51 protein-coding genes and 1 pseudogene (1 of these 52 running past the window's edge) are annotated in these 57671 nt (G+C 41.3%); 26 read left to right on the top strand and 26 right to left on the bottom strand.

Annotated features, from left to right (window positions below; translation table 11 throughout):
• Nucleotides 1-228: the 3' portion of a sensor domain-containing diguanylate cyclase gene (locus tag JIG37_RS06565; protein WP_166340838.1), read on the top strand. Its footprint begins 738 nt before the window's first position; the window shows 228 of its 966 coding nt (coding positions 739-966); its start codon lies off the left edge, out of view; it ends in the stop codon at nucleotides 226-228.
• A 27-nt stretch (nucleotides 229-255) separates the two neighbouring features.
• Here JIG37_RS06565 and JIG37_RS06560 read toward each other — a convergent pair whose 3' ends face one another.
• Together JIG37_RS06560 and JIG37_RS06555 are read right to left on the bottom strand one after the other, a co-directional pair.
• On the bottom strand, nucleotides 256-1539 hold the full coding sequence (locus tag JIG37_RS06560) for a sodium:proton antiporter (protein WP_054552023.1): 1284 nt from the start codon (nucleotides 1537-1539) through the stop codon (nucleotides 256-258).
• A 225-nt stretch (nucleotides 1540-1764) separates the two neighbouring features.
• Entirely contained in the window at nucleotides 1765-2844 is a 1080-nt protein-coding gene (locus JIG37_RS06555; protein ID WP_199528995.1) for a mechanosensitive ion channel family protein, read from the bottom strand.
• A gap of 387 nt (nucleotides 2845-3231) precedes the next feature.
• On the opposite strand from JIG37_RS06555, the gene JIG37_RS06550 reads away from it, so the two are divergent.
• The 5 genes from JIG37_RS06550 to JIG37_RS06530 all read left to right on the top strand — a co-directional run bounded on the left by JIG37_RS06550 (nucleotide 3232) and on the right by JIG37_RS06530 (nucleotide 10483).
• A complete protein-coding gene (locus JIG37_RS06550; RefSeq protein WP_138616634.1) occupies nucleotides 3232-5427 on the top strand; it encodes a pre-peptidase C-terminal domain-containing protein in 2196 nt (731 codons plus the stop codon).
• 69 nt (nucleotides 5428-5496) lie between these two features.
• On the top strand, nucleotides 5497-7359 hold the full coding sequence (locus tag JIG37_RS06545; protein WP_199528994.1) for a M28 family metallopeptidase: 1863 nt from the start codon (nucleotides 5497-5499) through the stop codon (nucleotides 7357-7359).
• Between the two features lie 104 nt (nucleotides 7360-7463).
• Entirely contained in the window at nucleotides 7464-9380 is a 1917-nt protein-coding gene (locus tag JIG37_RS06540) for an ATP-dependent DNA helicase (protein WP_199528993.1), read from the top strand.
• Nucleotides 9381-9390: 10 nt separating this feature from the next.
• On the top strand, nucleotides 9391-10083 hold the full coding sequence (tsaB, locus tag JIG37_RS06535; RefSeq protein WP_187491030.1) for a tRNA (adenosine(37)-N6)-threonylcarbamoyltransferase complex dimerization subunit type 1 TsaB: 693 nt from the start codon (nucleotides 9391-9393) through the stop codon (nucleotides 10081-10083).
• Nucleotides 10084-10159: 76 nt separating this feature from the next.
• On the top strand, nucleotides 10160-10483 hold the full coding sequence (locus JIG37_RS06530; RefSeq protein WP_054552027.1) for a hypothetical protein: 324 nt from the start codon (nucleotides 10160-10162) through the stop codon (nucleotides 10481-10483).
• A 102-nt stretch (nucleotides 10484-10585) separates the two neighbouring features.
• Here the strand turns inward: JIG37_RS06530 and JIG37_RS06525 are convergent, their stop codons facing one another.
• Entirely contained in the window at nucleotides 10586-11875 is a 1290-nt protein-coding gene (locus JIG37_RS06525; RefSeq protein WP_199528992.1) for an alkaline phosphatase, read from the bottom strand.
• A 110-nt stretch (nucleotides 11876-11985) separates the two neighbouring features.
• Here JIG37_RS06525 and JIG37_RS06520 point away from each other — a divergent pair, with 110 nt between their 5' ends.
• The 3 genes from JIG37_RS06520 to rnd all read left to right on the top strand — a co-directional run bounded on the left by JIG37_RS06520 (nucleotide 11986) and on the right by rnd (nucleotide 15795).
• Nucleotides 11986-12837 (top strand): alpha/beta hydrolase, encoded by an 852-nt coding sequence (locus JIG37_RS06520; protein WP_054552029.1) that lies wholly within the window; start codon nucleotides 11986-11988, stop codon nucleotides 12835-12837.
• A 117-nt stretch (nucleotides 12838-12954) separates the two neighbouring features.
• Nucleotides 12955-14616, top strand: coding sequence for a long-chain-fatty-acid--CoA ligase FadD (gene fadD, locus JIG37_RS06515; protein ID WP_054552030.1), 1662 nt, complete (start codon nucleotides 12955-12957; stop codon nucleotides 14614-14616).
• Between the two features lie 48 nt (nucleotides 14617-14664).
• Nucleotides 14665-15795 (top strand): ribonuclease D, encoded by a 1131-nt coding sequence (rnd, locus tag JIG37_RS06510; protein ID WP_063707455.1) that lies wholly within the window; start codon nucleotides 14665-14667, stop codon nucleotides 15793-15795.
• Nucleotides 15796-15825: 30 nt separating this feature from the next.
• Here rnd and JIG37_RS06505 read toward each other — a convergent pair whose 3' ends face one another.
• Nucleotides 15826-16272: a hypothetical protein gene (locus JIG37_RS06505; RefSeq protein ID WP_199528991.1), complete on the bottom strand. Its 447-nt coding sequence runs from the start codon at nucleotides 16270-16272 to the stop codon at nucleotides 15826-15828.
• A gap of 856 nt (nucleotides 16273-17128) precedes the next feature.
• Here JIG37_RS06505 and JIG37_RS06500 point away from each other — a divergent pair.
• The gene (locus JIG37_RS06500; protein WP_054552034.1) at nucleotides 17129-17380 is read left to right on the top strand and encodes a hypothetical protein; all 252 of its coding nucleotides are present in this window, start codon (nucleotides 17129-17131) and stop codon (nucleotides 17378-17380) included.
• Nucleotides 17381-17465: 85 nt separating this feature from the next.
• Here JIG37_RS06500 and JIG37_RS06495 read toward each other — a convergent pair whose 3' ends face one another.
• The 7 genes from JIG37_RS06495 to JIG37_RS06465 all read right to left on the bottom strand — a co-directional run bounded on the left by JIG37_RS06495 (nucleotide 17466) and on the right by JIG37_RS06465 (nucleotide 24995).
• Nucleotides 17466-18296 (bottom strand): sugar phosphate isomerase/epimerase, encoded by an 831-nt coding sequence (locus JIG37_RS06495; RefSeq protein WP_199528990.1) that lies wholly within the window; start codon nucleotides 18294-18296, stop codon nucleotides 17466-17468.
• Nucleotides 18297-18364: 68 nt separating this feature from the next.
• Entirely contained in the window at nucleotides 18365-19120 is a 756-nt protein-coding gene (locus JIG37_RS06490) for a gluconate 2-dehydrogenase subunit 3 family protein (protein WP_199528989.1), read from the bottom strand.
• Between the two features lie 2 nt (nucleotides 19121-19122).
• Nucleotides 19123-20802 (bottom strand): GMC family oxidoreductase, encoded by a 1680-nt coding sequence (locus tag JIG37_RS06485; protein WP_054552037.1) that lies wholly within the window; start codon nucleotides 20800-20802, stop codon nucleotides 19123-19125.
• A 1-nt stretch (nucleotide 20803) separates the two neighbouring features.
• Entirely contained in the window at nucleotides 20804-21496 is a 693-nt protein-coding gene (locus tag JIG37_RS06480; protein ID WP_199528988.1) for a DUF1080 domain-containing protein, read from the bottom strand.
• Nucleotides 21497-21522: 26 nt separating this feature from the next.
• On the bottom strand, nucleotides 21523-22743 hold the full coding sequence (locus JIG37_RS06475) for an MFS transporter (RefSeq protein ID WP_187491022.1): 1221 nt from the start codon (nucleotides 22741-22743) through the stop codon (nucleotides 21523-21525).
• A 32-nt stretch (nucleotides 22744-22775) separates the two neighbouring features.
• Nucleotides 22776-23828, bottom strand: a complete 1053-nt coding sequence (locus JIG37_RS06470) for a sugar phosphate isomerase/epimerase (protein WP_199528987.1) — start codon at nucleotides 23826-23828, stop codon at nucleotides 22776-22778.
• A 6-nt stretch (nucleotides 23829-23834) separates the two neighbouring features.
• The gene (locus JIG37_RS06465) at nucleotides 23835-24995 is read right to left on the bottom strand and encodes a Gfo/Idh/MocA family oxidoreductase (RefSeq protein ID WP_199528986.1); all 1161 of its coding nucleotides are present in this window, start codon (nucleotides 24993-24995) and stop codon (nucleotides 23835-23837) included.
• A gap of 163 nt (nucleotides 24996-25158) precedes the next feature.
• On the opposite strand from JIG37_RS06465, the gene JIG37_RS06460 reads away from it, so the two are divergent.
• Nucleotides 25159-25884 carry an AraC family transcriptional regulator gene (locus JIG37_RS06460; RefSeq protein ID WP_199528985.1) on the top strand — a complete coding sequence of 242 codons (726 nt, stop codon included), beginning with the start codon at nucleotides 25159-25161 and terminating at the stop codon, nucleotides 25882-25884.
• Here JIG37_RS06460 and JIG37_RS06455 read toward each other — a convergent pair.
• A complete protein-coding gene (locus JIG37_RS06455) occupies nucleotides 25881-26741 on the bottom strand; it encodes a BadF/BadG/BcrA/BcrD ATPase family protein (protein ID WP_199528984.1) in 861 nt (286 codons plus the stop codon). The two genes, JIG37_RS06460 and JIG37_RS06455, sit on opposite strands and share 4 nt — an antisense overlap.
• Nucleotides 26742-26743: 2 nt before the next feature.
• Nucleotides 26744-27472, bottom strand: coding sequence for a copper homeostasis protein CutC (locus JIG37_RS06450; RefSeq protein WP_199528983.1), 729 nt, complete (start codon nucleotides 27470-27472; stop codon nucleotides 26744-26746).
• A 552-nt stretch (nucleotides 27473-28024) separates the two neighbouring features.
• Here JIG37_RS06450 and JIG37_RS06445 point away from each other — a divergent pair.
• Nucleotides 28025-30814: a TonB-dependent receptor gene (locus JIG37_RS06445; protein ID WP_199528982.1), complete on the top strand. Its 2790-nt coding sequence runs from the start codon at nucleotides 28025-28027 to the stop codon at nucleotides 30812-30814.
• Nucleotides 30815-30887: 73 nt separating this feature from the next.
• Entirely contained in the window at nucleotides 30888-31304 is a 417-nt protein-coding gene (locus JIG37_RS06440; RefSeq protein WP_199528981.1) for a GNAT family N-acetyltransferase, read from the top strand.
• Between the two features lie 39 nt (nucleotides 31305-31343).
• Here JIG37_RS06440 and minE read toward each other — a convergent pair whose 3' ends face one another.
• From minE to minC, 3 genes are read right to left on the bottom strand one after another with little or no spacing between them, the layout of a single operon-like run.
• Complete coding sequence (gene minE / locus JIG37_RS06435; RefSeq protein ID WP_054552047.1) at nucleotides 31344-31607, bottom strand: cell division topological specificity factor MinE; 264 nt, start codon at nucleotides 31605-31607, stop codon at nucleotides 31344-31346.
• 1 nt (nucleotide 31608) lies between these two features.
• Entirely contained in the window at nucleotides 31609-32418 is an 810-nt protein-coding gene (gene minD / locus JIG37_RS06430) for a septum site-determining protein MinD (protein ID WP_054552048.1), read from the bottom strand.
• A 5-nt stretch (nucleotides 32419-32423) separates the two neighbouring features.
• Nucleotides 32424-33128, bottom strand: coding sequence for a septum site-determining protein MinC (minC, locus tag JIG37_RS06425; protein ID WP_054552049.1), 705 nt, complete (start codon nucleotides 33126-33128; stop codon nucleotides 32424-32426).
• Between the two features lie 156 nt (nucleotides 33129-33284).
• Between minC and JIG37_RS06420 the strand changes: the two genes are divergently transcribed.
• Complete coding sequence (locus tag JIG37_RS06420) at nucleotides 33285-33566, top strand: YcgL domain-containing protein (protein ID WP_054552050.1); 282 nt, start codon at nucleotides 33285-33287, stop codon at nucleotides 33564-33566.
• Nucleotides 33559-34584: a lytic murein transglycosylase gene (locus JIG37_RS06415; protein ID WP_199528980.1), complete on the top strand. Its 1026-nt coding sequence runs from the start codon at nucleotides 33559-33561 to the stop codon at nucleotides 34582-34584. The genes JIG37_RS06420 and JIG37_RS06415 overlap by 8 nt, the downstream gene beginning before the upstream one ends.
• A gap of 236 nt (nucleotides 34585-34820) precedes the next feature.
• Here the strand turns inward: JIG37_RS06415 and JIG37_RS06410 are convergent, their stop codons facing one another.
• The gene (locus JIG37_RS06410; RefSeq protein ID WP_199528979.1) at nucleotides 34821-35234 is read right to left on the bottom strand and encodes a hypothetical protein; all 414 of its coding nucleotides are present in this window, start codon (nucleotides 35232-35234) and stop codon (nucleotides 34821-34823) included.
• 232 nt (nucleotides 35235-35466) lie between these two features.
• Complete coding sequence (locus JIG37_RS06405; protein ID WP_187490940.1) at nucleotides 35467-36024, bottom strand: MarR family transcriptional regulator; 558 nt, start codon at nucleotides 36022-36024, stop codon at nucleotides 35467-35469.
• 250 nt (nucleotides 36025-36274) lie between these two features.
• Between JIG37_RS06405 and adhP the strand changes: the two genes are divergently transcribed.
• From adhP to JIG37_RS06385, 4 genes are all read left to right on the top strand, one after another.
• Nucleotides 36275-37285 (top strand): alcohol dehydrogenase AdhP, encoded by a 1011-nt coding sequence (adhP, locus tag JIG37_RS06400; RefSeq protein ID WP_054563854.1) that lies wholly within the window; start codon nucleotides 36275-36277, stop codon nucleotides 37283-37285.
• Between the two features lie 1013 nt (nucleotides 37286-38298).
• Nucleotides 38299-38697: a hypothetical protein gene (locus tag JIG37_RS06395; RefSeq protein WP_199528978.1), complete on the top strand. Its 399-nt coding sequence runs from the start codon at nucleotides 38299-38301 to the stop codon at nucleotides 38695-38697.
• Nucleotides 38698-39028: 331 nt separating this feature from the next.
• The gene (locus JIG37_RS06390; RefSeq protein ID WP_199528977.1) at nucleotides 39029-39226 is read left to right on the top strand and encodes a hypothetical protein; all 198 of its coding nucleotides are present in this window, start codon (nucleotides 39029-39031) and stop codon (nucleotides 39224-39226) included.
• Between the two features lie 98 nt (nucleotides 39227-39324).
• On the top strand, nucleotides 39325-39621 hold the full coding sequence (locus tag JIG37_RS06385; protein ID WP_206769716.1) for an energy transducer TonB: 297 nt from the start codon (nucleotides 39325-39327) through the stop codon (nucleotides 39619-39621).
• 214 nt (nucleotides 39622-39835) lie between these two features.
• Here the strand turns inward: JIG37_RS06385 and JIG37_RS06380 are convergent, their stop codons facing one another.
• Together JIG37_RS06380 and JIG37_RS06375 are read right to left on the bottom strand one after the other, a co-directional pair.
• Nucleotides 39836-40132 (bottom strand): hypothetical protein, encoded by a 297-nt coding sequence (locus JIG37_RS06380; protein WP_199528976.1) that lies wholly within the window; start codon nucleotides 40130-40132, stop codon nucleotides 39836-39838.
• A gap of 98 nt (nucleotides 40133-40230) precedes the next feature.
• Complete coding sequence (locus tag JIG37_RS06375) at nucleotides 40231-41091, bottom strand: ribonuclease E inhibitor RraB (RefSeq protein ID WP_199528975.1); 861 nt, start codon at nucleotides 41089-41091, stop codon at nucleotides 40231-40233.
• A gap of 548 nt (nucleotides 41092-41639) precedes the next feature.
• Between JIG37_RS06375 and JIG37_RS22640 the strand changes: the two are divergent.
• Both JIG37_RS22640 and JIG37_RS06370 read left to right on the top strand, forming a co-directional pair.
• A pseudogene (locus JIG37_RS22640) lies at nucleotides 41640-41776 on the top strand (VOC family protein); the annotation flags it as partial.
• A gap of 158 nt (nucleotides 41777-41934) precedes the next feature.
• Nucleotides 41935-42729 (top strand): alpha/beta hydrolase, encoded by a 795-nt coding sequence (locus JIG37_RS06370; protein ID WP_199528974.1) that lies wholly within the window; start codon nucleotides 41935-41937, stop codon nucleotides 42727-42729.
• On the opposite strand, the gene JIG37_RS06365 is transcribed toward JIG37_RS06370, so the two are convergent.
• The 3 genes from JIG37_RS06365 to JIG37_RS06355 all read right to left on the bottom strand — a co-directional run bounded on the left by JIG37_RS06365 (nucleotide 42713) and on the right by JIG37_RS06355 (nucleotide 47174).
• On the bottom strand, nucleotides 42713-42910 hold the full coding sequence (locus JIG37_RS06365) for a hypothetical protein (RefSeq protein WP_199528973.1): 198 nt from the start codon (nucleotides 42908-42910) through the stop codon (nucleotides 42713-42715). The two genes, JIG37_RS06370 and JIG37_RS06365, sit on opposite strands and share 17 nt — an antisense overlap.
• Before the next feature lie 389 nt (nucleotides 42911-43299).
• Nucleotides 43300-45711: a TonB-dependent receptor gene (locus tag JIG37_RS06360; protein ID WP_199529009.1), complete on the bottom strand. Its 2412-nt coding sequence runs from the start codon at nucleotides 45709-45711 to the stop codon at nucleotides 43300-43302.
• 194 nt (nucleotides 45712-45905) lie between these two features.
• Nucleotides 45906-47174: an amidohydrolase family protein gene (locus JIG37_RS06355; RefSeq protein ID WP_199528972.1), complete on the bottom strand. Its 1269-nt coding sequence runs from the start codon at nucleotides 47172-47174 to the stop codon at nucleotides 45906-45908.
• A 147-nt stretch (nucleotides 47175-47321) separates the two neighbouring features.
• Here JIG37_RS06355 and JIG37_RS06350 point away from each other — a divergent pair, with 147 nt between their 5' ends.
• The 3 genes from JIG37_RS06350 (at nucleotide 47322) to JIG37_RS06340 (ending at nucleotide 50232) form a co-directional block, all read left to right on the top strand.
• Nucleotides 47322-49145: a DUF885 domain-containing protein gene (locus tag JIG37_RS06350; RefSeq protein WP_199528971.1), complete on the top strand. Its 1824-nt coding sequence runs from the start codon at nucleotides 47322-47324 to the stop codon at nucleotides 49143-49145.
• Nucleotides 49146-49210: 65 nt separating this feature from the next.
• Complete coding sequence (locus tag JIG37_RS06345) at nucleotides 49211-49708, top strand: YcgN family cysteine cluster protein (protein WP_138616689.1); 498 nt, start codon at nucleotides 49211-49213, stop codon at nucleotides 49706-49708.
• A complete protein-coding gene (locus JIG37_RS06340) occupies nucleotides 49708-50232 on the top strand; it encodes an RNA methyltransferase (RefSeq protein WP_138616692.1) in 525 nt (174 codons plus the stop codon). Before JIG37_RS06345 ends, JIG37_RS06340 begins: the two co-directional genes overlap by 1 nt.
• 26 nt (nucleotides 50233-50258) lie before the next feature.
• On the opposite strand, the gene JIG37_RS06335 is transcribed toward JIG37_RS06340, so the two are convergent.
• The gene (locus tag JIG37_RS06335) at nucleotides 50259-51995 is read right to left on the bottom strand and encodes a hypothetical protein (RefSeq protein WP_199528970.1); all 1737 of its coding nucleotides are present in this window, start codon (nucleotides 51993-51995) and stop codon (nucleotides 50259-50261) included.
• A gap of 179 nt (nucleotides 51996-52174) precedes the next feature.
• Here JIG37_RS06335 and JIG37_RS06330 point away from each other — a divergent pair, with 179 nt between their 5' ends.
• Complete coding sequence (locus JIG37_RS06330; protein WP_244664363.1) at nucleotides 52175-53860, top strand: M1 family metallopeptidase; 1686 nt, start codon at nucleotides 52175-52177, stop codon at nucleotides 53858-53860.
• 59 nt (nucleotides 53861-53919) lie between these two features.
• Here JIG37_RS06330 and JIG37_RS06325 read toward each other — a convergent pair whose 3' ends face one another.
• Entirely contained in the window at nucleotides 53920-54873 is a 954-nt protein-coding gene (locus tag JIG37_RS06325) for a carbohydrate kinase (protein WP_199528969.1), read from the bottom strand.
• Nucleotides 54873-56090 (bottom strand): AGE family epimerase/isomerase, encoded by a 1218-nt coding sequence (locus JIG37_RS06320; RefSeq protein WP_199528968.1) that lies wholly within the window; start codon nucleotides 56088-56090, stop codon nucleotides 54873-54875. The genes JIG37_RS06325 and JIG37_RS06320 overlap by 1 nt, the downstream gene beginning before the upstream one ends.
• 137 nt (nucleotides 56091-56227) lie before the next feature.
• Here JIG37_RS06320 and JIG37_RS06315 point away from each other — a divergent pair, with 137 nt between their 5' ends.
• Nucleotides 56228-57499, top strand: coding sequence for a sugar MFS transporter (locus JIG37_RS06315; RefSeq protein ID WP_166340869.1), 1272 nt, complete (start codon nucleotides 56228-56230; stop codon nucleotides 57497-57499).
• Nucleotides 57500-57671 lie beyond the last annotated feature (172 nt).

The following is a 57671-nucleotide window of genomic DNA, read 5'->3' as shown; positions in this document are numbered from 1 at the left end:
TTTGTAATTTTGTTTACAGATTTAAATACCAGTGATTGCGAGGCTATTATGCAGCGTTTATTTTTATCATTCAGTCACTTACCTAATAGTTTTAATAACCAGGTTGAACTTAGCTTTTCCTATGGCATTGCCGATTTTTCAGATCAGCAGCCTTGCTCGCTGACTAAATTACTTGCTGTTGCAGACGCACGAATGTATGCCGATAAAGCACAAAAAAAGGCTCGATAATCGAGCCTTTAAAGTAAAAATCAGTGCTTAATTTTTCGCTTCTGCTGATTGAATACTGCTTTGGATCAACGGCGATATTGTCAAACCTTGTACGATAATCGAAAAGATCACCACCACATAAGTGACAATAACAATCAAGTCATGTAAATCAGAGCCTGCGATCATTACTTGATCGCGTGGGATGGCAGCTGCCATTGCCAGCGCTAAACCACCCCGTAAGCCACCCCAAGTGAGTATTTTCACTGAGTGCTTATCGTACTGGCGGTACTTTTTAAAGAATACAAATGGCGTGCCTACACTTAAAAAACGAGCCAACAACACCACAGGCACCATGAGTAAACCTAAGCCAATTTCTTCAAGAGTAATAGGCATAGTGACAATTAGCATTCCGATGATCAAAAACAGCAAGGCATTTAAAAAGCTATCTGTGGCATGCCAAAAGTCTTTCACGTAGCGAGTATCTTCAGGCCCGGTACGCTCTGTTGCTTTTGAACGAGTAATATTGCCAAGTAAGATACCACTGGTGACCATAGCAAGGGCACCTGAGATTTCCCAAATATTTGCTGCTGCAAAGCCGGCTGTTGGAATGGTCAGGGTTAGTAGCAAACGAATGTTCACATCGCGGCTATTAATAATTAAAAAATGCCCGACTAACGCAATCACCAGACCAAACACGATACCGCCAATTGCATCAACTAAAAACAATTCTGCAACGTCAGTAAAGGTGGCTTCGGTGCCATAAAAGGCCACTGAAAATATCGTTGTGAAAATCACCAAACCAATACCATCATTAAACAAAGACTCACCTTCAACTTGCACAGAAATACCTTCTGGGGCTCGCATTTGTTTAATAATGGCTAACACTGCAATCGGGTCGGTTGGGCTGATCAAAGCACCAAACAATAAACAGTAAATAAACGGTACTGGCCAGCCAACAAAAGCAAACAAATAATAGCTTAAGTAACCAACGATAACCGTTGAGGTAATGGTTGAAAATAATACTAATGCGGTAATTTCCCACCGTTGCTTTCGAAGGGCTGCTAAGTTGATTTCTAGCGCACCCGCGAACAGCAAAAAGCCGAGCATCCCTTTTAATAGCAACTGATTAAAGTTGATACTGGAGACAACTTGAGTCATTTCGAGGGCGGTGGTATCACCAAGCATTTTAACGGCAAGTATAAGAAGTAGAGAAATAACAACAGAACCTGTTGTTATAGCAATTGTAGTTTGCATTTTGAGGATGAATTGGTTAGCAAAAGCAATAAAAATAGCTAATGCTGAAAGAAAACAAATGAGGTACCAAGCATTCATTGTTTGACCTTAAATATTTTTATAACAAGACGCAGAAAGCAGTCACTTTCTGGCCGCATATAGTACGCCTCTAAAATAGGTATGTCACAGTGTTTATGCGATTTTTATGACATTTTAGAGTAAAAATTCAAGGTGCTGATTGCATATGTATAATCGCTGTTAATAATGTCTCAAAAGAGACAAAAAAAAACTGATGAATGTGCAATTATGATAACTTCAGTTAGGTCAATCAGCCTGTTTAAAGTGAGCCGATTCTTGGCTGGTATTTATAGCTCTGATTGGGTAAGGGATCACAATTCCTTCTTTTGCGTAACGTTGATGTAATGCTTTGATAAACGCAGATTTTACCCAAAAGCGGTTAAAGTACTCTTGTGCTCTTAACATCACCGTAAAATTGATGCTTGATTGGTCAAAAGTATGAAAGACCACAAAGGTCTCGTAATCATCGATGCCCCATTCATGGCTTTTTAAGATCTGTCTTGCTACATCCAAAGTTACTTGCTCAACTTTTTCAAGGTCGGAGCCATAATGAACACCCACCTCAACGGGGACGCTGAGCTCTTTTTCAGGGTAAAAATAGTTAATGATGCGTGATTTAGACAGCTGACTATTGGGGATGACTATCATGTTGTTCGGCAACATTTTCACCCAGGTTGAGCGCCAACCAATTTTCTCAACAAACCCTTGTTCGCCACTTTCAAGTTCTATAAAGTCGCCGACCCGAATTGGTTTATCAATCACCAACTGCACGCCAGAAAAAAAGTTTTCGAGTGTCGGTTGCAAAGCCAAAGCGACGGCAAGAGAGGTAATGCCTAATGAGGCAATAATTGGGGTGATTGATATGCCTAACGTGCCTAATAACACCAATAAGCCAACACACACAATTGCACAGCGGATCAAGCCTTTAATGATGCTATGACTATTCGAAACCACCACCGAGCGGGCACTGTAATAATCAACGGTACCAAATAAGAGATGATCTAAAAATAACACTAAGGCAAAAATACAAATGGATTTAGCGGTGGCCGCAATAGGTAAGGGGTGCTCAGCCATAAAGCCGGTGGTGTTTAATAACTGACCAAAAATGATCACAAGCACCATCATTGTGCACAAGGTCAATGGTGTAGAGAGTGATTCAACCAATAAAGAGTCGAACACAAAGTCAGTGCGTTGAGTCCATTTTTTTAAACAATAGATAATTACAAACCTAAATAAGAACAAAGCGATAGCTGCTAGTGCAGTGCCTCCAATGACAACCAGCCAAGGCTCATTTAGCCATTCATTTTGTATCAACTCAGTATTCATGCTTAGTCCTTAAATTCTAGGTACTTGGTATTGCTGCAAATTATGTACCCAGGCTTTTTGTGGATATTTAAGCCTTCATCTTTGAACCACAAATAATGAAATGAGCAATATTAAATACAAATAAAAGGTACAAATGTATATCAAATGTTATTATTTTGTATCAATAATTTTACACTCCCACTCTATTTGTTAACAATTAATAAACTTTAATTTTCTTATCCTACTGTTAATTATAAGGTTTTAGTTTAGAGTTAATACTTTATTTGTAAATTTTTTGTTTCATTTTCAATTTCGTTCCAATCAATCTAGGCTGGTCACTAATCGGGAACAGTGCAGTCCGGTTACTAGGAAAATATTAAATACATAACAATCTAACGGAGCGTAAACGTGAATTTATCTAAAATCACACTAGCAACTCTTGCTGCTTTTGCTTTGACTCAAGCAACAAGTGCAGTAGCTGCGAACAAGAAATACCTAAACGAACAAACAGGGATTAACCAAGCTTTGCAAACCAATGCATCATCTGTATTGAGTGCAAATCCAAATCAGTTAGTTGGTTTAGGTGCAGGGAATGATTTAGTTGTATTAAAAGAAATCAAAACAAGTAACGGCAACACCACGCGCCGTTATCAGCAGATGTATCAAGGTCTACCTGTCATCGGCGATACGGTTAGCCTTACATTTGATGGTAATGGCCAATTAAAACGCGCACATGGTGCAGCAGTGTATGACATTGCCGCCGACATCGACTCAGTGTCTCCGGCACTTAACAAGAAAAAAGCAATGGCGAAGGGCCTTGCTAACTCACCCGCTGCAATTAAATCAGTTGGGTTAAAAAAGCATAATGAACAATCACGCTTAGCTATTTGGCTAGATGAAGACAGCGTTGCACACCTAGTGTATGAAGTATCTTATGTGACGTATGGTGATAACCCATCTCGTCCGTATCAAATTATTGATGCAAACAGCGGTGAAGTTTTATTTAGCTTCGATAACTTACAACATGCCAGTGCAACGGGCCCAGGCGGTAACTTAAAAACCGGTAAATACATTTACGGTACTGATTTTGACAGCCTAGATGTTACTCAGTCAGGCAGTACTTGTACGATGAATAACGCTAACGTAAGAACCATTAATTTAAATGGTGGTACAAGTGGTTCGTCAGCGTATTCGTTTACATGCCCAGAAAATACCTTTAAAGAAATAAACGGGGCATACTCGCCATTAAATGATGCACATTATTTTGGTAACGTTATTTTCAATATGTATAGCGACTGGTTAGGTACCGCGCCTTTAACCTTCCAGCTAAAAATGCGTGTTCATTATGGTAATAACTACGAAAATGCATTTTGGGATGGCAGTGCCATGACATTTGGTGATGGTCAAAATACGTTTTATCCACTGGTTAGCCTTGATGTATCGGCCCATGAAGTGAGCCATGGTTTTACCGAACAAAATTCAGGGCTTATTTATTCAGGTAAATCAGGTGGTTTGAACGAAGCTTTCTCTGATATGGCAGGTGAAGCAGCTGAGTTTTACATGAAAGGCTCAAATGACTGGTTAGTAGGTCAGGAAATCTTTAAAGGTAACGGTGCATTACGTTACATGAATAACCCCACCCAAGATGGCAGCTCGATTGACCATCAAAACAATTATTACTCTGGTATGGATGTGCACTACAGCTCAGGTGTATTCAACAAGGCATTTTATAACCTTGCAACAACACCAGGTTGGGATACGCAAAAGGCATTTGTTGTGATGGCACGCGCTAACCAACTTTACTGGACAGCCAGCACAAACTGGGATTTAGCAGGTAACGGCGTGATGGATGCAGCGTGTGATTTAAATTACGAACCAGCAGATGTTCAAGCTGCGCTTGCGGCGGTTGGTGTGACTTCGAGCTTGAGTGCGGGTAGTAGCTGTGGAACAACTGAGCCACCTCCGGGCGGTGATGAAGAACTAACCAATGGTGTGCCACGTACAGGGATCAGTGGTGCTGCTAAAGATCAAATGTTCTTTACTCTTGAAGTGCCAGCAGACGCAACGAACTTGCAATTCAATACAACTGGTGGAAGTGGTGATGCAGACCTTTACGTTATGTATGGCGCAAAACCAACACTGAGCAACTTTGATTGTAAAAGCACTTCATCTAGCAGTACAGAAAGCTGCGCTATTAGTAACGTACAAGCAGGTACTTACTACGTAATGGTTGAAGCGTGGAATCAAATTTCAGGTGTATCACTCACAGGTAGCTATGATTCGGGCAGCGGTGGTGGTGTAACGCCGATTAACCGCACTGAGTCTAACTTGAGTGTAGCAAGAAATGGCTGGACTCGTTTTACACAAGATCTAGATGCGGGTTATTCGTCACTGGATGTGACTATTTCTGGTGGCTCTGGTGATGCTGACTTGTATGTGAATTTTGGTTCGCAATCGACAACATCTAGCTATGACTGCCGTCCATATAAAAACGGCAATAGCGAAACCTGTACATTTACAAACCCACAAGCGGGTACTTGGTATATCGACCTTCGCGGCTACAGCGCTGCAAGTGGTGTAACTCTCACCATTTCGGCTAACTAGCCACCCTTTTAGGGAGCTTCGGCTCCCTTTTTTATTTTCATTAAAATACACATCATAAAAGGATTGATTATGACAACCCGCCTAACACAGTGCTTAGTAGGCTTTGCAACACTGTCACTGAGCCAACTAAGTTATGCAGCGCAAGACGAAACAATTTGGGTCACTATTGATGCCCTTGCTGCAGAGCACTTTCAACAAGATACCGTGAGTAAACGTAAACTAAACAGCAATTTTACGATGCAAAAATCGGCTTTGAATCAAGTTAATTTTATGCGCGTTAACAAGCAGGATATCGCTGGTTTAAGTGAGTTTATGCACGATAACTATCATCGCTGCGGTGGTTTTGTAGCCCATGACTCATTAGCAGATGCCGAGCTCTATACTCAGCAATTAAATACTGTAGCTCAGACAGCTATGAATGCGAGCCTAGTAAACTACAGTATTGATAATGCCACGACAGTTAACGCACTAATATCATCGATTGATAGTAGCGAACTGAGCGATACGGTTAATAGCATGATGAACTTTCATAACCGATATTATTCAGTGCAAAGTGGTGTTGATGCAGCTGATTGGTTAAAGAGCCATTGGCAGCAAATAGCTAGTAGCCGCAGTGATATAAGCGTTGAGTATTTTAACCATAGTTTTTCGCAATCATCAGTTATTGTGACCATTCCTGGTGCAGAAAAAGCAGATGAAATCGTCGTTATTGGTGGTCATTTAGACTCAATCAATCAGTCTAATCCAAGTAATGGTCGTGCTCCTGGTGCAGATGATAATGCCTCGGGTATTGCAGTGCTCACACAAACCCTCAAAGCAATTGTGGAAAATAACTACCAACCTCAGCGAACCATACAAATTATGGGGTTTGCCGCAGAAGAAGTGGGTCTTAGGGGCTCAAAAGATATTGCTCAGAGTTATAAAACTCAGGGTAAGAATGTTGTAGGCATGGTGCAGTTTGATATGACTGGCAATAACGGCAGCAGCACTGATATTGTGATGATGACAGATTACACAAACTCTTCGCAAAATCAGTATTTATCGCAGTTGCTCGATGCTTACCAGCCCACAGTGAGCTATGGCTTTGATCAATGTGGTTATGGCTGCTCAGATCATGCCTCTTGGTATCAACAAGGGTTTGCCGCCTCAATGCCATTTGAATCAACGATGAGTGACATTAACCCTTTGATCCACACATCAAATGATGCCCAATTTGATGCGGCTCACGCGAGTAAGTTTGCAAAACTAGCTGTGAGTTATGTTGCTGAAATGGCAAAAAATGCCGGTGATGTAGTAACTGAGCCGACTAATCAGCTTGAAAATGGCGTAGCTAAAACAGGTTTGTCGGGCGCAGCAAAAGAGCAGTTATTCTTTACACTTGATGTACCCGCAATGAGCAGTAACCTTGAGTTTGTAACTGAGGGCGGCTCGGGCGATGCCGATTTATACGTTAAATTTGGCAGTAAACCAACATTACAAGACTTTGATTGTAAAAGCACAACCTCAACAAGTAATGAAAGTTGTGTGATGTCGTCAGTTCAAACTGGCACGTATCATGTCATGGTTGAAGCGTGGAATGAGATTTCGAATGTGTCACTCACGGGAAGTTATAGCACCTCAGGTGGCGGCGAAAAAGTTGACCGAACTGAGACAAACGTGAGCGTCGCTACCGGTAGTTGGCAGCGCTTTACTCAACAAATACCGGCAGGCCTTAGTAATTTAACGGTGACTATATCTGGCGGTAGTGGCGATGCAGATTTGTATGTTAACTATGGCTCAGCGTCAACAAGTTCAAATTATCTATGTCGGCCCTACAAAAATGGTAACGAAGAAAGTTGTCAATTTGATAACCCACAAAGTGGAACTTGGTACATAGATTTACAGGGTTACCGAGCTGCATCGGGCGTGACATTAACGATTCAAGGACAATGATTTAAACGCAATCATACTTTTAACCATGAGGAAGCAACGCTTCCTCATTTAGTCTTGCCCTTGGCAAGTCAGTTACGTAAAATCTGCCCATCACTTTTAATCTATTGGCGAAGTTTATCAAACAACTTTTCAGTGCCACTGGCCCCCTTGCACTTTCTCTTGATGGATATACTCCTCGGCAGCCACAAATTGACATGGCTGTTGCAGTTGACGATGCCTTAAAAAAACGTCACCAATTAGTGGTTGAGGCGGGCACAGGCACGGGTAAAACCTATGCTTACTTAGCGCCTGCGTTAAAATCAAAAGGCAAAACCATTATCTCAACGGGTTCAAAAGCACTACAAGAGCAGTTGTTTCATCGTGATTTACCCAATTTAGTCAAAGCACTGAGCGCCACTAAAAAAGTCGCCCTTTTAAAAGGGCGCGCGAATTATTTGTGTACCTATCGTTTAAGTCAGCACGTTGCGCATGTGCCAACTGATGATCCAGATGTAATGCATCAACTTGCGATGGTGGCAAAGTTTGCAAGTGAAACCCGTTCGGGCGATTTAGCAGATTGTATAGGCATAGAAGAAGATGCCAAGGTACTGCCTTATGTTAGCTCAACCGCTGATAACTGTTTGGGTAAAGAGTGCCCCGATTTTCAAGATTGTTATATTCGCAAAGCCCGCTTAAATGCTATGGAAGCCGATGTGGTGGTGATCAACCATCATTTGTTTTTTGCTGATATGGCCGTGAAAGATACGGGGTTTGCTGAATTAATGCCCACGGCAGACGCCTATATTTTTGATGAGGCGCATCAGCTCAGTGAAATTGCCAGTGACTATTTTGGTGAAAGTGTTAGCACTAAAAAGCTGGTGGATTTAATTAATGACTTACGTGCAATTTACCGCGCTGATATCCCCGATATGCTGCAATTAGGCAAAACCCTCAACAAGTTAGAAACTAGCGTGGCAGATTTACGCTTGCAGTTTGGGCTTGATGGTAGCCGTGGTGATTGGCGTGAAAAGCTTGCTGATAAAGAGATTTGTGCAGCACTGCACCGGGTCATTAGCGACCTCGACTTTTTATACCAAGTATTAAAGTTATGCTTAGACCGTAGCGAAAAAATAGAGCATCCGTTTGAGCGCACACTGGCCTTTAAAGGTCAGTTAGAGCGGGTATTTGATACCGCACAAACGGGCTATAGTTATTGGTACGAAACCACTCGCCGATACCTAACGGTAAACATTACACCGCTTAATGTATCGGCTAAATTCGCTCAGATGATGAAAGACACAGGAGCAGGTTTTGTGTTTACATCGGCGACTTTATCGGTCGATAACGACTTAGCGCACTTTAACGCTAGCCTTGGCTTAAAGCCAACGCAAAGCATGATTGTTGAAAGTCCGTTTGATTATCAACAACAAGCATTACTTTGTTTGCCGCGCTACTTACCTGAATCTCATGCGAATAATATGCCCCATGCAATTATCAAGCTGACCCTTGACTTGATTAAATCAGCTAAAGGTCGCTGCTTTGTGCTGTTTACTAGTTATCGTATGATGCACTTAGTAGCGGAAGGTTTAACCACGCAGATGGATTATCCGGTTTATATGCAAGGGCAAATGTCTAAACGGATTATCCTTGAGAAGTTTACCCGTCATGGTAATGCCGTTTTACTTGGCACAGCTTCATTTTGGGAAGGCGTAGATGTTAGAGGCAGTACATTAAGTTGTGTTATCATTGATAAATTGCCGTTTGCCGCACCAGATGACCCATTGCTGCAAGCAAAAATGCAAGATTGCCAGTTACAAGGCAAAGACCCATTTGCGCATATTCAATTACCCCAAGCGGTCATTGCATTAAAGCAAGGGGTAGGGCGACTTATTCGCGATAGCAAAGATAAAGGTGTGTTGGTTATTTGTGATAACCGCCTAGTAACACGCCATTACGGCCAAGTATTTTTAAAAAGTTTGCCACCTATGCGCCGCACGCGCGATTTAGCAATGGCAAACGCGTTTTTAGAACAGATCAATTAGAGTAACTTAGATGATTAAACACAATATTCTTGCCTTAGATGCATCAACTGAAGCTTTATCGCTGGTGCTACATTATCAAGGGCAAACATTTCATCATTTTGAAGAGTGCCCACAGCAGCACAGCCAAAAGATTTTGCCTTTAATTGATGAGTTACTCGTAAAGGCGCAATGTAAACTAACCGACTTAGATGTGATTGGTTTTGGTCAAGGACCGGGTAGCTTTACGGGCGTGCGTATCAGTGTTGCGATTGCACAAGGTTTAGCTTATGCCGCACGCTTACCTTTGGTTGGCGTATCAACATTGCAGATGATGGCACAACAAGCGTTTGAGCAAGACCAAGCCAGCGATGTGTTTTCTGCTATTGATGCACGTATGGGTGAGATTTATTACGCTCATTATAAAGCTGATAATAATGGCCTGATGACGCTTGTTGATGAAGAGCAAGTCATTAAACCTGAGTTGCTAACGCTACCTGAAATGGCTGCAACAGCGGTGGGTACAGGTTGGCAGACTTATCCTGCACTAGTTACAGAACTTGCAAATGTAAGTTTAAATGAAGCCATTTTACTGCCTGATGCAAAGTACATGCTGGCCTCGATTGCAACTGCTTATGCTCACGGTGATACAGTGACTGCAGCCAATGCGCAGCCTAAATATGTTCGTGATACAGTGACTTGGAAAAAGCTACCAGGCCGAGAGTAACTGAAAGAATAACGGGACTTGCGTGCCCGTCAGTTATGGCACATAATTTAGTCATGTTTGATGTGGAATTACGAGTTTGACTTTACCTATTGGCTCAGGCTTTTATACCGGTGACATTCCCGGTCAATATAGCCGTAAAAATACCATTACTGATAAGCCTAAAGCGATATCAGACCAAACGGCTGAGCAAAAATCGTCAACAGAGTATGTTAAATCAAGTCCTCAAGCTGTTGCTATTGCCGATGAATTTAAAGCTGAGTCGCAAAGCTATCAGCAAACAATTTATGACAAACCAAGCAACCCAAAAACCAGTCGCGCGATTTCAACCTATACGGAATTTGCTAACTTAGAGCGCCGCGCCGAAGTGCAAAGCCTTATTGGCGTTGATGTATATGCATAGCTAACTGGTATGATTAATAAAAGCTAATACTGAATTCACAAAAAAGCCTAAACAAAATGTTTAGGCTTTTTTATGATTGAACAGTATTTCTAAGCAATAAAATTACTGCTTAATAAAATCTATCAGCTTGTCGGCAATCGCAGTATTGTTTTGCGAACCGTAGAAATCTTCTGCACGTTTACCATAGGCAAATACTTGTACATCAATAGCGGTGTGGCCACCAGTAGTCCACCCCGTGAAGCTGGCATGATTGATGATATCTTTTACAGCAAGTAGCAGTGCTTTATCGCCCATTTTCTTAGCTTCGTTTAGCTTGATGCTGTTTGCATCAGTAAATTCGATATCAGAATACTTTTGCCATACTGCTTTTAAGTCATCGTTTTCAAGTAGATCTTTTGTGATAGTGCCGGCAGTTGCTTTAACACCTTTAACAACGTCAGTTTCCCACTTATATTGACCATGCGCGCCCAGTGTTAAGCCACCTGTTGAGTGATCGGCAGTGATAACAAGTAGGGTATCTGGGTTTTTATCTACATACGCTTTTGCTTGTTCAATCGATTTAGCAAAGTCGTCCATTTCGCCCATTGCACATGCAATGTCGTTTGCATGACCACACCAGTCAATTTGGCTACCTTCGATCATTACAAAGAAACCTTTGTCGTTTTGACCATCAAGTAAATCAAGCGCTTTAGTCGTCATTTGCGTAAGGCGCGTTGGATTTTCGTCAAGCGCAAACGGTAAACCAACTTCAGCAAATAAACCAAGAGCAGGAACTTGCTTTAAGTCATTCATTGCAGCAAAGTCATCGCTGTATTGATAGCCAGCGGCTTTAAACTCTTCCACTAGATTACGGTCTTCTCGAACGTAATATTTCGTGCCGCCACCTAACATTAAATCAACCGGTAATTTACCCGCGATTTTGTTATCGATATAGTCGTTAGCAATCTCGTCGTAGTTACGGCGTGATTCGTTATGTGAAGCAAAGCTTGCTGGTGTAGCGTGGTTGATTTGCGAAGTAGCTACGAGTGCTGTTGTCATACCGCGCTCTTTGGCAACTTCAAGCATAGTTTTTACAGGTTTTTTATCAGTATCAACGGCAATTGCGCCATTATAACTTTTATGACCACTGCTTAGCGCTGTTGCACCTGCAGCGCTATCTGTTACATAGGTATGATCGTCAGGGTAGGTATGTGCCATACCACGCAAAATAGTATCGAAAACAGTTGGGTCAACAACTTTAGTATTTGGATCATCTTTAAAGTAACGATATGCAGTTGTGTACGCCGGGCCCATACCATCACCAATCATATAAATGATGTTTTTTGGTGCTGATTCAGCCATTACTGAGCCTGCTGAGCATAATAATGCTAAAAGACTTAATTTTAATTTCATTGATGTAACCTTATTATTGTGCCCTTATTTATACTGCGAAGATTATTGTATACTAGCCAGACGATAAATAAACGCCTTTAAGTTGAAACGCTTAATAAATAGGAGCAATTGTGCAACCTTTTTCTTTTCAAACTGGCACTCAGGCAATGCATGGCCTAACCTTTGGTCATGGCGAAGAGGTTGTGATTGCCTTACATGGTTGGCTTGATAACGCACATAGTTACATACCTATGTTACAAAATGCTCAGCTAAATCAGCGTTGGTATTGCCTTGATTTTCCTGGCCATGGTTTATCTGATTGGCGAAGTAGTGACGCCCATTATTACTTTATTGACTACATTGATGACGTCTATAAGTTTATTGAGTCGCTTGATGTAACGAAAGTGCATTTAGTTGGCCATTCTATGGGCGCCATGGTGGCTGGCGTTTTTGCGAGCTGCTTCCCTGAAAAGGTAGCATCGGTAAACTTTATTGAGGGAATTGGCTGCGTTACAACCAACAGCAATGAAGTGAGCGGCCAACTTCGTAAAGCAATATTAAATAGAGCGCGGGTAAACAGCAAAGGCCCTCGCGCATTTGACTCAAAAGCGCACATTATTAGTGCAAGGCTTGCAAGTGGTGACCTTGAATACCCACAAGCTGAGTTATTAATGACACGAAATAGCTACGAAAAAGCAGGCAAGTGGTACTTAACAACCGATCCAAAGCTTAAAAATCACTCAGGATTTCGCTTTGATGAAGCACAATGTATTGCAACCATTAAACAAATTAACGCGCCATGTCAGCTTATTTTAGGCGATGAGGGGTTTCCTTTTGTAAAGCAAAACTTAGAAGCATATGGTAAATATTACAAAGAGTTAAAAATTCATAAGATACCTGGTGGTCACCATTGCCATATGCAATTTCCTGCATTAACCTTAGAACACGTTCATGCATTTATTGGGCAGTATAAAGCAAGTTAATTGTATAATTGCATCAAATGTGGGATTATCTGCACCATTAGAGTATTTACTCCATTGAGAAACGGCCTTAGTTAGCTTAAGGTTATTAAAAAATATAATTATAAACAGGAGCTAAGAGTGGAAAAAATCTGGCTTAAACGCTACCCAGAAGGTATGCCTGAAACAATCGACCCTGAGCATTATCACTCGCTACTCGACTTGTTTGAAAAAAGTTTTGCTGACTTTAGTGACCTTCCAGCTTTTACCAACATGGGTAAAGAGTTGACCTATCGTGAGTTAGACAGTGCTACAAAACGTGTTGCGTCGTACATTCAAAATGATCTTGGTCTTAAAAAAGGCGATAAAGTAGCGGTTATGATGCCGAACTTACTACAAACGCCTGTGACTATCTTAGGTATTCTTCGTGCAGGCTGTGTAGTGGTGAATGTAAACCCACTTTATACCGTGCGTGAATTAGAGCATCAGTTAAATGACTCAGAGTCTTCAGCAATTTTTATTCTTGCAAACTTTGCCGATACTCTAGAGAAAGCATTACCAAAAACTAACGTCAAGCACATCGTGGTTACTCAAGTGGGTGACATGGTTGGCGGCCTTAAAAAGCACATCGTTAATTTTGTGGTGAAGCACGTTAAGAAAATGGTGCCTAGCTACTCATTGCCAAATGTGATCAAATTTGCAGATGCGCTTGCTGGTGATGAAGCGGGTTACAAAAAACCTGAAGTTGATTTAAACGACTTAGCATTTTTGCAATACACAGGCGGTACAACGGGTGTATCTAAAGGCGCAATGCTATCGCATGGCAACATGGTTGGTAACCTTGAGCAAGTATCAGGTTGTCTAGACAAAGTATTAGAGCGCGGAAAAGAAGTGGTTATCACAGCACTGCCGCTTTATCACATCTTTGCACTGACAGCGAACTGCCTAACATTTATGAAATACGGTGGTTTAAACGTACTTATCACAAACCCTCGTGATATGCCGGGCTTTGTTAAAGAGCTAGCACAGCACAAATTTACGGCGGTAACGGGTGTAAATACGCTATTTAACGGTTTACTAAATACCCCAGGTTTTGCTGAACTTGATTTCTCAAGCTTAAAAATGTCACTTGGTGGTGGTATGGCGGTACAGCGTCCAGTTGCTGAAAAATGGCAAGCTGTAACGAAGACAAAATTAATGGAAGGTTATGGCTTAACTGAATGTGCGCCACTTGTAACTGTTAGCCCTTACGACCTTGAAGGTTATAACGGTTCAATCGGTTTACCTGCTCCTAGCACTGATATTAAGCTTATGCTTGAAAATGGTGAAGAAGCAGCGAAAGGTGAGCCGGGCGAGCTTTGGGTTAAAGGCCCACAAGTTATGCAAGGTTATTATAACCGCCCAGATGCAACAGCAGAATGCTTAAAAGATGGCTGGTTTGCAACAGGTGACATTGCTACTTACGATGATGAAGGCTTCTTCTACATTGTTGATCGTAAGAAAGACATGATTATCGTATCTGGCTTCAACGTGTTCCCTAATGAGATCGAAGAAGTCGTCGCTATGCACGATGGCGTGCTTGAAGTAGCAGCTATCGGCATCCCTCATGAGGTCAGTGGCGAACAAGTTAAAGTTTTTGTCGTGAAAAAAGATCAATCTTTAACTGAAAAAGATATAATAAAGCACTGTCGTGATAATTTAACGAACTATAAGGTGCCTAAACTCGTTGAGTTTAGAGATGAACTACCAAAAACAAACGTTGGTAAGATTCTAAGAAGAGCCTTAAAGGACGAAGAAAAATAATTAAAGCCGGCATTAGCCGGCTTTTTTATGGTAAAGAAAGGGGTATAAGTGCAATATCAACTGATCGAAACGCAAAATCAATTAAATGATTTTGTAGAAAAAATTACAGGTAAACCGGTTCTGGCAATTGATACCGAGTTTATGCGTCGTCGTACGCTTTACCCTGAAGTTGCACTTATTCAAGTATACGATGGTGAGCACTTAGCGTTAATCGACCCTCTGGCTGAGCTGTCGCTTTTTGATTTTTGGCAAGTACTTAAAAACCCTGAGGTGTTAAAGGTACTACATTCACCGTCAGAAGATATTGAAGTGTTTCAAAAATACGCTGGCTTTGTACCAACACCACTGTTTGATACCCAGTTTGCACTACAAATACTAGGCCATGGTAACTGCATGGGCTTTGCGCACATGGTTAAAGAGTTACTTGATATCGAAATTGATAAAAGTGAATCGCGTACTAATTGGTTACAGCGCCCGCTCACTGAAAAGCAGCTAGATTATGCCGCTGCCGATACGTATCACTTATTGCCTTGTTTTGAAATTATTAAAAAACAAATTGATGAAGCTGGCTTTTTTGACATTGTTATCAGCGAAAGCGAGTTAGTCGCGCAAAAACGTGCTTACCAAACGCCCGCAGAGCAGCTCTACAAAGACATTAAAAATGCATGGCAATTACGACCGCACGACTTAGCGGTATTACGCGAGCTTGCTGCATGGCGCCGTGAAAAGGCTGAGCGCAAAAACCTCGCGCTTAACTTTGTGGTTAAAGAGCACAACATGGTTGAAATTGCTAAGCGCAAGCCTGCAAGTTTAAATGCGTTACGCAGAGTGCCAGGTGTTGAGCCAATGGAAGTTAACCGTTCGGGCGTTGAAATTTTAAAATGTATTGAGCGTGGTAAAGCCGTTCCTGTTAGTGAACAACCAGCACAATTAAAACGATTAATTGATTTTCCGGCATATAAAAAAGCCGCAAAAGATATTAAACAAAAAATTACTAAAGCTGCAAAAGAGCAGGGCATTCCTGAAGATGTATTGGCCTCTAAAAAACAGATTAACCAGCTGATCAGCTGGAATTGGAAGCTCGATGCCGATGAGCGTAAAGCAGCATCAAAGCCAGATCTATTCAACTCATGGCGCTATGAGTATGTGAAAGACGTACTTAAAGAGTGGCAAAACTAATAAAAGCCCTTTATTGCTATTTACTTATTATTATAGGCCCTGAAACTTGCTGCGTTTATGAGTTACCTGTAACCAATGCAGCAAGTTATAATCATACCGTTTTAATCTTTGTAGTTGTCTAGACGTTAAACTATAAAAAGGGGCAAAAATAAAAAACTTTTCACCTATAATAATTACACAATTAAACCCAAACTTAGAATATTGTTTAATCAACTTCGTTTTAGTTGCTTCTATATGCGCGTTGCCAAAAGGCGAGCTATAAAATACTCCGTGGCGACAGATTGTGAGTTCATTTTTACTACTAAGTATTAATAATGTTAGAACTAACGAAATTAACATGAATAGTATAAGAAGCGGCTCATATAAAAAGTGCTTCTGTGAAAGGGTTTTTAAAAGGTATACAAAAACAGCCTCAAGGGTAGCTAACATCAGCCATATGCTTTTTTCAGAAGTCTTTCTTAAATTCAATACTTTCATTCTCAGTCCTTGAGAGGCTTTTTTAATATAATACTTCGCAACTTAAATAAAACAATCTGCCGAAAAAATGAAAGTAAAAGCTGTTTTTAATGTTTTATTATTAATTCCTAATGGTGTGGTTTATTTATCTTGTTGAAAATAAATAAGATATTAAACAATGAAAGGTATAAGATATATCTAAAAGAGGGTAGTTGAATAAGTCACGTCATATATCTCCATTAAGGATAATGAGTTATTGAAAACGGCCAAACTATTCTTTGTACATATTTTTGTGAAAATGATCGACGAGAGTATATTAATGTATTTATCTTTACATAAAAGATTTTAAAAAACTTGTAATAGCAATACCTTAAGTAATTTGTTAAAACTATATCAAAGAGGTAAGCCACATAACAAACCGCTGTAGATCTGGAAGGAACATGCTGGGATTAAAGAATGTGAATCGTCCCCGCTTGTTAATATAGCCATCCTTTTTGTCCCTATGCGAGATGGGTGGTACATTTAAGGATATTCCCGCAATTAATTTTGACGTTGATATTTTTTAAATATAAACAGATGCATTGAACGGAAATTTAGGAGTGCTTTTGTGAAAGGGACTGCATTCATTCTTCTCATCGTAGCAGTTTTCGGTATTCTAAAACTCATTGCTCCGAAGATTGTGGAGTTTTTGCCTGAGTGGGTAAATGGACTTATTTTTCTCATTGTATTTTTAGTTTTGTGTTTTCAATTTGGGCGATTTATCTTTAAACACCGAAGAAAGGACGATTAGCTGTTCGTTTTAAAGCGTATAACAAACAATTTAAGCCGTCGTTCGGTCGTTTCCACAGTGTGATTTTGGCATCAATAGGATTAAGATATGGAAAACTATGCACTAGCTGGCTTGGGGTTGCTAATAGTGTTCAATATATTAATTAGTTTAGTAATTTCTAAAAGAAATGATTTTGAAACTTTTCAAAAACTAGCACAAACAGTGCTGGTTTGGTTACTCCCCGTCATAGGTGGAGCTGGGATCTTGATATTCTATAAAAGTATAGATAAACCAATCAGGAAACCGGAAAGCTTTGCAAAACGTTCTGAAGGCAATAGCTCCTGGCAAGATGAACCCTAATATAGAGCTGTGAGTGAGCAACTATTTAAATTAAACCCAAGCCATGAGCTCACGTGTTTAAAGCGAGCTCATTCCTAAAATAACTCTACAAACCAAGTAAAATATTATCTAAGTTTTGTTTTGATTTAGCAACGCTTTGTAGTGGGGTTAACCCGTTTGGGTATTCTTCTTGCTCAAGCACTAACCACTTGGTGTTGCCGTGCGACTCTAAAGTATCGATGATGGCAGGCCAATCAATGTTGTTTTCGCCGATAATAGGGCTCATGTTGCTACCCTGAATCGTACGTACTTTAATGTGTGTAGCAAGCGTGCGGTTAGGGTACTTTTTAATAAAGTAGATTGGATCTTTAGCAGCGTAATTGACCCAGCCAATATCTAACTGCAATGGCATGGTCTTGGGGGTATTAGTGGCAATGTAATCCCAAAACGTTGCATTATTAAAAGCATTAAACTCTTTATTATGATTGTGAAAACCGATCTTCATATCAAAGCGGGTTGCATAATCACTGACTTTAGTAAGCTCTTTAACCAGAGATTTAACTCCCTCAGGGTGCCATGCTCTTTCATCCCAAGGTACATAAAGTGTAGTAACGCCAAGGGTCTTGTAAAACAGCAGGGTGCTATCAATAGTGTTTTCACTGAGTGCATCAAAGCCGATATGGGCACTACTGGCAACTAAGCCTAATTCACTGAGCTTTGCTTTTAAGGCTGCTGGGTTATGTGAGTATGGGCCAAAGTCTCCGGCAAACTCCACGCCGTCAAACCCCATTTCGGCAAGAGACTTAAGCGTACCATGAAAGTCATTTTTTAAGGTGTCTTTGACTGACCATAGCTGCACACTCACTGGCAGTTTTGCGAATAATTGACCACTAAATACAAGGCTAATAATGAGCAATAAAATGCGGGTTTTAAACATACTTCAATCCTAAAAAAAGCAGGGGGCTGACCCCCTGCACGGTGTTACAAATAACACAAGGGGGAAAGTTAATCGATATAGGCGTACTCGCTTAAACCAAGCTCAGCTAAAACCTGATCTAAATGGGCTTTTGCTTCATCAGAAGGGCCAGGGTAATTGCCTGCAATAGGCACATTACCAAGGTAACCTATGTCTTTACAGCCTTCAGGTGTACAGAAAAAGGCAGCAAGCACTAACTCTTTAAAGCGTAAAAAAGCTTTACCAATACGCTGAAATTGTAGAGGTGTTTGCTCGTTTAAAAACGTAATATCATCTAAAATCGCGCGGTGTTGCTTTTCGTTAAGTGCAACAAATTGCTTTTTAAAACGAAGCTGTGCTTCATCGTTAAGCCACGCTAATGAATTTAAAATTTTAATTCTATCGCGTTGTTGACCTTCATAAGGCGCGCTCACCCACTCATTAATAACAGCCGGTACTTGTAGCTCACTGGCTGAAGGAATAGCACCTTCGCGCGGCACAATGTAATCAGCTAAAACCGCTACTAACGTGAGTTCGTCTGCTGTTAAGGTCAGTGGCCAAGGTGATTCTGGTGGCATAACCAAATTAGGATCTTGACCATAGCCTTTAGCGGTTACAGGCTTGATATCTAAATCAGGCCAATGCTCTTTTGCAGAGACAGCAACGTCATCTTCAAGTGCTTTTGTGCAACCTGCAGTTAAACTAACCGCAGAGCCAGCAGCCAATAACCCAAGCCATTTTAAAGACTCACGGCGGCTCATATTAGAAACATAGTTATATGTGTCGTGTTCGTTACGATGATGCATTATTAAAGTACCCCGTTATCAATTTGTTGAGCAAGCCAAGTTGAATTACGCATTGCCAGCGTCATGATGGTGAGCGTACAGTTTTTATGAGGGTTAGAAGCAAATACACCTGCATCCATTACAAATAGGTTATTACAATCCCATGTTTGCCCCCATTGATTGGTGACCGAGTCTTTCTTTGAGCTACCCATGCGTGTGGTGCCCACTTCGTGAATGATTTCGCCACCTTTTGAAATTGCTTTTTCAGCAGGCGGGAGTTCACCCACGGTTGCGCCCATATTTTCTAAGATTTGCTTAGCGGTTTTTAAACCATGCTCAATTTGCTTTAATTCTCTGTCAGACCACTTAAAGTGGAACTTTGATACCGGAATGCCCCATTTATCTTTAACGTTTTCGTCAATTTCCATGTAGGTATCTTTGTTCGGTAACATCTCGCCACGCAGAGCAAAACCAACGTAAGAGCCATATGCATCACGAATTTGCTGTTTAAGAGCTGGGCCATAGCCTTGTTTATCACCTGACACACCCGAACCCGGCTGGCCAAAGCCACTGCCAATTTCAAAGTGATAACCACGTGGGAAATCTAATTCATTGTTAGCTTGTGCTTGATGACCCCACCAAGGAATAAATAAGTGATTAGCGGTATGTCCATCTTCGTTATAACGTGGGCGACCTTTAAGTGCCGGAATTTGCGCACCTAACCATGCACCCGTCGAATCCATTAAGTTTCGACCTACTTGGCCACTTGAGTTAGCAAGGCCTTTAGGGTGCTTTTTATTCTTTGAATTTAATAAAATACGCGCTGATTCACAGGCGCTGGCGGCTAAGATAACCACATCGGCATCAATAGCATGTTCGGTTACAGTGTGTTTATCAACATAGGTGACGCCAGTGACTTTACCTTGCTCATCAACTTTGACTGATTTAACCATGGCATCGGTAATGACTTTTAAGTTACCAGTGGCTTTTGCCATAGGTAATAGCGATGTCGTAGTTTGAAAAGCAGCACCAATTGAACAACCAGAGCCACAAGGTGTTGCATAAAAACACGCCATGCGATCATCTTTAGGGCGAGTTAATACCGCGCGATGCATAGGCACTGCTTGAATGCCCATTTTCTTTGCCGAAGCGGCAATTAAAAGCTCAGGAACACGCGGCTTTGGTGGCGGCTGTAAAATACCCGGTGACGAATCTGGCATATCTTCATGGCCTGTATTGGTGCCACATACACCCACAAGTTCTTCAGTTTTATCGTACCAAGGTGCTAAATCAGCGTACTCAAATGGCCAGTCGGCACCGTGACCATCTCGGCTTTTGCCTTTAAAATCGTGCTCACTAAAGCGTAATGAATAGCGGCCCCAGTGATTTGTTCGACCACCTAACATACGTGCGCGCCACCAATAAAAGTCGCTTCCTTTGGCGCTGGTGTATGGCTCATCAGGCACTTGCCAGCCGCCATCAACGGTTGCATCGTAAAAGCCAAAGTTTTTGTCTTTGTTACCAGCCCCCATAAGTGGAGCCTCACTGTTACGACGAAACATCGGGCTTTCTGTTTTCGGGTCATAATTACGGCCCGCTTCAAGTAATAACACTTTGTGGCCAAGTTTGGTTAGCGTATAAGCGGCCATTGCACCGCCAGCACCTGAGCCAACAACTAATACCTTATGTTTAAAATCAGACATCTTATAGCTCCTTGATTTTTATATTTTTAAACCACACTTTGTCACCATGGTCTTGAAGCCCGATATGACCTTGTTCAGCCTTTGCAAAGTTTTTCCAGGTTGCAAACTTACTGCCTTTAACAAGGGTATTCCATGTTGTACTGCCAATCACAATGCTGGTGGTGCTAATACCGTTTTGCCAAACTTGTAAGTGGTTGTCTTGCATTTTAATGCGTACATGGTTCCAGCTATTTGCTGGTTTGTGAGCCGCAACTGGGGCTGCAAATAAATCGTAAATTGACCCTGCTAAGTGCGAGTCAATTTCGGTATCTGGGTGTTCTTCGTTATCGATAATTTGAATTTCAGGCGCATGAGAGTAAATCATCTGTCCGGTTTCATCTGCTAATACAAAAATACCGCTATTGCCTTTGGTAGAGATTTTCCAATCGATCTGTAATTCAAAGTTTTGGTACTGCTTTTTAGTAAGCAGGTCGCCACCACCTTTGGTTAATGTCATAGCTCCATCTTCAACGACCCATGCAGGATTTAAAGATTCGCTTTTAAAATTACGCCATTGCGACATATCTTTGCCGTCAAACAACAACTGCCAGCCAGCTTGCTTTTCTTGTTGTGTAAGCTGATTGTCAGCCGCATTAGCGAGTGCACAGCTACTAACGGTGAGCATTAAAGTCAGTGCTTTAAGAGATTTAAACATTGTGTGTTCCTCGACGATTTACTTGCTTAAGACGCACATTTTTCGGTGCGTTTGTTGTTATTAATTACCAAATGCAACCCAATGAATGCGACGATTAAAATAATTGGGAAGATCAGTAGGTTTTGTAATACAGCCTGTCCGGCTAAAATTTCAATTTGTTCAGCGCTTGCGCCACTTGCCTGTGCCGATGAGCGTGCCGTATCTATCCAGCTACCAATTACAGGGTTCCAGATGCTCATAGCAAACATGCCTGCACCGCCCATTAACGACATACCCAGCGCCCCTGACTTTGGAATGTATTCAGCAACGCAGCCAAGCATGGTCGGCCAAAAGTAGGTAACCCCAAGAGCAAATAATATCGCTGCTAAATAAATCATGCTGCCCTCGGCTTGGCTCATCATAAAGATACCTAAGCTTGCACAAATGGCAGAGCCAAGTAATACACCGGTAGGGTTGAGCTTATGCACTATAGGGCCTGCAAAGAAGCGACCAACCGCCATTAGGCCAGTGATCAAGGCTAATACCACCATAGGAGAGGCACCCGATGAACCTAAAATACGCTCAATCCATTGTTGTGTGCCAAATTCAGTGGTTGCGGTAAACGTCATACAAGCAATTAAAAAGATGTATAACGGCGTAAATAAGTGGCGAATATTGCTGCTGGTAGAGTGAGAGCGTGTATCAAAGCGTGGGAATTGTGCTTTGATCAGCATAGCGCCATAGATAACCGTAGGAACTAAAATTAACGCTACTTGCCATTGCCAGTTTAAACCCGCTCCCGACATAAAGTTCGACGCAAGTGCGCCAATCACAATGCCACCTGGGAACCAAACATGAAAACGGTTTAGCATAGTGGTGGTGTTTTTAGGGTACATTTCTGCAATCAGCGGGTTACAGCCAGCTTCAACAGCGCCGTTGGCAAAACCAATTAAAAAGGTAGAAATCAGTAAGCCCCAAAAACCATCAGCTGTTATTGTCAAAACAAGGCCAAGTAAATGACAGATAAACGCTAACGCCACTAATTTCTTCGCGCCAATGGCATTATAAATAATACCGCCGACCATAGTCGCGACCGGAAAGCCTAAAAATGCCATAGCATTAACCCAACCTAATTCGGTGTCGGTGAGGCCAAATTCACTGCCAAGTTGCCCTAAAATACCAGCACGAATGGCAAAGGTCATAGAGGTCACAATCAGTGCTATACAGCAAAGCCGAAAGACAATGCGGTTATAATTATTGTTGTCCATATTGTGTGTCCTGTGTTCTATTGTTGTCGGTTTTATAAACCTAAAATTCGATTATTCCGCTCAGTGTTTGTTGCCCCACTGGCAAAATCGTCAAAGGCTTTGTCTGTTGGGTTTATTAAATGTGCTTTAATAAACTCAACGCCTTCTCTTGCCCCATCTTCTGGGTGCTTTAAGCAACATTCCCATTCAAGTACAGCCCAACCATCAAAACCATATTGAGTTAACTTGCTGAAGATTTGCTTAAAATCTACTTGGCCATCACCTAAAGAACGAAAACGCCCCGGGCGGTCTTGCCAGTTTTGAAATCCGCCATAAACACCTGAGCGGCCATTTGCGATAAATTCGGCATCTTTGACATGAAACGCCTTAATGCGCGAATGATAAATATCGATAAACGCTAAATAGTCGAGCTGTTGCAATACAAAATGGCTCGGATCATAAAGAATATTAACGCGTGGGTGATTATTGGTTGCTGCTAAAAAGCGCTCAAATGTCACACCATCATGTAGGTCTTCACCCGGATGCAATTCATAACACACGTCCACGCCATGCTCGTCAAAGCAATCTAAAATAGGTAACCAACGCTTAGCAAGTTCACTAAAACCTTGTTCAACAAGTCCTTGTGGACGCTGTGGCCACGGGTAAAAGGTATGCCATAAAAAAGAACCCGAGAATGTCGCATGGGTTGTTAAGCCAAGGTTTTTACTTGCTTTAGCAGCCATCATCAGTTGCTCTGTTGCCCACTTTGTTCGCGCTGCAGGGTTACCTTTTACATGCTCTGCGGCAAAGTTATCGAACATTTCATCGTAGGCAGGGTGCACAGCAATTAACTGGCCTTGCAAATGTGTTGATAGCTCTGAAATTGTAAGTCCATACTCTGTGGCAATACCAGTGACTTCATCGCAGTAATGCTGGCTTTGAGCTGCTTTTTCTAAATCGAAAATAGTCGGATTTGAGGTTGGCACTTGAATCGCTTTGTAACCTAAACCGCTTGCCCACTCACATAAACCTTGAAAGCTATTAAAGGGGGCTTGATCTGAAATAAACTGCGCCAAAAATATTGCTGGCCCTTTGATTTTATTCATTCTTTTTTATCCAATCTGTAATTTGTGCCATTTAGTATCTTGCTTCGATGAAGCAACAACATGCTCAATAAACGCCATACCACGCACAGCCTCATTGATGCCAGGCACATCAAATGCTGAATTTGTTGCGTTATCGCCTTGCTTAAATGCATGGATCTGCGCTGCAAAATTGCGGTAAATATTGGCAAAGGCTTCAAGATAGCCCTCTGGGTGACCGGCAGGGGTGCGCAGGGCATTTTGCGTGTCAGGGTGTAATTCACCCACGCCCGCTCTAAGTAATGTGGCGGCTTGATTGTGGCCTCGTAGCCATAAGCTATTAGGCTCAAGTTGCGACCACTCAAGACTGGCTTTATCGCCATAAACACGCAGGCGTAAGTTGTTTTCATCGCCAATAGCAATTTGGCTTGCCAGTAAAACGCCTTTACAACCATTATTGAATCTAAGAAGAACAGTGCCATCATCATCAAGGGCTCGGCCTTCAACCACATGATTTAAATCGGCGCAAAGCTCGGTGATTTCGAGATCAGAAACATACTCGGCTAAGTTAGCTGCATGCACGCCAATGTCGCCCATGCAACAACTAATGCCAGACTTACTGGTGTCTAAACGCCAGCTCGCTTGTTTTGAACCTTCGTCTTCGCTGTGTGCTAACCAGCCTTGAGTGTACTCAACAATGACTTTACGTATGCTGCCGAGCTCGCCTGCTTTTACGCGATGCTTGGCTTCTTTGACCATAGGGTAACCGGTGTAAGTGTGAGTCAACCCATATAAAACTTGCTGTTTTGTAATAATGCTTTGTAATTGCTCTGCTTCTGCGAGAGTAAGCGTTGCAGGTTTATCTGAGAGCACATGAAAACCATGTTCAAGCGCCATTTGCGCGACCGGAAAATGCAAATGGTTTGGCGTAACAATAGCCACAAAATCAATACGCTCATCAGCAGGTAACTTTGCTTCTTCGGCAAAAAGCGTTTGGTAACTGTCGTAGCAACGGCTGCTATCAAGCCCAAGTAGTTCGCCAGTTGCTTTACATTTTTTTGCGTCTGAACTGAATGCGCCTGCAACAAGCTCTATCATTCCGTCTAATCGCGCTGCAATTCGATGAATAGCGCCAATGAAGGCACCATCGCCACCGCCTACCATTGCCATGCGGATCTTAGCTTTGCTCATCTTAAGCGCTCCTAAATTTAAATAGCGTCTGCTACTGTTAATGTCATGTTATTGATAATAGGAAAGCTTAGCCAATAAGCGCTAATAAAAATTCGGTTGACAATGCAACAAAATCGGCGTTTAAAATATATAGAGCTGTTCTTTATTGAGACAAAATTAAGCGATGGATATTCAAGAAATAATAAAAAAAGCTGGCGTAAATCAGCTAATTGCTGCATTTGATTTACTGCCAGATATCCTCTTTTGGGTAAAAGACACAGATAGTAGAATCTTGCATTGTAATCAGCATTTTATTGAGCATCAGGGTTATAAAACACTGGAGCAAATATTGCTAAAAACAGACTTCGATTTTTCACCAAAGCACCTTGCGTTTCAGTACGTCAATGACGATAAACGGGTGATGGAAGGCTACATAGTGACTGACCGTTTAGAGCTTAACCAAACCCAGCAAGGTGAGCTTGGTTGGTTTTCTACATCAAAGCATGCTTTAAAAGATCACGATGGCCATGTGATTGGCACTTACGGAGTAACCCGACATCTACAAAAAACCTCAAAAGCGCTTTCTCATGTAAGGGCAATTGAAGAGCCGGTAAAATTTATTCGCGAGCATTATCATCGTCAGATCAGCATTGATGAATTAGCAGAGCTTGCACATTTGTCGGTAAGTGCTTTAGAGCGCCGCTTTAAAAAGCATTTAGCAAAAACACCTAATCAATTTATTAACGAAGTGCGTCTCGAAAATGCCCGCAAGCTACTGATTGAAACGCAACTGCCTATTTCACAAGTGGCCTACCAGTGTGGGTTTTCTGAGCCAAGTTACTTCAGCAAACAATTTCGGCGTTTGTTTGGTGAAATTCCCTCACAAATGCGCTCGCAATTAGGCGATTAAATTGCCTCTCTCGCCATTAAAATAGCCCCTTGCTCTGCACTGGCAAGGGCGGGAGTTAAATGCGCTTTACTGGCATCAGTTAAGTAAGGCGTGATGGCACTGGCAATGCCGCCCATCAAGGTGACTTTTTCAATACCTTGTTTTTCAAAGTAAGCGATATAGCGGCTAATGTATGCGCACGCTTCATTGATTAATTGCTGACAAAAAGCATCGTCAGAATGGCTAAAAACGAGTGGCGCAAATTTGGCAAGCTTTGCAGGGCGCGCTGATATTAAACGCTGACTTAACGCTTGGCTTGAGTCGCAGTTAAGCTGGGTGAGTAGGGTATTTATTGCGGCAGAACTTTGCGCAACACCATCAAGTACTGCAAATGCTTTACGGCAAAGTTGTAAGCCTAACCAACCCCCACTGGCACCATCGCTCAGTAATAAACCATAGCCACCTAATTCGCTAAATTGGTTTTGCTGCTGGTAACCCGCACAAAAGCCCGTGCCCAGAATAATCACTGCGCCATCATGGTGTTGATGCGCGCCTTTACAGGCAATCAGCATATCTGTTGATAGGGTAAACTTGGCAAAAGGGTGCTGCCACTTGGTCATAGCTTGATAGGCAGAGTCGATATTAGCTCCGGCAAGCCCTGCATGCACATAAGTGTTTTTCAGCTCGCTTAAGGCAAGCCCAGCCTCAAGAAATGCAAGTTCAGTAGCGTGAAGTATTGACTCTTGGCTTTGTTGACAGCTGGTGGCCACATTTGCTGAACCACTTATGGCTTCACTCAGCAATGAGCCGTTTTCGTTTTCTAAACGAACTTTACACTTACTGCCACCGCCATCAATACCTAAAAAATACGTTGCCATGCTTAATCCTTTGAAAGTAGCTTATTGATAGCCTCAGCATTAATTGCACCATTTTCGTTGTGCACGCATGAGTGTACATGCACAGCCGCCTTTGCTGAATGGTTTTTTATTAATTGCCAAAGTGTTGCCGCGTTTTCTAAAGTAACGCCACCCCCCATAACAATTTCTATCTGATTAGCGCTGTGTGCTAAGTATGTGTTGAGCTGATTTAGACCATCAAATGCAGTTTGATCGCTTTGCCATGGCGTGCCCGCTGTTAAGATGCGGTCAACCTTTAAGCTAATCAGTTTCTCAAGTGCGCTTAACGGGTTTGTAAGGGTATCGAATGCACGGTGAAAGGTCACCATTAGGCCATGCTGTTTGGCTGTGGCAACTAAAGAGCGGGTCACTTTTAAATCAAGTCCACCGTTTTTAACTGCACCAAATACTACGCCATGAGCTCCCGCGTTCGCTGCCATTGTTATTTGTTTTTGCATAACTTGGTGACACTCAGCACTAACGAAAAAGTTGCCTGCTTCGGGGCGTATCATCACCACTAACTCTGCACTATTAGTCAGGTTTTTAACAGCACAGTCAATCGCATTAACACTTGGTGTTAAGCCACCTAGGTGTAAATTACTGCATAACTCAAAGCGTTTTGCGCCTAAGTTACTGGCCATTGAAATGTTGTTAACAAGCTGCTTTAAGCACCCTTCGTTTAGGCATACTTCAAGAAATTTACCATTGTTCATGGGCGTGTTTTTACCATATCTATTACACCTACTCATTAGTTAATTAATTTAACGTAAACTTAAAATTGTAATGAAAAATAATTTGGTGTTTACTATCAATTGGTTACTATTTTAACTAAGTCTGTGTTGATGAGTGAACTAGCTCTGCAACGACAGGCCTAACTATAAAGCAGAAATTATAAAAATGAATATAAAATATTCCAAACGCCGATTTTGTCATATCTCTCACCGAATTTTTATTATCACTTTTTGACCGCTCACCCTATTCTGAGTTTGAGTTTAACAAGCTGTTAACTACCGATAATCAGTTTAAAAACCGACAACAATAAATCGTTTTTTGGGAGGTTATACCAATTCGCTTAATTAAATGGTCTATTTTGAGGCAAGAAAACCTTGTTGATAACAAGGCAAAAATTTCGTTATTTAGTTGTTCTAAATCAGAAATTTTTAACGCAGTTAGCGACAGGTTTAATCCCTCAAAATGACTAAGTATTATTGCGGGTTGGTATTAAAGGCTCTTAAACAAAACAGAACACACAACTGGAGATAGGCATGGGCAAGCAAACTGTAATAAAAACAAAAGGGCAAGGAAGGCATTTTAAGCGTAATGCAATTTTAATTTCGCTACTGGCGGCAATTAATTCAAGTTACGCTGCAGAGCAAGTAAATGAAGATGTAGAAGTGATTGAAGTACGAGGTATTCGTTCTTCAACTGCAGAAAACTTAGCAATGAAACGACTTTCAACGGCTACAGTTGATGCAATCACCGCGGAGGATATTGGTAAGTTTCCTGATAAAAACGTCGCTGATTCATTGCAACGTGTATCGGGCGTTTTGATTGACCGCGACGGTGGCGAAGGTAGCCGCGTGAGTATTCGTGGTACGTCACCGGATTGGACTCTCACCCAATTAAACGGTAACTATATTGCTTCATCAGGTTCTGGTACTCCTACCCGTAGTTTTAATTACACGTTATTGCCTTCAAGCATGATCAAAAGTGTAGAAGTGTACAAAAGTGCAGAAGCACGCATCGATGAAGGCGGTATTGGTGGTACGGTTATTTTACACACCCGAAAACCGCTTGAGATGGAAGCAAATTCAGGGGCGTTAAGTGCCGAGGTGACTTACGATGATGTGTCTGAAGACACTAAGCCGCAAGTCAACGTGCTGTATTCATGGAAAAATGACGACGAAAACTTTGGTGTACTGGCCGGTTTTACTCGTCAAGACCGCACCGTAACAACCATCACTAACAACGCATCACACTGGCGTTTTCACTCAGATACCGTTGAAGGGGCAGAGCGCCCAGCGCTGGTAGACCAAGCCACTGGCGAAGTGTACAACAATGTATGGGCACCTCGTGCGATGAGTGTTAATAATTCAAACCAAGACCGTACACGCGATGGTTATCAAGTGGCTGTTCAGTGGGCACCGAGTAATAGACTTGATTTAAACTTTAACTATTTTGGTGCTAAGTTAGGCTACGACCAAACTGGGCAAAGTATTACTTTTGCCGAGTGGAACGATAACCACAACCCGTATTACGGCATTGTGCTTGATGGCGATACCGTGGTTGCCTACGGTAATGGCGATAATGGGTTACTTAATGATAATAATTGGGGTGATGCCGATGTAAATGGTGGTGTGGCTGTTCGCCGTGGCTTGTTATCACCGCAGTTAACAGGGCGTGAGCGTTTTGGCGAGTCAAAATCAAACACCTATGATTTTGAAGGTACTTATTATGGCGATACTTACAGCATTACAGTAAAACTTGGTCATACTGAAGCTGAAGGCGGCACCTCAAAAGAAACCTACGCCAATATTGATGCGCGTTTAGGCTCAGTAAACAGCTGGTTATGGTCAATTGAAAACGGTAAACCAAGCTACAAAGTGTCGACTGATTTAGCCACCGATAAAGAAGCATACCAGTATTATGATTGGTTTGACTCTTACTCATCTGAAAATGAAGACTCAGAAGATTACATTCAAACAGATGTAAAATTTGACCTTGATGGCAGTTTTTTCACTCGTGTTTATGTGGGTGGTAAATACCGCGACCACGAAATTAAAGGTATTCGTAACGACTTTCGTTGGGATGACGGCATCTCTGATAACGGCGGTTACCGCGGTTACTTGCCAGGCACTGAGTGGTTCCATAATCCAGATTTTCACCCAGATGCGCCAACATTGGTAAGCGACCATGTGGTTGATAACAGTGCAGGTGATACTGGCGCATTTAACTTTTTAGCGTTTGATTTTAGAGCGCTGGATGATTACTTAAAAGAAAACTTTAGCCAGACAGTGGTGCCAACACTTTCGGGCACGTACGCCCTTGAAGAGAAAATTTGGTCTGTTTACACACAAGCTGATTTTGAATGGCAAGATTTCCGCGGTAATGTCGGTGTGCGCTATGTAAATACAGAGCTAAGCACCTTGACCTACGATGATGTCATTGGTCAAGACGATGACGACACGGATCCAAACGAGCGCAGCAGCGATGGCAGTGAAGTACTACCAAGCTTTAACCTTGCATGGGATGCAACCGAAGATCTTGTGGTGCGCTTTGCCGCAGCACGCACCATGGCAAGAGTGAGCTATTCAGACTTAAGCCAAGCAGAGTCTTACGGTCCTCCAGTTAATATTAACTCGCCAGATTCATGGACAGGCCGTGGTAATGGTACCTCGGTAAACACAGGCCTTGAACCTATGTTATCTGACCAATTCGATTTAGGTATTGAATGGTATTACGGCGATGGTTCTGCAGTGGGTGCGACATTATTCTCTAAAGATATTTCTAACTTACCAATCTCGACAGTAGAAATTGTAGAGCGTGAACACGATTGTTGTAACGGCCCAATTGAGGTCGAAATGAACACCAAAGTGGGCGGGGGTGATGCAAAATCAGAAGGCTTAGAGCTGTTCTTCCAGCACTCGTTTGATAATGGTTTTGGTATTTTAACTAACTATACCTACACAGATACCAGTACCAGCGAAGTCTCGACAGACGGACAAAAAACAGAGGCCGAAATACCAGGCACGGCTAAGCACCAATATAATGTGTCGGTGTATTTTGAGAATGACGACTTTAGTGTTCGTGCGTCTTACAACTGGAAAGATGACCGTGCCAATGGTATTCACCAAGGCTACAACTTGTATACCAAAGACTATGGTCAGCTAGATGTAAATGCCTCATATAACCTAACAGAGGATCTTTCGTTTACCGCCTCAGTGGTGAACCTAACTGAAGAAATAGAAGAAGGATACTGGAAACAAAGCAATCGCTTTACCTATAACCAATATTCGGGCCGCCGTTTTTACTTAGGCGCAAATTATAACTTTTAACCATAGGCATGTTGTTTGTTGCAACCTAAAAAGGTACTTTTATTAAAGTACCTTTTTCTTTTTTAAGACAATAATGATTGAATTTGTAACAGCTACAGAGCAAGACAAAGCCTATTTACTCGACTTAAGATTAAATACCATGGTTGAGCACTTAGAAAATCAGGGGTTATTTTTATCACTTGAGCAACATCAAGCAAGAGTGGCAGAGCATTTTGAGCACAGTCATTTAGTGTTAAATGATGGGCAATGTGTAGGCGCAGCCAAATTCATTGTGAGTGACCAAGCAATCAGTTTATTACAGCTTCAAATTGCACCTAAAGAGCAGGGCAAAGGGTTAGGCACTAAGGTGTTAGATGCACTCAAAGCACAAACAGCAGAGATTAATTTAACGGTGCTAAAAGCGAATCCAGCGTATGGGCTATATCAACGGGCAGGGTTTAAAACTCTAGGCGAAGAGGACTATGAGTTTCATATGCAGTGGCAGAAATAAAAAAAGGGCGCTGTTAAAAAACTAAGCGCCCAATTTTGACTATTTCTTTTCTTCGTCAGGTAAGGTGACGTTTAGCTCAAGTACGGCTAAGTCATCTTCGTTTTGGTCAAACTGCACCTGAACTGCATCAGTGTTTACATTCACGTATTTACGAATAACATCAAGGATGTCTTGTTTTAGCTGTGGTAAGTAATCTGGTGTACCACGCTGTGAACGTTCGTGCGCGACAATGATCTGCAATCGCTCTTTTGCTAATGACGCACTGCTTTTCTTTTCTGAGCGGAAGTAGTCAAGTAAAGACACATTAACCTCCAAAAATCCGTTTAAATAAGCCTTTTTTCTCTACGTCTAAGAAACGAAAATCAACAGTTTCGCCTAATAAACGATTGATTGCATCTGTGTACGCTTGGCCTGCATCCGATTCACCATCAAGGATAACCGGTTGACCAGAGTTTGATGCACTAAGTACAGCTTGTGATTCAGGAATAACGCCCAGTAGTTTAATCGCTAAGATTTCTTGTACGTCTTCTACCGAAAGCATTTCGCCTTTTTCAACACGCTCAGGATTATAGCGAGTTAATAGTAGATGTTCTTTTACGCTTTCAAGGCCTTCTTCAGCACGTTTTGATTTGCTGTGTAAAATGCCAAGAATACGGTCAGAGTCACGTACTGATGATACTTCTGGGTTCGTTGTTACAATCGCTTCATCAGCGAAGTACATTGCCATCATTGCACCAGCTTCGATACCCGCTGGAGAATCACACACAATGTAATCAAAATCTTTTTTCAGCTCGTTTAGTACGCGCTCAACACCGTCACGGGTTAGGGCGTCTTTATCACGGGTTTGTGAGGCAGGTAAAATATGTAGCTTATCAACGCGCTTATCTTTAATAAGTGCTTGATTTAGGTTAGCTTCGCCATTGATTACGTTTACGAAATCATAAACAACACGGCGTTCACAACCCATGATAAGGTCAAGATTACGTAGACCAATATCAAAGTCGATAATAACGGTTTTAAAGCCTTTAAGCGCTAAACCTGTGCCAATCGCAGCACTCGATGTGGTTTTACCAACACCACCTTTACCAGAAGTAACGACAATCACTTTTGCCATGAGATTTATCCTTTAACCAAAGCTGAAATTTCTAATGAATCATTTTTTTGTTGGATTTGTACTGCGCTGCCCCAGTGTTCACCTTGTAGAGAGTCGCTGATCCAATAACTACCATTAATCGAAACAAGTTCTGCTTCTAATTTTTGGCAAAATATATTTGCTTCGTTGTAACCTTTAGCCCCTGCAATTGCACGGCCGCGAAGGGTGCCATAAATGTGCACGTTGCCATCGCTAATCACTTCGGCGCCATGACTTACAGCACCAATTACGATTAGGTCGCGGTCTTTTGCATACACTTGCTGGCCCGAACGAACAGTGCCATGAATGACTTGCGCAGGCAGGTGAACGGTTTTTTCAACGATAGATGTATTTGTTTGTTGTTTAGCGGTTGCACCCTTAACGTCTTGTGAATAATTTAACACCGACAGGCCCGCAGCTTTTGCGCTTTCGTTTTGCTCTTGAGAGCCGTTACAAACCCCAACAGGGTTTAACGAAAGGCCGCTTAACATTGATTTTAAGAAAGAGAAATCAAGCGCTTCATCTTGTACGTCGCTTAAGTTGATTACGATAGGCGCACCGGCAAAAAACTTAGGTGCTTGGGCGATTTTCTCATCTAACTGCTTACTTAAAAGGGCTGTATCTGCTGAAAATAAATGTAAAACAGATAACGTAAAAAGGTTCCCTTTTAATTCAAAAATTTGTTCCGACATACACGCTCAATTGAATTGTCTGGATTAGCATTATTTAAGTATAAACACAGGCTGAACAAGGCATATACATTAAAAATCTAATCTATTTTTTCTAACTTATTATATCACTCATGTTATAGTGTGCGCCTTCGTTAAGCAAGATATTATAGGGCCATAATGCTAACTGCGGTGTATAAAAGTATTAAAAAAGCGGATACATACCTTTTTGTAGAAAAAAGAGATGATTTTTCACGCGTACCTGAACCATTACTAGAAACGTTTGGTCAACCTAAGTACGTGATGATGATTAATCTAGCAAGCCGCGAAAAGTTAGGTGTGGCAGACTTAGACGCGGTTAAGCAAGCGTTAATTGACCAAGGGTTCTACTTGCAATTACCTCCGCCGGAAGAAAATCTGTTAACCCAATTTAAAAAAGACAAGGGAGTTGAGAGTGATTAAAAAACTTGCCGTCATTTTACTCAGTGCTTCACTAAGTACTTCAGTATTGGCAGAACAAAAGACACAAGCTGATTTTGACGTTTACGTTGCAGCATTAAAAAAAGAAGCACTTGAAAAAGGCTATGATGAAGCCTTAGTTGACCAAGCACTTGCAACAGCTAAATTCAAAAAGAAAGTGATCTCAGCTGATAAAAATCAGCCTGAAGTAAAAGAAACCCTCGAAACTTATTTACCAAAACGTGTGCCGCAATGGAAAATTGACCGCGCGCGTAAGCTATACAAAGAAAATCAAGACGTTCTTGAAAAAGTCGCTAAAGAATACGGCGTTCAAGCACGCTTTATTGTTGCACTTTGGGGCCTTGAAAGTAACTTTGGTAAAATCCAAGGTGGTCACAGTGTCATTGCATCATTAGTTACACTTGCTTTTGATGGTCGCCGCGAAACCATGTATAAAAACCAACTTTGGGCAGCGCTTGATATCTTAAAAGAGGGTCACATTACCCTAGATAAGTTCAAAGGCTCATGGGCTGGTGCAATGGGGCAAACTCAGTTTATGCCAACCTCATTTAACGCCTACGCTGTTGATTACAATGGTGATGGCCGCAAAGACATTTGGACCACAGAAGAAGACGCATTCGCTTCAATTGCAAATTACCTCAAACAAGCAGGGTGGAACGATGATTTAACCTGGGGTCGCCAAGTTAAACTACCAGCAGGCTTTGATAACGCAAATATTCTTAAGCGTGGCACTAGAACACGCAGCCAATGGTTAGAGTATTGGAAAGATTCAGAGCGTAGCCTTGCTGATTGGCAAGCAATCGGTGTTCGTAAAATGGATGGTAGCGACTTACCAAACGTTGATGTTACCGCCGCAATGGTAATGCCAGATGACGTAAACGGCCGTATGTATCTAGCCTACGATAATTACAAAGCACTTATGCACTGGAATCGTTCGTATTACTTTGCAACCAGTGTTGGTTACTTATCAGATCGCATCGGTTACCCAGCGATTAAGTAATTAGATACTAGAGCCTAGGTAACTAGGTAACTAGTTGCTAGGCACTAGGTACTAGGGGATTTGCAGAAAGCGCGAGTTTATCTCGCGCTTTTTATGTTAAATATTACTACTGCAAAAGATCTCTAAGTGAATTACTCACAAAGAGGCCAAGAGGCGCTGCGCTTAAGAGGAAAAATATAAATTTATTAAACTATACTTGCTAACTTTGCTCTTGTAACTTTCCCCTCGATACAATTTTAAACCTTTACATTGAGTACTTGTTGCAGTGCATCAACGTTTTTACAGCCAAGGTATATGTTTTTTCCGTCAGCTAAAGTTATTTTAACCGCTTGTCCAACTGACGCATTGTATAACCAACCATCACTTAGCATACGAATGCCAATTCCTTGATACCACTTTGTTTTGAATGCTGATGTCTCTGCAATTTGTGATAATTCAACATCTTTGCGAATAACCCCAAATCCAAAATACCAACGAAGCTTTTGCTCATCGATTACTATTGTTAGTGAAAAGAACAACAAAGTAACAAGCAGGTTTATCGATAATATAATTATTTTGAGGTCAGCCAGTTCAGGCGAAAAAATTATAAAGGTACTAATCACTAATAAAATAATAATTAACGAGTAATTTATTTCTGTCTGTTTATACATAGCTTAATATCCATTTAAGTCAGAACGTAAATAAACGCTTAGTCATTAGTATAGCAAAGGCAAGTGTAGTTATGATTACCCGTTCAAAACGCGCTAAAGCACGGCCTACAAGAGAGCGCGCGAAACAAGTTTCACGCCTACGGTGAGTCCCGTAGGAACGGCTTCAACCGTGAACCTCAAATATTCGGCGTTGAAACGCCTCCTACAAACTTTCCCCTAGCAACTCGCTAACTTAATCCCCTTTCCCTGGTTTTTTCAAAATCTTATCTTTAAAATCAAGCACTTTACCAATGCCAGAGCCTAGTTTCATTAGGCTTTGAAGTTGTTCAGGGCTTAAGCGTTGTAGCTCTGCAGACCATTTAGTTACAGTTTCGAGCAGGTCATGAATTTCTTGCATTTGCTGCTGAGCAAAGCGTTCATCATCATTGTGGGCTTCTTCTAAAATGTTATCGCGAAGCAGGCTAAGGGTAGGGTCTATCTCGCGCTTTTTACGCTCTTCGAATACGCGGTTGGCCATATCCCAAATGCTGCCAGCAGGGCCGTAGTATTCTTTACGGTCACCCGGAATATGATGCACTTTAATTAAGCGCCAAGACTGTAGCTCTTTAATACCCATACTTACGTTTCCGCGCGAGATACTTAAGGTATCGGCAATTTCATTGGCGGTCATTGGCTCTTTAGTAATGGTTAATAATCCACACATTTGACCAATGGTGCGGTTAAAGCCCCAACGGCTACCCATTTCACCGCAGTGCATAACAAAAGCTAAGTTTTTTTCAGATAGGCTCATAATTTTTAGTATTCAAAAATTTCAGAAATTAAATGCTAGCACTCTCGGGGTATAACTAAAAGAAATAGCCACTATGCAATCTGCTACTACTAAAGTGTATATACGCCATTGTTTATTTTTAAGTTATTGAGTTTAAAGTGTATTTTAATTAAATGCCGCAGTGATTAGCTATTTGATGTGGATCAATAATAGTGACAGTTAATAAGTTTATCGTATAGGCTGAAATCCAATAATACCATGGAGGAACGTTATGAAAGCTGCAGTAAATAAAGAGTACAAAGGTAAATTAACAATCGAAGATATCCCATGCCCAGAGGTGGGAATTAACGATGTGCTAGTTAAAATTGCCGCGTGTGGAGTGTGCCACACAGATTTACATGCTTGTCATGGAGATTGGCCAGTAAAACCGAAAATGCCATTAGTACCGGGCCATGAAGGGGTAGGTACTATCGAAAAAGTAGGCGCAAACATTAAACACCTATCAGTAGGCGACCGTGTCGGTGTTCCTTGGTTATATAGCGCCTGTGGTCATTGTGAGTTTTGTTTAGAAGGTAAAGAAACTTTATGCCTTGAGCAGCACAACACAGGTTATTCAGTCGATGGTGGTTACGCCGAGTACTGTGTAGCCCATGGCGATTACGTGGTTAAAATTCCTGAAGGATTAGGCTTTGCAGAAGCCGCACCACTATTTTGTGCGGGGGTTACAACCTATAAAGCGCTTAAAGTGACTGATGCCAAAGCGGGCGACTGGGTTGCAATTGTTGGTGTTGGAGGCCTTGGGCACTTAGCAGTGCAATACGCGAAAGCAATGGGTTTTAATGTGATTGCCGTTGATACCGGCGAGAGCAAGTTGGCACTAGCCAAAGAGCTTGGCGCAGACATCACCATAGATTTTATGAAGCAAGTGCCTTCAGAAACCATTTTTGAACAAGTAGGCGGGGCACATGGCGTTGTGTGTACGGCCGTATCAAAACCCGGTTTTGAGCAAGCTTATAAAAGCGTGCGCCGTGGCGGTAAATGCGTGCTTGTAGGTTTACCACCCGAAGATATGCCATTGCCAATTTTCGATACTGTATTAAATGGTGTGTCTGTTGTAGGCTCTATCGTTGGTACGCGCAAAGACTTACAAGAATGCCTCGACTTTGCAGCGAAAGGTAAAGTTAAAGCCATTATTGAAGAAAAACGCCTCGAAGATATCAACGATATATTTGACGACATGTTAAAAGGCGATATCACAGGCCGAATCGTGATGACGCTTTAAGCTGAGTTAGTTAATGCTGTCAGGTTTGTTGAGTAATCAATTGAATCTGACAGTTTTTCATATGCTAGAAAATAGGGGGGTTGTAACCCGTTATTACCCTAGATGAGTTAACGTAATTACTCAATAGGTCTGCTTTGAGTGATCCGATTCAGTGCTATGCATTTAATGCTATTGGCTAAACTCCATAAATCTGACATACCACATAACTTTTATGTTATTACCAATACGAGGGACTGTGTAAATATATTAGTTTTCTTGTTGTGCTTCCATATTCAAAAAAATAAGCGATGAGCGCAATTTATCTTTCTGAATCTCTCTAGTATTAATAAAAAATTATAGTTGGTAATACATACGTTATTTGTTAAGAATAGATTTATTAATACATGAGCGTGACATCTGCAGAAAGATGCGCGAAGCGCGCAATATAAAATTGTTATACGTCGAACAGGCATCACAGATGATTTTTTAATAAATTCATTAGAGTATTCAAAGAAACGAAAGGGATGCCAAAGTTATTCCAGTTTCAGCATATGCTTAACTCAATTACATATTCACTAATGGTACTTTTTGCTTTCTGGCCTTGGCCAAACGGAGAGTATTCGTTGAATGGGCGCAGCCTTACTTACCAAGAATTTTGGTTAACAGGCATGGCACCTGGTTTCCTATTATTTTGCATACTAATCATTTCAATTTGCTTCGCTTCAGTGAATAAACACTGGGCTGGCCGTGTAGGTACTTTTTTATACTGGGCATCTATTATTGCCTTCATGTCTTTCTATTCTTTAACTGGGGTAGTAATAGGTGGGGCATTAATTGCTTTTTGGGCGTACTATGTGTTTTATAGCACTGGGATGAGGCAGTTTTTTGCTCAGTCAAAAGTATAACAAACAAATTATTGCACTCGCTACCGCTAGTTTGGAGTCAAAACCTTGGCGTGCGCTCTGGTGACTAATTTTAACCAAGTATAATAGCACATATTTTTTCGTTATCTACCTAGAGAGAGCCTGAGCTAAATGGATGCATTGAGCAAGCTTCAAGAAAAAAATAAAATCCACTCTAAGCATCAGCGTAATACTAACTGGAGCGCAGTTTGGGTGCTTTTACTAATGAGCCCATTGTTATTTAGCTATGGCAACGAATTTTACTTTTCTGTGATAAAGAACATTCAAATTGAGACTCCTCACCCATTTATAGTCTTATTTGGCTCGTTATGTTTTGGTTTACCTTTATTAGCTATCGGTGACTGCATGCTTTTCAAGCGCATTAGTAAATTACTTCTTTTAATTATCGCAGAAGCTTGGTTTATCTGGTTTTGGGTAGTTACTCCATTATCTTGGTTGGCATTTTTACCGTTGATTCCTGCATTTGTGATATTACAAATACAACTTCCTAAAATAAGGACACATAAGTAAAAGGTATATAACAAGGTAATAAAGTGGGTAAATTAATAGTTGGCTGTTTTCACTGTGTTCAATAGTGTCAGCGAACTATAAGTTTATTATAAATTAGGAGAGAGCTATCCATGGAAGCACTAGAACGAATCACTAAGAGAGTATGTCGCAACGGTCATCCAGATGACCTGGAGACACCAATACCATTACTTTCAATTGATGAGTTTTTCGATGGAAACGATGTAGTAGGAAGCATAGGATGCAATTTAATTGATATTCCGCATCCCAATGAATTTTTCAAAGTATTTAAGGCTATTAGCCACCGACCTGATGAAAGGATATTAGAATCCAAGTGTCTGCTTTTAATGATCCAGATTGGCCATTTTCGGATTCAGTGTACATAATGACCTCTGCTTCTGAATCTGAGGTAGGTTCATGGTTCCCTGAACACTTAAAACCCGACGAAATTTGGGAGGGCTTTGTTAATCAAGATTACGAGGCTTATGAAATACCCGCTGAAACCCGCCCAGTAGCAGTTTGGTGGGATTAATAAGCAATTTATCAAACGTTGATTATGTGCTTAATTATTAGAGCGTAAGATCCCGTTGTATTACTTACAACCTAAATGGGTCGTTAACTGTCAAAAGGATGTTCAAAATTAAAAAGTTAATATTGATTTGTCTTATCTATGCTTTATCGGGGTGTGCTTCTTCTGATGTGGAACCTGTTCCAAAAGGCTGGGTTTTGCTTTCGTTCGATATTGATAGCAATGGAAATCCTATTAATATCAAAGTTCTTGAGTCAAATCCGTCTATTGTTTTTGATAAAGAAGCTGTTATTGCCTTGGAGAAATGGAAATTCAAACCTAAAGTTGTAAATGGTGTTCCAGTTGTTCAAAAGGAAATGCAAGTCAGATTGGATTTTGAGTTGAATGACGAAAATTAATAACCCAATAAAAGCTCATATTACTCATTCTTTGTTTTAAACAATCACAATTGGCTAAAGCGGGTGCTAATCTTGAAATTGAAAAGGAATTTCTTTTTAAATTCGACGATACTCGTTTAAGCATATAAATGCTACACCAGTTAGAAACTATCTAACCTGTCGGGTTAATTTATAAATGAGACTGTACATACTCAAATTTATAAAACTTGAATGCTTACCAACCATCCAAATATGTACCTAGTTCTTTACCCTTTTCAATATCCTCTTTAGCTAAATAGCTGATACGACTTTGTTCATTTCGCATACTAAATCGATGAAATAAAATACATAAAAGCAAATACATCAACCAGAAAAATAACAGAAACCCTGTGAATAATAAGGCTTTTTCAGTGAGATCAAGTCCATCCCTAAAAAACACTATTGGAATACCGATTAATGCAACTAGCCAAGAGATATAAAAGAACGATGCTTTTGCTGCAGTCTTTATAATTGTCGAATTGTAGTATTTCAATGGCAGACCTTTTGGTATTTCATAACATGTATAGCTAAAGTTTGGCTGTTATCCTATCAACTCTCATCGAAGTTACAGTACAGACTGTAATAGCCTATCTAACTCTTGCAGTATTCCGCTAGTAGTGCATTAACGTAATCTGCACCAAGCTCTTTTGCTTTTTTCCAATTCTGACAAGCGGCTTTTAAATCGCCTAAAGCTTTGAAAGAGTTTGCCATATTAGCGTAAGCGCGCTGCAATGTAATTTCATCCTTCGGGATAATTTCAATTACAGTATCATAATCAGCAATTGCCCCCAGATGATCGCCGTTGTCATCTTTTAACGCTCCTCTATTTAATAATGCGCTAGAAAAGTTTGGTGCAATCTCTATCGCTTTATCATAATCAATCATTGCAGCATTAGAAGCATATAATTCATTCTTTGCTATCGCTCTCGAATAAAGAGCGTCTACGTCTTTGCTATTCACTTTAAGTGTATTTGTCCATTGCGCAATGGCAGCAGAAAGATTGCCTTGATTATAGTAATCAAAACCTTTGTTAAAAAATTCGTCTGCTGTTGTTGCCTCAAATGGCGGAAAAAATTGATTGTTTTTATCGAATGGCGCTCCAAACCCATCAAATTTTGCATCAAACTCGTATCCTCTTTTGTACATATCTAATGTCCAATACACCAAGTTATCTGCGGTTACAGGGAAGGGACTCGTTTTTCCTGATAAATCCCATACACCATTTTCGGTCTTAACTGGCTCTAAAACTTCATATCCGTAACTATTTTTCAGAAGTAAAGCCAAATTATTTAATTTGGCTTTACTGTCAGAAAGAAAATGAAAATCGAAAGCGAGCATTGAATACGGTGTTAAGCCATTCGACTCCATGCTGAAATAAACAGAATCTGCACTATTAATTTCATCGTTATAATTTTTAGAAAACGCCGCCCATGTGAAGTATGTGTTTTCCATTGTGATTCCTTTAAATGAAACTAGCGTTGTAACTAGAAAAATTGTCTTAAAATTCACAAAATCCCTGCAAAATTATCTGTCATTTATAATCTATCATCTTATGTTTAATATCAAAAATCCAAACAAAAAAGCGCGGCTTAACTAAGCCGCGCTTTTTGCTATCGATTCACAATTAAAGTGTGTAGCTAAAAGTTAATTTAGCATTACGCTCTTCACCTGGCATTCCGCCTAAGAACATTGCTTTTGAGTAATAGGTTTTGTTAAACAAACAATTAAAGAAAAACGCCTTGAAGATATCAACGATATTTTTGACGGCATGCTAAAAGGCGATATCACAGCTCATATTGTGATGACGCTTTAAGCTGAGCAGTTAACCCGTTTAACTTTTTTGGCAGACATTTACTTTATGTGTAAAAAATATAATCGCATATCTAGGTAAAGTTGGTGTAATGAAAACAGACTATAGCTGAACGGCTTGGCTAGTAGTACTCAATCCAACAATTGATTATGCAGCCCAAACTCGTGCCATATAAATGCTACAATAGTTATTTTTTCGATCGAAATCGATTGGTATTAACTTCGTCCGAGAGTCGGTAGAACAAGACTATGGAACGGTAGCTATGTTTTTAGAGCTACATGGAATCTTCTTCAATTAAATCTAGATCACCCAATGGAGAAAAGGTAGCATAACAAACAGTTCAAAAAGGGTTAGTACGCGTAGCATTTTGATATGCGCCGATTTCAGTATTGAAACTATGCAGCGACTTGGAAATAGCGTTTTTGCCCCTCAAATAGGTGTGAGTTTTTTAAGTTAAACTAATACATACACAACTGGTTAATAAAATGAAAAATAGAAACGGTTATATTGACGTCAATGGATCGAAGATTTATTTCGAAGTTTCGGGCAATCTTAATGGGGAACCATTATTAATGCTGCATGGTGGTCTTGGTTCATTAAATGAGCTAAGTAGTATTCACCAATATGTAGCTACTGAATATCAGTTGATAAGTGTCGACTTTCGTGGGCATGGCAAGTCCTTTTTAGGTAATAGTCCACTTAGTTACATGCAATACCAAGAAGATATTCAATATGTACTTAGCTATCTGAATATTGACAAATATTCAATTTTTGGCTTTAGTGATGGCGGCATTGTCGGTTATCGGCTAGCTGCACAAGAGTCAGAAAGAGTGTCTTGTTTGGTTACACTCGGTTCACAGTGGCGGCTAGAGGCAAATGATCCATCAAAAGAATTGTTAAGTGGCTTAACGCCTGATTTTTGGGCTGCAAGATTTGCTGATGATGTTGCTTTTTACAAATCTTCAAACCCTGAACCGAATTTTCCTAAATTAGTAGACGCGGTAAAAGCAGTTTGGCTTGATACAACAGAGTCGGGCTATCCGTATGACATGGTCGAAAAAATCTGCTGTCCAACATTGATCATGAGGGGAGATAACGATTTCCTATTTTCGTTAGATGAAGCTGTAGCCTTGAAGTTAAAAATTGCAGGTAGTAGCCTTGCTAATATTCCATTGACGGCTCATTCATCCCATCAAGAATCACCAAAATTAGTCGGTGAAATGCTAAAACAGTTTCTGTCGCATACAAAAATTAACAAACAATTTAAGAGTGATTCGTAACTTCAACTCTACGTTTGAAAAATAATTTATAAGAAACTAAAAACCAGTCAAAAGTTACCGAGGCTAGCTCCCAACCATGCTTACCAAAATTTACACAAACTTCTTCAAGCTCTTTCTCTTTAGTTGAGCGAAGCTTAAATATTCCATTGATATTTATTATTTGGTATTCGAATGAGTTCATTTAATTGCTTCCTTGTCACCCAAGCCTTTATGATGCTCGGTTAAATTTGTAAGTTACAATCAGGTCAACTATGTCGCTTTTGCAATTGATGGCGTTGTCACATAGCTACTGAACAAAACTAAAGCCAACAACTATCTATTGATAACAAATTTTTGCAGAGCCTACCAGTGTAAATTATATAGAGGTTGCTTTCTTGACAGTGATGGAAAATCAGACTGTTATGGATGTTTAGCATAAATTTAATGATAAGAATGACTGTTTCTTGCCGCCTGTGATCTAAACACATTTATCTTAATTCTAATATTTGACGGGCTCCTAGCTATAATTAATTCTGTGAAAACAAATAAGCGCGACCCAACTAAGCCGCGCTTTTTGCTATCGATTCACAATTAAAGTGTGTAGCTAAAAGTTAATTTAGCATTACGCTCTTCTCCTGGCATACCGCCTAAGAACATTGCTTTTGAGTAATAGGTTTTGTTAAACAAGTTATTTAGGTTTAACTGTAGTTTCCAATCATCTGTTTGGTATTGAATGGCGGCGTCGTAAACCGTGTAGCTAGGTACGTAGCCATCAGGAATACCAAACGAGGTTGAGTTTGTGCTGCGGTCATCAACATACTGTACGCCTGCGCTAATTGTCAGTGGCTCGGCTAAATTAAACCATTTAGCGTCATAGCTTAACCAGCTGCTTGCTGTTACATAAGGCACACCTTTTTGACGAGTATCGAAAGATGATGAGTTAGGGTTTTTCTTATCGCGGGCGTCTTGATACACCGCGTTTACGTTAAGTTTCCACTGCTCGTTTAAATCGGCATTTAAATCAAGCTCAACACCTTTGGTTTGCTCTTCCCCATCGTAAAAGCTTTTTGGTACTGAGGCATCAGATACACCGGCTTCGTACTCTGGGTTGGCATACTCAAGGTTGGTACGAGCACTATCAAATACCACAAGTGATGCTAGTAGTTGATCGTCAAACGCTTTTACACGCATACCAATGTCGTTACTGACTGACTCGGCGTCATCGCGGTCCGCTTCGTTACCTGACACACTACCAAGTACACTGTAGGCTGTGCGGCCTTTAGAGTGGTTTACAAAGAACGAAATATCATCGCTCAGTTTGTAGGTTGCACCTAGGTTATAGGTCATACCGCTGTCTGATGTATCTGCTTCTGGTGTTGGCTCGGCGGCACTAGCACGGTAGCGCGCATCAACACCAAAATGTTCGTAGCTTTGTTTAATACGGTTAAACGCAACACCTACACGGGTTGTGAAAGTGTCGTGAATATAGGCAACATGTTGAATACCCACACCCCAAGCTTGAACCTTTTTGTTGTAATCGCTGGTTTTTAGCGGATCGTAGTCGTAAAAGCTGCCTTCGCCCCAGTTCGGGTTACGAATATCAAAAATGTAAGGTAATTGACCTTGGTAAATTACCTCTCCATCTTTGTTTTTAATGACCTTGTCGGCATCGTAAATTGAGTATTGTTTAAAACGAATATCGCGGTCTTCGTAGTTGGCGTTTACAAGTAGTTCGTTATCGATTCCGGCAAAGCTAAAGTCATAACGTAAGTCAGCAAAGTATTGCCATGATTTTTCGTCAGCCTCTACTTGGCGGTATTCTTGGCGACGCGCTGCAAATGGGTAAAGTACGTCATCAACCACTAAAGGAGCGCGCGGCTCGGCATTGATCACGCCATTACGGTTCCAATAAACATAGTTATAAGCACCCGTTTGGCGGGCAAAGCTCGATTCGTAATTACGATATTGTAATTGCTGATTTAAAAATAAATTATCAGTAATAAAGTAGTTATGAGTTAACTTAAAGCGCAGCTCTTCGCCTTCGTTATCATTTGCCATCGGCGAGATAATACCGTTATGACCAAAGGTGTAAGGAGTTAAGCCATCATTTGCTGCCAGTGACTCTGCTAATTGTTGGCGTTGCTGATCGGTTAGTTGCAGGCCTTGTGCCGTTGCGTCGTTAATTAAATCGGCAGCGGTTACTTCACCTGCGGTTTTGCCATTCACTGAGTCGCTGTTAAAAATACGAATAGGGTGGCCAATTGAGTCAACGGCAATGGCATCTTTAATATAAGCGGCAGAAATCATGATGTCTTGTTTGTCGCTTAATACGTATTTTAACGCGCCATAAATTTCATCACGGTCGTCTTTTAAGTCCCGGTAGCCCTCGCTGCGAGCGGTTTTTGCGTTAACGCGATAAGCAAGGTCATCGGTTAATGCTGCTGTGCTATCAAAGCCTAATGAGTAGCTATCCCATTGACCAAGCTCTGCATTTACCGTGTGTTTTTCAGTAAATTGTGGTTTCTTCTCGATTAGGTTGATAACACCACCTGCGCTACCCATACCATATAAACCTGTTGCAGGGCCTTTAAGTACTTCTACAGATTCAACATTGGTCATTGAGCGTGTAGGGTTAAAGGTGTTACCTAGGCCTGCACCGCCATACATGCCATCGTAAGTATAGTTAGCGCCTAAACCGCGGATCACTAAGTTATCACCAATACCGTAGTTGTTACCGGCTTGGGTTACACCACTGATGTTACGCACTAAGTCTTGTAAGTTAGTTGCGCCTTGCGAGTTGATAAGCTCTTGATCAACAACTACAACAGGTGCAGGTGTTTCCATTAGGGTCATATTTGACTTTGTGGCAAGGCCAGATTCAAGTACCACACGGTTTTGTTTGTCGTAAACGGTAATACGTTCAACTGAGTCTAAATCGTTGGCGTTTGCATTGAATGCGCTTAAGCAGGCTAGGGCTAAAATTGAATATTTATATGTCATGATTATAGGTAATTGTCGAAATTTTTCGGCAATGATAATGCGAGACATTTTCATTTCAAGTTTTATTTAACCATTATGAGTATTTTTTTAACCTAGATACATTTTTTTAACGGGTGTGTTTTTTGTTGGTAAATTTGTTTTCAAAATGGTTACATGAGGTGTGATTGGCTTTGCAAGTGCAAAGCCAACATTGTGGCTTATTTAAAAACTTTACCGTCTTTCATTACAAATTGTACATCTTCAAGTACTGAAATGTTTTCAAGCGGGTTGCCTTTAACGGCAATAATATCGGCTAAGAAACCGTTTTTGATTTGCCCAAGTTGATTATCAGCTTTAAGTAGTTTGGCACTATTGATGGTGGCAGACTGCAATGCTTGCAGCGGTGTCATACCAAATTCAACCATACGCGAAAACTGCTTTGCGTTATCGCCATGAGGGTAAATTGCTGCATCGGTACCAAATACCATATTTACGCCTGCTTTTACTGCACGGTTAAAGCTATCACGTTGCTTTTTAGATACTTGGCGTTCTTTATTGAGGTTTTCTTCTGCAACCCCGTTTTGTTCGCCAAAGGCAAGGGTGTACTCAGTGTTGTAAATATCCATTGAGAACCAAGTGCCGTGTTTTTTTGCAAGTTTAATGGCTTCGTCATCGACAAAGCTAACATGCTCAACACTGTCTACACCGGCAACAATGGCCGCTTTAATACCACTGGTGCCGTGTGCATGGGCTGCAACGGTTAGGCCACGTAAATGAGCTTCGTCAACAATGGCATTCATTTCGTCTTGGCTATATTGTTGAATACCGACTTTTGTGCCTTTAGAAAATACGCCGCCTGTAGCGCAAAATTTAATGGCATTGGCACCGTACTTAATGTTTTCACGCACTTTAGCGCGCACAGCCCAAGGGCCATCAGCAACGCCTTCGGCGGTGTATTTCATTTCTGGTGGTAAACGGTTGTTATCACAGTGACCGCCAGTAACACCTAAAGACGGGCCAGCCGCCCAAATACGCGGGCCAACAATATCGCCTGCGTTAATGCCATCGCGTACTGCAATCACGCTGTAGCCTTCTGCGCCTAAGTTACGCAGCGTTGTAAAACCTGCATACAGTGTTTTTTCGGCAAAGTGTGCCGCTTTAATTGCTTTACGCGGAATCGATTGACCAATTCGCTCACTGCGCGGTACGGTAGGATCGCTCGTTAAATGCACATGCATATCCATTAAACCTGGCAGCAAAGTCAGTTCTAATAATTGAATGTGCTTATCGCCGTCTTTTAAGTTTGGCTGTTTATTGCTTTGCACAGCTGTAATTTGACCATTATCTATACTAATAAGTGGTGATTTAATCAGTTTACCTGAATTTACATCTACCATGGCTTTTGCCGATAAGTAGGTGGTTGCATAGGTATTTAAAGAGGTTAGGCAAGCTAGGCCTAGGCTAATAGCAAGAGCTGTCTTTTTCATTTTTATTCAAAATTGGTAAGTCGAGCCGCCACTCTAGCAATCAGCTTACAAAGTGTAAATAAACTGCGATAAGTTGCAGCGATACTTGCTAAATAGGGAACTAAACCCTCATAATTTACGCGTACTTAATATAAGGGCAGGGAAAGAATGAAAAACGTAAAACTAGCACTACTTAGTTCGGCAGTGATGTTTGCATTACTTGGTTGTAATGAATCAACGCCAAGCAACGAAAAAACAACGCAGGCAGTAAGCAAACAAGCACCAAGCGCAACGTCAGCCACAGAGCAACTTGATTTATTACTAGCAGATTACTTTGAAGCAGGTTTAAAATTTAGCCCTGTTAGCGGCACTTACATTGGCCGTAGCGAATTTAACGATCAATTTATTGCACCCATTAGTAAAGCCAACCGCGACGAGCGGCTTAATTTTGTTAAAGAATACCAAAATAAATTAGCAAATATCGACAAAGCGCAATTAAAGGGTCAGTCATTATTGAGCTACGAAATTCTAGCTCGCGATTTAGACCTTGCGATCGAAGGCGCTCAGTTTCCAAGTTACTTAATGCCAATTAACCAAATGGGCGGGGCGCATAATACTTTTGCTGCTTTAGGCTCTGGGCAAAGTGCACAACCTTTTAACACGGTTGAAGATTATCAAGCATTTGAAAAACGTGCTGACGGTTTTATCGCGTGGTTAGACAGTGTTGAGCAATCAATGCGCCAAGGCATGAAAGACAAAGTGGTTCTTCCTAAGCCGCTTGCTGAAAAACTATTACCGCAATTTCAAACTCATATTGTAGAAAAACCAGAAGAGTCATTATTCTGGGGGCCAATTGCTCAGTTACCTGAATCTTTCAGCGACGAGCAAAAAGCACAGCTAACAAGCGAGTACACGGCGATGATCAGCGAGCGTTTAGTGCCTGCGTATCAAAAAATGGCTGACTTTTTAGCGAATGAATACATTCCAAATGCCCGTGAAAGCATTGGTTACAGCGACCTACCAAATGGTAAAGCATGGTATGAGTATCAAATTAAACAGCATACAACGCTGAGCCTAAACGCCGATGAAATTCATGACATTGGCTTAAGTGAAGTATCGCGCATTTTATCTGAGATGAAAAAAGTCAAAGAGACTGTCGGTTTCGAAGGCGATTTAAAAGCGTTTTTTGAACACCTTAGAACCTCAGATGAGTTTTACTACGATACGCCAGAAGAGCTAATTGCTGCGTACGAAGCAGTAAAAGAAAAGATTGATGCTAAGCTGCCGCAAATGTTCGATATTGCGCCAAAAGCGCCATACGTTGTAAAAGCAGTTGAAGATTTTCGCGCTGAATCAGCTGCGGGTGCATCTTACCAGTCGCCAGCGCCAGATGGTTCGCGCCCAGGTATTTTCTATATCAATACCTTTAACCTAAAAGCACAGCCTAAGTTTTTACTTGAAACCTTGTCTATTCATGAAGCAGCGCCGGGTCACCACTTTCAAATTGCCTTGCAACAAGAAATTGAAGGATTACCACTGTTTCGTAAATTCGGCGGCTACACGGTATTTGCAGAAGGTTGGGCATTGTATGCAGAAAGCTTAGGTAAAGAGCTTGGCTTATTTACCGACCCTTACATGTGGTACGGTCGTTTATCAGATGAGCAATTACGTGCAATGCGCTTAGTGCTTGATACTGGTTTCCACGCAAAAGGTTGGACACGTCAACAAGGTATTGATTACATGTTGGCTAACTCATCAATGGCCGAAAGCGACATTATCGCCGAAGTTGAGCGTTATATCGCATGGCCGGGCCAAGCGCTGTCGTACAAGTTAGGTCAGTTCAAAATTCAAGAACTACGTGACTATGCGAGCAAAGAGCTAGGCGATAAGTTCGACATTAAAGCTTTCCATACGCAAGTTCTGATTGATGGCGCATTACCTATGCCAATTCTTGAAGAGAAAATTAAGCGTTGGGTTAACGAGCAAAAGTAACCGCCTTTGCGCGCATGCTGGCTTTACGCTAGAATGCGCGCTGTTTAGGGGCTTTGAGTAATACCATGTTAGAAGATCAATTTTGGCTTAAGCGCTCGCTTGAGCAAATGTCACAACCCGAATGGGAAGCTATTTGTGACGGCTGTGGTAAATGTTGTTTAAACACATTTATCGACAGTGAAGACGAAGATGAATTTACCGCAACGGATCAACTTCGCGAGGGTGAAGAACTCATTTTCACTAATATCGTTTGCCAATACCTAGACAACGACACCTGTGGGTGTAGCGAATATGCGAACCGCCAAACTTTGGTGCCTTCATGTGTAAAGCTCACTAAAGAAAACCTCAAAGATATCTTTTTTATGCCGCAAAGCTGTAGCTACCGTCGCCTTTACGAAGGCCGTGGCCTTGCGTCTTGGCACCCGTTACTGAACGGTGGCAGTAAAGACATGATGCATCAGCTGGGTATTTCTGTGCGTGACAAAACAGTGAAAGACTGTGATGTAGACCTAGATGACTTCGACCTTTACGTGGCCGAGTGGCCAACCAGAGACATTGATTAATGAGCGTCCTTAAAGCAAGCATTGGCTTGTTAAACCCAAAAAGCCCAACCAATGTGGGTGGGGTATTACGTGCCGCGGGTTGTTACAACGCTAAGCAGGTGTTTTTTACGGGTAGCCGCTATTTACGTGCAAATAAGTACCATACCGATACTAAAAATGTGCTTGAGCATATTCCGCTAACGCAAGTCGAAAGCCTTGAGCAAGCAAAGCCTGAAGGTGCCACAACGGTGGTGATTGAGCTTGTTGAAGGTGCAACGCCGCTGCCTGAATTTAAGCACCCTGAAAACGCATTTTATGTGTTTGGCCCTGAAGATGGCTCGGTTAGTAAAGACGTGCTGAAATGGTGTGATGAAGTAGTGTATGTACCAACCATAGGCTGTATGAACCTAGCTGCAACCTGCAATGTTGTGCTGTACGACCGACTTGCCAAACTCGGTGGTATTGAGAGTTCTAACGACACCATCTGTAATAGTCGAGACACTAACAACTCACTTAAATGGCAACAAAAAAAGAGCGCTAAATAGCGCTCTTTTTAGATTCAAACTCAAAATTACTTTTTAGTAATTTGTACGTTACTTTCAAGGCCAATGCCGTTGTCGGTAATGTCTGTGGCAAAATAAACACCGACAGGTTGATCTCGTAGGGAATCAAGCTCAGCCATTTCTTCATCACTTAATTGACCCGTTGATGCAATTGTATCAAGTAAAGGTAATAAGATTTTTTGTACGTCGAATGCCATGTTCACAAAGCCATTTTTAGTGACACTTTGCGACTCTAAGGTTTCGGCGATTTGTGCTGACTTATCACCCGTGAAAATCACAATATGATTGCCTTTAAGGGCCATTTTTATATCAAAGTTAAGTGGCACAGGCGATGGAATGTATTCATTGATCAGTACTGCATCACCATTGGCTGGTAGTTTTATGTTAGCAAGCGGCGGTACAAAACCTTGCGCAATTGAATACAAGCCATGGGCATCAGTCGCCGATAGGGTAACGATGGCATCAAGCTTGTCTATTTGTGGGCCGTTGTAGTCATCGATAGTAAATGCAGCGTCTTGAACGCTGACACTCATACCTTGTACGCCATTAGCAAAGCCCGACATCATAGCAAGGCCAGCAGTGCTCACTTCTTGCATTTCATTTTGTAGTGCGACAATTGGGCCACAGTTAAACTCAGCCGACTTAATTGCACCGGTTAGTGTATTGGCCAGTGGCAGTACTTTTGCCACATCAATACCATAGGCAACACTCATCATTTGCCCGTCAAGCCCGGTGGTGTGTTTTGGTACAAAACCACGCACAGCTTGTAGGGTATTTAGTAAGTCTTGATCTGTGCTTTGCAGTACTGCTTTTACGTCAAAATCGGCGTAGTCGGCGGTAATACGTGTTTTTGTTGTGCCAGATACTGTTGCAGGCCATTTAGCGGCAATGGCTGCTATATCATCTTGACACTCAGGTGTTGAAATCATTGCTAACGCATTTGCTTGCTGGGCTTTATCAAGTAATTCTTTGAGCATTTGGTGTAAGCGAGAGTCTTCTTTGCCAGTTACAGCATTGGCTATACGTTGATGATCAACAAAGCCAACCGAGTTACCATCAAGCGAAAAAGTTTTAATAAGCTCAGGTAGTTTTTTAGTTTCAGCCAGTGATTGAGCCGGTTTTTCTACGCCAAGGGCAATACGTAAATCTTGATCATTAGAAAGCGCAGTGGTCAGCGTTAAGGTAGCCCAATTATTGTGAGTTGATGCAATTAGGTTGAAGTTATCTAAGCCTTCAAGCTCAATGGCAAAGCGCGTGTAACTTACACCTTCAAGGCTTTCTGTAGTATAAGCAATACCGGCTTCATCAGCAGATTGTTTAATGCTTTTGATAATGCTGCTTTGATCAGCGACCTGAAAACGCACAATCGGCATTAAACCTTGCGCATACATCATGCCTTTGTAGTCATCACCAAAGCCCCATATCGATTTGAAGGCATCGTAAGAGCTCAATGATTGTTGGTATTTTTCCATCAGTGATGCAAGGAATAGGGCATTCTTATCATCGACTGTTTTAAGCTCAGCAATGATGGGCGTTAAATCGCTCGTGCCTTTCATTGCATCTGGCATAAGCGCAAAGTATTTGCTGTACGGAAACGGTTTAAGTTGACCATAAAAAACTGCCGTATCGGCAGGAACGTATGCAAGCTCAGGTAAATCTACATCAACACTGGCTTTATTTTGTGAGTACAACAACGCACCTGCAACAATGGCAATCGCGCCCCCAGCAAGAAGCTTATTATTCATAGGATGAATTCCTTTTTCTAAAATTAGGAGAAAACATACCATGAAAGCCGTTTTCTGACCAATGTTGCTGTATTAAACGGATTGAATTTTTGTAACAAGTTATTCACCGCAAAGCACAGTTTAAACTTTTAACCTATGTCATATTTTAATAATACAAATAACAACATGGAGTAGATGTTTTGCAGGTAACTCAATTATTTAAAAGCGTGTCAGCCGTTGCTATGACCGCCATTCTAGCTGGCTGTAGTGTTAAACCTTTGCCACTTGATCCAAGCGTTGGTGATACTGGTCAGCCATTATCGGCAGTTGCACTAAAAAGCGATGTGCAATTTTACGACTTATCACTTGAAGTGTTTCCTGATGATAAACGCATTAAAGGGGTGTCGAAAACGCAGTTTAAAATGCTATCTGCTAGCCAATTTGTTGAACTAAAACTTGATAGCCGATTTTTAATCACTGCAATTACCTCAGACGATAAAACACTTAACTATACCCGCAATGCAGGTGTGCTAAACATTGATTTAGGTAAGCAATACCCTGCGGGTAGCACAGTAAGTGTTGCTGTGGCCTATGAGGGCAACCCCCATATTGCTAAAAACGCGCCTTGGGATGGCGGGTTTGTATTTGCTGAAACAGAAAGCGGCGAGCCGTGGATAGCTACCGCAGTGCAGGGCGAAGGTTGTGATTTATTCTGGCCTTGTAAAGATCATTTTGCTGACAAAGCTGATAGCATGCGCATAAGGCTCACAGTACCAAATGGTTTAAGTGCGGTAACCAACGGGGTATTGCAAAGCGTAAAACCAGTCGGAGCAAACAAACAACAATTTGATTGGCTGCTATCTGTGCCTGCAAGCGACTATAACATTGCCCTGAACATAGGCCCGTATCAACGTATTGAGCGTAGTTATACTAGTATTAATGGCACTGAGGTTCCGATTGAATTTTGGGCACTTGCTAAACACACACAGCAAGCGTCGATGCTAATAGAGCAGGATTTGCGTTCTCAAGTCGCGTTTTTTGAGCGCTTTTTAGGGCCTTACCCATGGGGGAATGACAAACTGGGCTTTGTTGAAACACCGCATTTAGGTATGGAACATCAAACGATCAATGCTTATGGTAAAAAATATAAGCGTGATGCTGGCGGTTATGATTGGTTATTACAGCATGAGTTAGCTCATGAGTGGTTTGGTAATTTAATGACCCATGAAAAACTCAACGATGCATGGCTACACGAAGGCTTTGGCAGTTACATGCAGCCAAGTTATAGCTTGTATAAATTCGGTGAAGCGGCCTATAACCACAGCATGTATAAGTCGTATTTAGGGCTTAAAAACTGTAAAGCCATTGTACTTGATGGCGACATAACCTCAGATCAAGCATTCAACCCTGATATTTATGGCAAAGGCAGTTGGACTTTACATACCTTACGCTGGTTAATTGGTGATGAGTTATTTTGGCAAGCCACCCGTGAGCTGCTTTATGGGGTGAACGACACCAAGCAATTAGCTTACCCAATTTCACCACGATATCGAAATACCGATGAGTTTATTGCTATTGTTAACCGCTTAACGGCGAAAGATTATAGCTGGCTGTTTGATGTGTATTTAAAACAGGCTCAATTACCTGAACTTGATGTTATTCAATCAGCTAACAGCTTAACGCTGAAATGGAACAAAAACTCTTTACAAGATAAGCCATTCCCTATGCCTGTTCCGGTGCAAATAAACGGTTCGTTGCAAACTTATTATGTTGAAAATGGCGAGATTAGCATTGCTTTAAAAGCGGGGGATCATGTGGTGATCGTTCCAAACATGAAGGTGTTTAGGTATTTACCAATTATCGATAAATGTAAAACTGAGCAATAGCGAAGAAGCCCAGCATAAACGACTTTATACTGGGCTTATTACTCAACCTAAACAAAGTTCTAGGCTAAATCGGCTGCGCTTGGTAAAGACGCAAATGCACCATAACGGCTTACAGCAAAAGCGCCAGCTTTAGCTGCATAAGCAATGGTTTGTTCGATATTCTCTGGCGTTTGGCAAAACGCTTTAAAACTTTGTTTGTTTTCACAGTGCTGACCAACCTTTGACAGCATGCCGCCAATAAACGCATCGCCTGCGGCTGTGGTATCAACTACTTTTGTTGCTGGTGGGCTAACTTGACCTTTAAAGTCTGCGTGATAAAAGCTGATTGCTTCGCCGCCATTGGTAACTAGCAAACAGATTACACCGGCCTTTAAAATGGCATCAATAGTATGCTCAAGTGGCATTTCTTGATGGCTTCTTTGATTTAAAAACTCAAGCTCTTCAAATGAGAGTTTAACGATATCTGCCAGAGAAATAACATGCCACATTCTATCAAGCGTATGGCGCATACTTGGCCACAGGTTTTCGCGCAGATTCATATCAAAGCTACAAATTGCACCTGCTTTTTTCGCCTGCGTTAAACCATAAATTGTTGTTTGATAGATATTGTGCTCAGTTAAACTGTTGCTGCATACGTGCATGATGGCGTGATTTGCAAACATTGCATGCTCAAAGTCGTCCACTCGATACAGTAAATCGGCAGCTGGTGGGCGATAAAAACTAAACGAGCGTTCGCCATTTTCATCGAGTGATACAAACGCCAATGCTGTTTTAGCCGCATCGGTGAATGTACAGTAATCAGTGTTTACCGCATGCTGCTCAAGCTCTTGTTTAATAAAGTGACCGAACATATCATCGCCTAGCATACCGCAAAAGCTGGTGTTTAGGCCTAGTTTTGCTGCTGCAACAGCCACATTGGCAGGTGCGCCACCTGCGTATTTGGTAAATGACTCTGGTTGTTTACCATCTGATAAAAAGTCGATTAATGCTTCGCCAAAACACACTAAACTCATTATGCATTCCTCAAGGTTAAGGTTCTTAATACTTCGTAGCAGGCACCCATAGTATGGTAGTCGGTTTTGCCTGCTGGCGATTTTTCGTCACTGTAGGGTTGGTTTTGTGCTGATAAAATGCGATACCACGCACCATATTGGTGATCTACCATATGTTGCCAACTGTATTGCCAAATTTTTTCGTACCATTGCCAATAGCTTTCGTCATTTGTGGCATCAGCGAGTAGGGCTGCTGCGGCTAATGATTCGGCCTGCACCCAAAAGTATTTATCGCTATCACAAATTTGTTTATCTGGTGCAAAGCCATAGAAAATGCCCCCATGTTGCTGATCCCATGCAATCCTAAGGGTTTCATCAAACAGGCTTTTAGCGCGCGTTACCAGCCAAGGTTCATCAATATGGCGGTTTAAAATAAGTAACAGTTTTGCCCACTCAGTTTGATGACCTGGTTGAAATCCCCAAGGTCTAAATAAATGCTGCGGGTCATCTTTGTTGTAATCTAAATCGAGTTGCCAATTTTTAGAATAGTGTTCCCAGACAAACTGTTGGCTCTGTGCAGCCAGTTTTACTGTGAAAGTTTCGGCAAGTTGTTTAGCACGTTTTAAATAACGGGTCTCGTTGGTTGCTTCAAAACACATCAGTAAGGCTTCGCATAAATGCATATTGGCATTTTGGCCGCGATAGTCATCTGCACAGCTAAAATCGGCATTTTGCTCATCTAAATAGGCATTATGCTGGGGTTCAAAGTAGTGCTGCTCTAATAAATCCCAAACTTGCGAAAGGGTATTTTTGCAGTCGTTTACCCCTGCTTTTAAGGCTACTGCGTTTGCAAGCATAACAAAGGCAAGCCCGTAGCAATGATTGGTGTCGTCTAACACGGTTACTTTGCCGTTATCATCTTGCTCAATAAGCCAAGCATAACCACCAGATGCTTGTTTATGCGCATGTTCAAGGTGAGCTAAACCATGTTTAGTGAGGCTTAAATATTCTGGCTCTTTAAACTCTATGTACGCCATTGCATAGTTAAAAACAAAGCGGGTGCTCGAGACTAAATGGCGAGTGTGTTTATCGTAGATCGCGCCATTATTTTTAAAAAACTGATAAAAGCCAGCTAAGCCATGGGCTGAATGATCAACACAATGGGGGTGATAAAAAGCAAGAGTATCTTGAATATGCTGCTTAAGAAAATCAGGGCTTTTAAAGTTAACTGTGGCCATGCGTTATTAATAAATCTGTGTACATCTTGCAACTATAGCAGGAAATAAAAATATTGGAACGTTCCTAGTAAATCTTTGTGCTATTTTTACTTCAATGTGTAGAATCAAAGGTAACTTGTTAACGGAGTGAAAACCACGTGAGTGAAATAAATACAAACCAATCGTTTGTCGCCGATGGTTCGCAGCAAAATAAAAACTACCTGCTACCACTGACAGCAATGACAACCCTGTTCTTTTTATGGGGTTTTATTACAGTTTTAAATGACGTGTTGATCCCGCGCTTAAAAGGGGTATTCGATTTAACCTACACAGAAGCAATGCTGGTTCAGTTTTGTTTCTTTGGTGCTTACTTTATTGTGTCGCTACCAGCGGGTATGTTGGTTAAAAAAATGGGCTACAAAAATGGTGTACTAACTGGCTTAGTCGTAGCATCAATTGGCTGTATGTTATTTTACCCAGCGGTTGTAGTACATGAGTACTGGTTATTTTTAGGTGCGTTATTTGTATTAGCGGCAGGTATTACCGTATTACAGGTATCTGCTAACCCGTACGTTGTGGCGTTAGGTCCTGAAAAAACGGCGTCGTCACGTTTAAATTTAGCTCAAGCACTTAACTCACTCGGTACCACAGTTGGTCCATATGTGGGTGGTATTTTATTCTTTGGTACAGCAGGCACGTTAGCTGCAAACGCGGCCACCGCTGAATCTGTCAAAGTGCCTTACCTTATGCTTGCAGCTGCACTACTGACCATTGCTGTAGTATTTGCCTTCTTTAAATTACCCGTGATTGCAGAGCACACAGAAGAGCAAGACTGCAAAGCGAAAGGCCACAGCCTAGCTGAAGCACCTCATTTAATGATGGGTGTTGTAGGTATCTTCTGTTACGTCGGTGCTGAGGTTTCAATTGGTAGCTTCTTAGTAAACTACTTTGGCGAAGCGCACATTGCTGGCCTTGAAGAGCATGCGGCGGCAAGCCTAATTGCTTATTATTGGGGCGGTGCAATGGTGGGTCGTTTCATTGGCTCTGCAGCATTGCAAAAGATTGCGCCTTCAAAAGCGTTATTCTTTAATGCCATGATGGTTATTGTATTGCTGTTAGTGACTATATTCACTGAAGGTGATGTGGCGCTTTATTCAGTACTTGCGATTGGTTTATTCAATTCAATCATGTTCCCGACTATTTTTTCTGTTGCTATTGAAGGCCTAGGTTCACTCACAAGTAAAGGTTCGGGTTGGTTATGTTTAGCAATCGTAGGTGGCGCCTTAGTACCATTAGTACAAGGTGTGGTAGCTGATACAGTAAACATTCAACAAAGCTTCTTTGTACCTGTGATTTGTTATGCATTTATCGCTTGGTATGGCTTAAACGTTGTACGTTTAGCAGATAGCTGGAAAAAACGCATCAACTAAAAATAACTATTAATAAAAACCCCGCACAGAGTTGCGTAATGCTGATCAGTTAAGAATATTTTTATGATCACTTGACTGATCTTTTCATAGCTTCAAAATCCGATATTAGAAATAATATCGGATTTTTTATGTCTCTAATTCAGCACTTCGATGATATGTCCTCCTTTTTAGA

Origin of the sequence: Pseudoalteromonas sp. bablab_jr010 (assembly GCF_016464105.1) — a bacterium.
In the GTDB taxonomy this organism is placed as follows: Bacteria; Pseudomonadota; Gammaproteobacteria; order Enterobacterales; family Alteromonadaceae; genus Pseudoalteromonas; species Pseudoalteromonas simplex.
The sequence above is the reverse complement of the archived record's forward strand: the minus strand, read 5'-3'. Positions and strand labels throughout refer to the sequence as shown.

Excerpts from the sequence above, each read along its gene's own strand:
- JIG37_RS06560 (WP_054552023.1), bottom strand. The coding sequence starts at position 1,539 with ATGAATGCTTGGTACCTCATTTGTTTTCTTTCAGCATTAGCTATTTTT.
- JIG37_RS06555 (WP_199528995.1), bottom strand. The coding sequence starts at position 2,844 with ATGAATACTGAGTTGATACAAAATGAATGGCTAAATGAGCCTTGGCTG.
- JIG37_RS06545 (WP_199528994.1), top strand. The coding sequence starts at position 5,497 with ATGACAACCCGCCTAACACAGTGCTTAGTAGGCTTTGCAACACTGTCA.
- tsaB (WP_187491030.1), top strand. The coding sequence starts at position 9,391 with ATGATTAAACACAATATTCTTGCCTTAGATGCATCAACTGAAGCTTTA.
- JIG37_RS06525 (WP_199528992.1), bottom strand. The coding sequence starts at position 11,875 with ATGAAATTAAAATTAAGTCTTTTAGCATTATTATGCTCAGCAGGCTCA.
- JIG37_RS06505 (WP_199528991.1), bottom strand. The coding sequence starts at position 16,272 with ATGAAAGTATTGAATTTAAGAAAGACTTCTGAAAAAAGCATATGGCTG.
- JIG37_RS06500 (WP_054552034.1), top strand. The coding sequence starts at position 17,129 with ATGGAAAACTATGCACTAGCTGGCTTGGGGTTGCTAATAGTGTTCAAT.
- JIG37_RS06495 (WP_199528990.1), bottom strand. The coding sequence starts at position 18,296 with ATGTTTAAAACCCGCATTTTATTGCTCATTATTAGCCTTGTATTTAGT.
- JIG37_RS06490 (WP_199528989.1), bottom strand. The coding sequence starts at position 19,120 with ATGCATCATCGTAACGAACACGACACATATAACTATGTTTCTAATATG.
- JIG37_RS06485 (WP_054552037.1), bottom strand. The coding sequence starts at position 20,802 with ATGTCTGATTTTAAACATAAGGTATTAGTTGTTGGCTCAGGTGCTGGC.
- JIG37_RS06480 (WP_199528988.1), bottom strand. The coding sequence starts at position 21,496 with ATGTTTAAATCTCTTAAAGCACTGACTTTAATGCTCACCGTTAGTAGC.
- JIG37_RS06475 (WP_187491022.1), bottom strand. The coding sequence starts at position 22,743 with ATGGACAACAATAATTATAACCGCATTGTCTTTCGGCTTTGCTGTATA.
- JIG37_RS06470 (WP_199528987.1), bottom strand. The coding sequence starts at position 23,828 with ATGAATAAAATCAAAGGGCCAGCAATATTTTTGGCGCAGTTTATTTCA.
- JIG37_RS06465 (WP_199528986.1), bottom strand. The coding sequence starts at position 24,995 with ATGAGCAAAGCTAAGATCCGCATGGCAATGGTAGGCGGTGGCGATGGT.
- JIG37_RS06460 (WP_199528985.1), top strand. The coding sequence starts at position 25,159 with ATGGATATTCAAGAAATAATAAAAAAAGCTGGCGTAAATCAGCTAATT.
- JIG37_RS06455 (WP_199528984.1), bottom strand. The coding sequence starts at position 26,741 with ATGGCAACGTATTTTTTAGGTATTGATGGCGGTGGCAGTAAGTGTAAA.
- JIG37_RS06450 (WP_199528983.1), bottom strand. The coding sequence starts at position 27,472 with ATGAACAATGGTAAATTTCTTGAAGTATGCCTAAACGAAGGGTGCTTA.
- JIG37_RS06445 (WP_199528982.1), top strand. The coding sequence starts at position 28,025 with ATGGGCAAGCAAACTGTAATAAAAACAAAAGGGCAAGGAAGGCATTTT.
- JIG37_RS06440 (WP_199528981.1), top strand. The coding sequence starts at position 30,888 with ATGATTGAATTTGTAACAGCTACAGAGCAAGACAAAGCCTATTTACTC.
- minD (WP_054552048.1), bottom strand. The coding sequence starts at position 32,418 with ATGGCAAAAGTGATTGTCGTTACTTCTGGTAAAGGTGGTGTTGGTAAA.
- minC (WP_054552049.1), bottom strand. The coding sequence starts at position 33,128 with ATGTCGGAACAAATTTTTGAATTAAAAGGGAACCTTTTTACGTTATCT.
- JIG37_RS06420 (WP_054552050.1), top strand. The coding sequence starts at position 33,285 with ATGCTAACTGCGGTGTATAAAAGTATTAAAAAAGCGGATACATACCTT.
- JIG37_RS06410 (WP_199528979.1), bottom strand. The coding sequence starts at position 35,234 with ATGTATAAACAGACAGAAATAAATTACTCGTTAATTATTATTTTATTA.
- JIG37_RS06405 (WP_187490940.1), bottom strand. The coding sequence starts at position 36,024 with ATGAGCCTATCTGAAAAAAACTTAGCTTTTGTTATGCACTGCGGTGAA.
- adhP (WP_054563854.1), top strand. The coding sequence starts at position 36,275 with ATGAAAGCTGCAGTAAATAAAGAGTACAAAGGTAAATTAACAATCGAA.
- JIG37_RS06395 (WP_199528978.1), top strand. The coding sequence starts at position 38,299 with ATGGATGCATTGAGCAAGCTTCAAGAAAAAAATAAAATCCACTCTAAG.
- JIG37_RS06385 (WP_206769716.1), top strand. The coding sequence starts at position 39,325 with ATGTTCAAAATTAAAAAGTTAATATTGATTTGTCTTATCTATGCTTTA.
- JIG37_RS06375 (WP_199528975.1), bottom strand. The coding sequence starts at position 41,091 with ATGGAAAACACATACTTCACATGGGCGGCGTTTTCTAAAAATTATAAC.
- JIG37_RS06370 (WP_199528974.1), top strand. The coding sequence starts at position 41,935 with ATGAAAAATAGAAACGGTTATATTGACGTCAATGGATCGAAGATTTAT.
- JIG37_RS06365 (WP_199528973.1), bottom strand. The coding sequence starts at position 42,910 with ATGAACTCATTCGAATACCAAATAATAAATATCAATGGAATATTTAAG.
- JIG37_RS06355 (WP_199528972.1), bottom strand. The coding sequence starts at position 47,174 with ATGAAAAAGACAGCTCTTGCTATTAGCCTAGGCCTAGCTTGCCTAACC.
- JIG37_RS06350 (WP_199528971.1), top strand. The coding sequence starts at position 47,322 with ATGAAAAACGTAAAACTAGCACTACTTAGTTCGGCAGTGATGTTTGCA.
- JIG37_RS06345 (WP_138616689.1), top strand. The coding sequence starts at position 49,211 with ATGTTAGAAGATCAATTTTGGCTTAAGCGCTCGCTTGAGCAAATGTCA.
- JIG37_RS06340 (WP_138616692.1), top strand. The coding sequence starts at position 49,708 with ATGAGCGTCCTTAAAGCAAGCATTGGCTTGTTAAACCCAAAAAGCCCA.
- JIG37_RS06335 (WP_199528970.1), bottom strand. The coding sequence starts at position 51,995 with ATGAATAATAAGCTTCTTGCTGGGGGCGCGATTGCCATTGTTGCAGGT.
- JIG37_RS06325 (WP_199528969.1), bottom strand. The coding sequence starts at position 54,873 with ATGAGTTTAGTGTGTTTTGGCGAAGCATTAATCGACTTTTTATCAGAT.
- JIG37_RS06320 (WP_199528968.1), bottom strand. The coding sequence starts at position 56,090 with ATGGCCACAGTTAACTTTAAAAGCCCTGATTTTCTTAAGCAGCATATT.